This is a genomic window from Rhizobium sp. NZLR11 (assembly GCF_019685115.1).
Taxonomy (GTDB): Bacteria; Pseudomonadota; Alphaproteobacteria; order Rhizobiales; family Rhizobiaceae; genus Rhizobium.
In genome coordinates, this window is the sequence record NZ_JABDWD010000008.1 from 164034 (window position 1) to 220292 (window position 56259).

General features: G+C 62.3%; 55 protein-coding genes and 3 pseudogenes (2 of these 58 running past the window's edge). 22 read left to right on the plus strand and 36 right to left on the minus strand.

All coding sequences use genetic code 11. From position 1 onward, the window contains the following. Both HJB83_RS16255 and HJB83_RS16260 read left to right on the plus strand, forming a co-directional pair. Positions 1-163, plus strand: the final stretch of a protein-coding gene (locus tag HJB83_RS16255; RefSeq protein ID WP_207582636.1) for an Hsp20 family protein. 263 nt of this gene lie to the left of the window's left edge; the window shows 163 of its 426 coding nt (coding positions 264-426); its start codon lies off the left edge, out of view; the stop codon is at positions 161-163. A 47-nt stretch (positions 164-210) separates the two neighbouring features. Beyond that, on the plus strand, positions 211-468 hold the full coding sequence (locus tag HJB83_RS16260) for a DUF1150 family protein (protein WP_164006271.1): 258 nt from the start codon (positions 211-213) through the stop codon (positions 466-468). 186 nt (positions 469-654) lie between these two features. On the opposite strand, the gene HJB83_RS16265 is transcribed toward HJB83_RS16260, so the two are convergent. From HJB83_RS16265 to HJB83_RS16340, 16 genes are all read right to left on the minus strand, one after another. After that, complete coding sequence (locus tag HJB83_RS16265; RefSeq protein WP_207582637.1) at positions 655-1356, minus strand: tRNA (guanosine(46)-N(7))-methyltransferase TrmB; 702 nt, start codon at positions 1354-1356, stop codon at positions 655-657. Positions 1357-1364: 8 nt separating this feature from the next. Continuing rightward, positions 1365-2603: a methionine adenosyltransferase gene (gene metK / locus HJB83_RS16270; RefSeq protein ID WP_207582638.1), complete on the minus strand. Its 1239-nt coding sequence runs from the start codon at positions 2601-2603 to the stop codon at positions 1365-1367. A 177-nt stretch (positions 2604-2780) separates the two neighbouring features. Next, positions 2781-3194 (minus strand): helix-turn-helix domain-containing protein, encoded by a 414-nt coding sequence (locus HJB83_RS16275; protein WP_207582639.1) that lies wholly within the window; start codon positions 3192-3194, stop codon positions 2781-2783. A gap of 149 nt (positions 3195-3343) precedes the next feature. Further along, positions 3344-4948 (minus strand): apolipoprotein N-acyltransferase, encoded by a 1605-nt coding sequence (lnt, locus tag HJB83_RS16280; protein ID WP_207582640.1) that lies wholly within the window; start codon positions 4946-4948, stop codon positions 3344-3346. 230 nt (positions 4949-5178) lie between these two features. After that, positions 5179-6327 (minus strand): hemolysin family protein, encoded by a 1149-nt coding sequence (locus HJB83_RS16285; protein ID WP_207582641.1) that lies wholly within the window; start codon positions 6325-6327, stop codon positions 5179-5181. After that, the gene (gene ybeY, locus HJB83_RS16290; protein WP_207582642.1) at positions 6324-6839 is read right to left on the minus strand and encodes an rRNA maturation RNase YbeY; all 516 of its coding nucleotides are present in this window, start codon (positions 6837-6839) and stop codon (positions 6324-6326) included. The genes HJB83_RS16285 and ybeY overlap by 4 nt, the downstream gene beginning before the upstream one ends. Continuing rightward, complete coding sequence (locus HJB83_RS16295) at positions 6839-7894, minus strand: PhoH family protein (protein ID WP_221116718.1); 1056 nt, start codon at positions 7892-7894, stop codon at positions 6839-6841. The genes ybeY and HJB83_RS16295 overlap by 1 nt, the downstream gene beginning before the upstream one ends. A gap of 18 nt (positions 7895-7912) precedes the next feature. Beyond that, entirely contained in the window at positions 7913-9322 is a 1410-nt protein-coding gene (miaB, locus tag HJB83_RS16300; RefSeq protein ID WP_221132415.1) for a tRNA (N6-isopentenyl adenosine(37)-C2)-methylthiotransferase MiaB, read from the minus strand. 49 nt (positions 9323-9371) lie between these two features. Next, on the minus strand, positions 9372-10169 hold the full coding sequence (locus tag HJB83_RS16305; RefSeq protein WP_207582644.1) for a 1-acyl-sn-glycerol-3-phosphate acyltransferase: 798 nt from the start codon (positions 10167-10169) through the stop codon (positions 9372-9374). 27 nt (positions 10170-10196) lie between these two features. Further along, entirely contained in the window at positions 10197-10625 is a 429-nt protein-coding gene (locus HJB83_RS16310; protein ID WP_007633774.1) for a Fur family transcriptional regulator, read from the minus strand. Between the two features lie 81 nt (positions 10626-10706). Beyond that, entirely contained in the window at positions 10707-11201 is a 495-nt protein-coding gene (locus HJB83_RS16315) for an N-acetyltransferase (protein WP_207582645.1), read from the minus strand. Between the two features lie 2 nt (positions 11202-11203). Next, positions 11204-11866, minus strand: a complete 663-nt coding sequence (gene tsaB / locus HJB83_RS16320) for a tRNA (adenosine(37)-N6)-threonylcarbamoyltransferase complex dimerization subunit type 1 TsaB (protein WP_207582646.1) — start codon at positions 11864-11866, stop codon at positions 11204-11206. Between the two features lie 87 nt (positions 11867-11953). After that, on the minus strand, positions 11954-12520 hold the full coding sequence (locus HJB83_RS16325; RefSeq protein WP_207582647.1) for a NifU family protein: 567 nt from the start codon (positions 12518-12520) through the stop codon (positions 11954-11956). 106 nt (positions 12521-12626) lie between these two features. Then, positions 12627-13118, minus strand: a complete 492-nt coding sequence (locus HJB83_RS16330; protein ID WP_164006283.1) for a universal stress protein — start codon at positions 13116-13118, stop codon at positions 12627-12629. Positions 13119-13250: 132 nt separating this feature from the next. Then, on the minus strand, positions 13251-14315 hold the full coding sequence (trpS, locus tag HJB83_RS16335) for a tryptophan--tRNA ligase (RefSeq protein WP_207582648.1): 1065 nt from the start codon (positions 14313-14315) through the stop codon (positions 13251-13253). A 122-nt stretch (positions 14316-14437) separates the two neighbouring features. Further along, complete coding sequence (locus HJB83_RS16340; protein ID WP_221132416.1) at positions 14438-14848, minus strand: VOC family protein; 411 nt, start codon at positions 14846-14848, stop codon at positions 14438-14440. A 188-nt stretch (positions 14849-15036) separates the two neighbouring features. Between HJB83_RS16340 and HJB83_RS16345 the strand changes: the two genes are divergently transcribed. Continuing rightward, the gene (locus HJB83_RS16345) at positions 15037-15465 is read left to right on the plus strand and encodes a D-Ala-D-Ala carboxypeptidase family metallohydrolase (RefSeq protein ID WP_207582650.1); all 429 of its coding nucleotides are present in this window, start codon (positions 15037-15039) and stop codon (positions 15463-15465) included. Positions 15466-15713: 248 nt separating this feature from the next. Here the strand turns inward: HJB83_RS16345 and murJ are convergent, their stop codons facing one another. The 4 genes from murJ to mutS all read right to left on the minus strand — a co-directional run bounded on the left by murJ (position 15714) and on the right by mutS (position 23573). Continuing rightward, a complete protein-coding gene (murJ, locus tag HJB83_RS16350) occupies positions 15714-17300 on the minus strand; it encodes a murein biosynthesis integral membrane protein MurJ (RefSeq protein WP_207582651.1) in 1587 nt (528 codons plus the stop codon). A gap of 24 nt (positions 17301-17324) precedes the next feature. Then, complete coding sequence (locus HJB83_RS16355; protein ID WP_207582652.1) at positions 17325-20231, minus strand: [protein-PII] uridylyltransferase; 2907 nt, start codon at positions 20229-20231, stop codon at positions 17325-17327. Between the two features lie 325 nt (positions 20232-20556). Then, positions 20557-20832: a hypothetical protein gene (locus HJB83_RS16360; RefSeq protein ID WP_207582653.1), complete on the minus strand. Its 276-nt coding sequence runs from the start codon at positions 20830-20832 to the stop codon at positions 20557-20559. A gap of 14 nt (positions 20833-20846) precedes the next feature. Further along, entirely contained in the window at positions 20847-23573 is a 2727-nt protein-coding gene (mutS, locus tag HJB83_RS16365; RefSeq protein ID WP_221117809.1) for a DNA mismatch repair protein MutS, read from the minus strand. A gap of 113 nt (positions 23574-23686) precedes the next feature. Here mutS and HJB83_RS16370 point away from each other — a divergent pair, with 113 nt between their 5' ends. Both HJB83_RS16370 and HJB83_RS16375 read left to right on the plus strand, forming a co-directional pair. Then, positions 23687-25972, plus strand: a complete 2286-nt coding sequence (locus HJB83_RS16370; protein WP_207582655.1) for an NADP-dependent malic enzyme — start codon at positions 23687-23689, stop codon at positions 25970-25972. A 180-nt stretch (positions 25973-26152) separates the two neighbouring features. Next, positions 26153-26570 (plus strand): annotated as a pseudogene (locus HJB83_RS16375) (murein L,D-transpeptidase family protein); the annotation flags it as partial. Positions 26571-26574: 4 nt separating this feature from the next. Here HJB83_RS16375 and HJB83_RS16380 read toward each other — a convergent pair. From HJB83_RS16380 to HJB83_RS16405, 6 genes and pseudogenes are all read right to left on the minus strand, one after another. After that, a complete protein-coding gene (locus tag HJB83_RS16380) occupies positions 26575-27453 on the minus strand; it encodes a GNAT family N-acetyltransferase (protein WP_221117808.1) in 879 nt (292 codons plus the stop codon). Positions 27454-27561: 108 nt separating this feature from the next. Continuing rightward, the gene (locus tag HJB83_RS16385) at positions 27562-29841 is read right to left on the minus strand and encodes an ATP-binding protein (RefSeq protein ID WP_207582657.1); all 2280 of its coding nucleotides are present in this window, start codon (positions 29839-29841) and stop codon (positions 27562-27564) included. A 55-nt stretch (positions 29842-29896) separates the two neighbouring features. Next, the gene (gene lspA / locus HJB83_RS16390; protein WP_207582658.1) at positions 29897-30400 is read right to left on the minus strand and encodes a signal peptidase II; all 504 of its coding nucleotides are present in this window, start codon (positions 30398-30400) and stop codon (positions 29897-29899) included. Beyond that, a complete protein-coding gene (locus tag HJB83_RS16395) occupies positions 30397-31257 on the minus strand; it encodes an RNA methyltransferase (RefSeq protein WP_207582659.1) in 861 nt (286 codons plus the stop codon). The genes lspA and HJB83_RS16395 overlap by 4 nt, the downstream gene beginning before the upstream one ends. After that, positions 31254-32351, minus strand: coding sequence for a class I SAM-dependent methyltransferase (locus HJB83_RS16400; RefSeq protein ID WP_207582660.1), 1098 nt, complete (start codon positions 32349-32351; stop codon positions 31254-31256). The genes HJB83_RS16395 and HJB83_RS16400 overlap by 4 nt, the downstream gene beginning before the upstream one ends. Before the next feature lie 96 nt (positions 32352-32447). Beyond that, positions 32448-33097 (minus strand): annotated as a pseudogene (locus tag HJB83_RS16405) (NUDIX hydrolase). 68 nt (positions 33098-33165) lie between these two features. Here HJB83_RS16405 and HJB83_RS16410 point away from each other — a divergent pair. Then, positions 33166-33621 carry a carbon monoxide dehydrogenase subunit G gene (locus HJB83_RS16410; RefSeq protein ID WP_207582661.1) on the plus strand — a complete coding sequence of 152 codons (456 nt, stop codon included), beginning with the start codon at positions 33166-33168 and terminating at the stop codon, positions 33619-33621. A gap of 50 nt (positions 33622-33671) precedes the next feature. After that, entirely contained in the window at positions 33672-34106 is a 435-nt protein-coding gene (locus tag HJB83_RS16415) for a GNAT family N-acetyltransferase (protein ID WP_221117806.1), read from the plus strand. Positions 34107-34139: 33 nt separating this feature from the next. Here HJB83_RS16415 and HJB83_RS16420 read toward each other — a convergent pair whose 3' ends face one another. From HJB83_RS16420 to sppA, 3 genes are all read right to left on the minus strand, one after another. Continuing rightward, positions 34140-34472 carry a DUF1049 domain-containing protein gene (locus HJB83_RS16420; RefSeq protein ID WP_164006301.1) on the minus strand — a complete coding sequence of 111 codons (333 nt, stop codon included), beginning with the start codon at positions 34470-34472 and terminating at the stop codon, positions 34140-34142. Positions 34473-34639: 167 nt separating this feature from the next. After that, a complete protein-coding gene (locus HJB83_RS16425; RefSeq protein ID WP_003544934.1) occupies positions 34640-34939 on the minus strand; it encodes an integration host factor subunit beta in 300 nt (99 codons plus the stop codon). A 29-nt stretch (positions 34940-34968) separates the two neighbouring features. Further along, positions 34969-35919, minus strand: a complete 951-nt coding sequence (sppA, locus tag HJB83_RS16430) for a signal peptide peptidase SppA (protein WP_207584241.1) — start codon at positions 35917-35919, stop codon at positions 34969-34971. Positions 35920-36144: 225 nt separating this feature from the next. On the opposite strand from sppA, the gene lptC reads away from it, so the two are divergent. The 7 genes from lptC (at position 36145) to ptsN (ending at position 42473) form a co-directional block, all read left to right on the plus strand. Next, positions 36145-36810, plus strand: coding sequence for an LPS export ABC transporter periplasmic protein LptC (gene lptC, locus HJB83_RS16435; RefSeq protein WP_207582663.1), 666 nt, complete (start codon positions 36145-36147; stop codon positions 36808-36810). A gap of 15 nt (positions 36811-36825) precedes the next feature. Next, positions 36826-37476 carry an LptA/OstA family protein gene (locus HJB83_RS16440; RefSeq protein ID WP_221132417.1) on the plus strand — a complete coding sequence of 217 codons (651 nt, stop codon included), beginning with the start codon at positions 36826-36828 and terminating at the stop codon, positions 37474-37476. Positions 37477-37516: 40 nt separating this feature from the next. Next, positions 37517-38293, plus strand: a complete 777-nt coding sequence (gene lptB / locus HJB83_RS16445) for an LPS export ABC transporter ATP-binding protein (protein WP_007633745.1) — start codon at positions 37517-37519, stop codon at positions 38291-38293. Between the two features lie 221 nt (positions 38294-38514). Further along, on the plus strand, positions 38515-40068 hold the full coding sequence (gene rpoN / locus HJB83_RS16450) for an RNA polymerase factor sigma-54 (protein WP_207582665.1): 1554 nt from the start codon (positions 38515-38517) through the stop codon (positions 40066-40068). Between the two features lie 88 nt (positions 40069-40156). After that, positions 40157-41071: a DMT family transporter gene (locus HJB83_RS16455; RefSeq protein WP_207582666.1), complete on the plus strand. Its 915-nt coding sequence runs from the start codon at positions 40157-40159 to the stop codon at positions 41069-41071. 291 nt (positions 41072-41362) lie between these two features. Continuing rightward, positions 41363-41938, plus strand: a complete 576-nt coding sequence (gene hpf / locus HJB83_RS16460) for a ribosome hibernation-promoting factor, HPF/YfiA family (RefSeq protein ID WP_007633740.1) — start codon at positions 41363-41365, stop codon at positions 41936-41938. Between the two features lie 70 nt (positions 41939-42008). Next, positions 42009-42473 carry a PTS IIA-like nitrogen regulatory protein PtsN gene (ptsN, locus tag HJB83_RS16465; RefSeq protein WP_003570770.1) on the plus strand — a complete coding sequence of 155 codons (465 nt, stop codon included), beginning with the start codon at positions 42009-42011 and terminating at the stop codon, positions 42471-42473. Positions 42474-42628: 155 nt separating this feature from the next. On the opposite strand, the gene HJB83_RS16470 is transcribed toward ptsN, so the two are convergent. Together HJB83_RS16470 and HJB83_RS16475 are read right to left on the minus strand one after the other, a co-directional pair. Then, on the minus strand, positions 42629-43528 hold the full coding sequence (locus HJB83_RS16470; RefSeq protein WP_207582667.1) for a ribokinase: 900 nt from the start codon (positions 43526-43528) through the stop codon (positions 42629-42631). A gap of 141 nt (positions 43529-43669) precedes the next feature. Next, entirely contained in the window at positions 43670-44893 is a 1224-nt protein-coding gene (locus tag HJB83_RS16475; RefSeq protein ID WP_207582668.1) for a DNA recombination protein RmuC, read from the minus strand. A gap of 203 nt (positions 44894-45096) precedes the next feature. Here HJB83_RS16475 and HJB83_RS16480 point away from each other — a divergent pair. The 6 genes and pseudogenes from HJB83_RS16480 (at position 45097) to truA (ending at position 49703) form a co-directional block, all read left to right on the plus strand. Next, positions 45097-46593, plus strand: a pseudogene (locus HJB83_RS16480) (globin-coupled sensor protein). A gap of 97 nt (positions 46594-46690) precedes the next feature. Continuing rightward, positions 46691-47206: a peptide deformylase gene (gene def / locus HJB83_RS16485; RefSeq protein WP_207582670.1), complete on the plus strand. Its 516-nt coding sequence runs from the start codon at positions 46691-46693 to the stop codon at positions 47204-47206. Positions 47207-47270: 64 nt separating this feature from the next. Beyond that, positions 47271-47531, plus strand: a complete 261-nt coding sequence (locus tag HJB83_RS16490; protein ID WP_221132418.1) for a FitA-like ribbon-helix-helix domain-containing protein — start codon at positions 47271-47273, stop codon at positions 47529-47531. Then, positions 47528-47947 carry a type II toxin-antitoxin system VapC family toxin gene (locus HJB83_RS16495; RefSeq protein ID WP_221132419.1) on the plus strand — a complete coding sequence of 140 codons (420 nt, stop codon included), beginning with the start codon at positions 47528-47530 and terminating at the stop codon, positions 47945-47947. The genes HJB83_RS16490 and HJB83_RS16495 overlap by 4 nt, the downstream gene beginning before the upstream one ends. Before the next feature lie 20 nt (positions 47948-47967). After that, on the plus strand, positions 47968-48903 hold the full coding sequence (gene fmt / locus HJB83_RS16500) for a methionyl-tRNA formyltransferase (protein WP_221132420.1): 936 nt from the start codon (positions 47968-47970) through the stop codon (positions 48901-48903). Further along, positions 48903-49703: a tRNA pseudouridine(38-40) synthase TruA gene (truA, locus tag HJB83_RS16505; RefSeq protein ID WP_221132421.1), complete on the plus strand. Its 801-nt coding sequence runs from the start codon at positions 48903-48905 to the stop codon at positions 49701-49703. The genes fmt and truA overlap by 1 nt, the downstream gene beginning before the upstream one ends. Positions 49704-49709: 6 nt before the next feature. Here truA and HJB83_RS16510 read toward each other — a convergent pair whose 3' ends face one another. The 3 genes from HJB83_RS16510 to dapD form a co-directional block, all read right to left on the minus strand. Then, positions 49710-50306 (minus strand): hypothetical protein, encoded by a 597-nt coding sequence (locus tag HJB83_RS16510; protein ID WP_221132422.1) that lies wholly within the window; start codon positions 50304-50306, stop codon positions 49710-49712. Further along, the gene (gene dapE, locus HJB83_RS16515) at positions 50293-51486 is read right to left on the minus strand and encodes a succinyl-diaminopimelate desuccinylase (protein ID WP_221132423.1); all 1194 of its coding nucleotides are present in this window, start codon (positions 51484-51486) and stop codon (positions 50293-50295) included. The genes HJB83_RS16510 and dapE overlap by 14 nt, the downstream gene beginning before the upstream one ends. A gap of 98 nt (positions 51487-51584) precedes the next feature. Continuing rightward, on the minus strand, positions 51585-52445 hold the full coding sequence (gene dapD / locus HJB83_RS16520) for a 2,3,4,5-tetrahydropyridine-2,6-dicarboxylate N-succinyltransferase (protein ID WP_221132424.1): 861 nt from the start codon (positions 52443-52445) through the stop codon (positions 51585-51587). A gap of 193 nt (positions 52446-52638) precedes the next feature. Here dapD and HJB83_RS16525 point away from each other — a divergent pair, with 193 nt between their 5' ends. Further along, the gene (locus HJB83_RS16525) at positions 52639-53505 is read left to right on the plus strand and encodes an LOG family protein (protein ID WP_221132425.1); all 867 of its coding nucleotides are present in this window, start codon (positions 52639-52641) and stop codon (positions 53503-53505) included. A gap of 120 nt (positions 53506-53625) precedes the next feature. On the opposite strand, the gene HJB83_RS16530 is transcribed toward HJB83_RS16525, so the two are convergent. Continuing rightward, positions 53626-54261 carry a calcium-binding protein gene (locus HJB83_RS16530; RefSeq protein ID WP_221132426.1) on the minus strand — a complete coding sequence of 212 codons (636 nt, stop codon included), beginning with the start codon at positions 54259-54261 and terminating at the stop codon, positions 53626-53628. A gap of 130 nt (positions 54262-54391) precedes the next feature. Beyond that, positions 54392-55105: a pyrimidine 5'-nucleotidase gene (locus tag HJB83_RS16535; protein WP_207582679.1), complete on the minus strand. Its 714-nt coding sequence runs from the start codon at positions 55103-55105 to the stop codon at positions 54392-54394. 103 nt (positions 55106-55208) lie between these two features. Between HJB83_RS16535 and HJB83_RS16540 the strand changes: the two genes are divergently transcribed. Next, positions 55209-56259, plus strand: the 5' portion of a protein-coding gene (locus tag HJB83_RS16540) for a bifunctional transcriptional activator/DNA repair enzyme AdaA (protein WP_221117801.1). 23 nt of this gene lie beyond the right edge of the window; 1051 of the gene's 1074 nt are visible here — the first part of the coding sequence; it begins with the start codon at positions 55209-55211; the stop codon falls past the right edge of the window.

The window sequence follows — 56259 nt, forward strand, 5'->3', positions numbered from 1 at the left end:
CTATCGCGGCATCGCCGCCCGCCAGTTCCAGCGCACCTTCGTTCTTGCCGACGGCATGCAGGTGCTTGGAGCCGGCCTGAAGAACGGTCTGCTCTCCGTCGATCTAATTCGTCCGGAACCCGCGCGCATGGTCAAGAAAATTAACATTTCGGTCTCAGAGTAGCACAACGGTTTGTCGAACCGTTGGTCCCTTCTTCCGGAGGAACAGGAATGTTGATGAAAGAAGCCACGTCTCACTTGACCAAATCCGAGCTTGCCCACATCGGCAGCGGCGAGGTCGCCTATATCAGAAAAATGCGTACCGATGAGGTCGCCAAGTGCTTTCCCGAGGCGCCGGATATCGATCCGAACGTCGACCTCTGGGCGCTCTTCGGCGCCGACGGCACGCCCATCCTTCTGACGGACAATCGCTCCAGCACCTTCTTCAAGGCTGCCGAGGACGAACTGAAGACGGTCAGCCTGCACTGACCGTCGAATGCAGTCTGTCGCGTTTCACCGCTCTTGCGGTGCATGCTCATGCTATTCGATTTGGATGCGCTCGCGGCGGATGCCGCGACATGGGTGCGGTGCCTCGTTAGACGTTTTTTCCGTATTCGATGAGGTGGAAAGGCCGGCAGATCTCTGCTGCGACCTGTCGTTAGATCTTGTTGGCCCTCAGATCTTCCCGAATGTCAGATAGGCCGAAGAGCGGCCCTCGCGCCGTGCCTTGGCCTCGTAGCGCGTGCTCGGCCAGCCCTCGTAGGGTGTCAGCCAATCCGCAGCATTGTCGGCCATCCAGTCGAAGCCGCCATGGTCGCGGCATTTGATCAGCGTCCAGTTCACATAGGTGTCGATGTCGGAGGCAAAGCAGAACAGGCCGCCGGGCTTCAGCACGCGATGAAAGCGGTCGAGATTGGTCTTCGAGACGAAGCGGCGTTTCCAGTGCTTCCGCTTCGGCCAGGGGTCGGGATAGAGCAGATCGATCTGATCGAGCGAAGCGGCCGGCAGCCAGTCGAGCAGCTGCGTCGCGTCGTCATTATAGACGCGAATATTGCGCGCACCGGTTTCGCCGATGCGCGACAACAGCTTCTGCATGGAATTGACGAAGGGCTCGACGCCGATGAAGCCGGTCGAAGGTGTCTCGAGGGCGCGGTGGATCAGGTGTTCGCCGCCGCCGAAACCGATTTCCAGCCGCAATCTCTCGACCGGAGCCGGGAAGAGGGAAGTCAGCGGCCCCAGTGGAGCCGCTGAAAGATCGATAAGGAATGCCGGCAGCAGACTGTTCAGCGTCTCGGCCTGCTGTTCGCGCAGGGCCTTGCCCTTGCGGCGACCGAAGAAGGCTTCCGTCGCCCGGCCGCGGCGTTCCATATCCGTCATGCTTTATCTCAGGCCTTCACGCTTTCCTTGAGCGCCTTCACGAGGTCGGTGCGCTCCCAGGAGAACGAGCCGTCGCGGCCGGCCTTGCGGCCGAAATGGCCGTAGGCAGAGGTCTTCGCATAGATCGGCTTGTTGAGGTCGAGATGGCGGCGGATGCCGGAGGGAGACAGGTCCATGTTCTTGCGGATCGCCGCTTCGACCTGATCTTCGCTGAACTTGCCGGTGCCGTGCAGGTCGACATAGATCGACAGCGGCTGGGCGACGCCGATCGCGTAGGAGATCTGGATCGTGCAGCGGTCGGCAAGGCCGGCGGCGACGACGTTCTTGGCGAGGTAGCGGGCGGCATAGGCAGCCGAACGGTCGACCTTCGTCGTGTCCTTGCCGGAGAACGCACCGCCGCCATGCGGAGCCGCACCGCCGTAGGTGTCGACGATGATCTTGCGGCCGGTGAGGCCCGCATCGCCGTCCGGCCCGCCGATGACGAACTTGCCGGTCGGGTTGATGTACCAATTGCAATCGTCAGCGATCTTCAGTTCGCCGAGCGCTTCGCGGATATAGGGCTCGACGACGGCGCGGACCTTGTTCGAATCCCAGCTTTCGTCGAGATGCTGGGTCGAAAGCACGATCGAGGTTGCTTCCGACGGCTTGCCGTCGACGTAGCGCACGGTCACCTGGCTCTTGGCGTCGGGACCGAGCTTGGCGACTTCGCCGTCGCCCTTCTTGCGGGCAGTTGCCAGCAGCTGCAGGATCTTGTGGGAATAATAGATCGGCGCCGGCATCAGGTCCGGCGTTTCGCGGCAGGCGTAACCGAACATGATGCCCTGGTCGCCGGCGCCCTCGTCGCCCTGCTGGTCGGCGGCGCTGTCGACGCCCTGCGCGATGTCGGCCGACTGCGAGTGCAGCAGCACGTCGATCTTTGCCTTCTTCCAGTGGAAGCCGTCCTGCTCGTAGCCGATATCCTTGATGGCGCGGCGGGCGGCGGCCTTGAACTTCGAAGGATTGATGACGTCCTTGCCATGCTTGTCCTTCTTCATCAGGCTCGGCGGCAGGCGGACTTCACCGGCGATGACGACGCGGTTAGTCGTCGCCAGCGTTTCGCAGGCAATGCGAACGCCCCACGGATTGACGCCGGTCTTGGCCGCTTCGCGGTAGACCAGATCGACGATCTCGTCGGAGATGCGGTCACAAACCTTGTCCGGATGACCTTCGGCAACAGATTCGCTGGTAAAGAGATAATTCGCGCGCATTCCGGGATTCCCCTCAAAGAACAAAAGCTCGCTAGTAGGTACTCAGTTCGAGACCCGATGACAAGCGCAGAAGGACATAAATATATCTTTATATCTGCGGCAAAGTGACAAATTTTGCCCCAAAAACGCAAAAAAGCGGCCTTTCGGCCGCCTTTCGAATTCTGCGATGGAGCTGGCTCAGTCGGAGTCGGCCTCAGCGGCCAATGCCTTCACCAGCTCCACGACCTTGCGGCGAACCTTGGGATCGGAAATCTTGACGAAGGCGCGGTTGAGCTGCAGGCCTTCCGAGGAAGAGAGGAAATCGACGACGTAATTCGAGCTGGAAGTTTCCATCCCGCCGGCGCCGGAATTTTCGCCGGGCGCGTCCTCGAAGAAAAAGGAAACCGGGACATTGAGGATGTTCGAGATATTCTGCAGACGGCTTGCGCCGACGCGGTTGGTGCCCTTTTCGTATTTCTGGATCTGCTGAAAGGTAATGCCGAGGCTTTCCCCGAGTTTTTCCTGGCTCATGCCCAGCATTGTTCGGCGAAGGCGAATACGGCTGCCAACGTGGATGTCGATCGGATTAGGCTTCTTTTTGTTTTCAATCATGGTCGTGCCCTAGCTAAGAATTTCAACCTGTTTCTAACCGGCATGCCCCTGATCCATCCCAAACGCCACGTTGCAAGCGGTGAGAACCACCTTTGCACATCCATTCAGAACGCCGATTGTCATCACTATGCAATTTTAGGGGTTTTTGGTCAATTCAGCCCGGAAATAAAACCTCTACGAGAAACCAGCGCAATCAAAATGAGCAGCGCCTCGGTCAACCAGAAGTGTGTTTGCAGGGGGAATGTCGTTCCAGCCTCTCCGCCGAACCTATCAAGAGTTGCATCAATAAAGCCGATTTCCTCGAGACCGAGGCCCGCAATTATTTCCCCATGTGCATTCACAATTGCTGAAATGCCGCTATTGGCGTCGCGAATCAGCGGCAGCCCGGTTTCGACCGCCCGCACTCGCGCCTGCTGGAAGTGCTGATAGGGGCCGGGTGTCGCACCGAACCAGGCATCATTGGTGATGTTGAGGATCGCATTGGCGTCTTTGATGTCGCCGGTCATTTCATCGGGGAAAATGATCTCGTAGCAGATCAGCGGATAGAGATTGAGCCCGCCGGGCAGCGCCAGCAGGTGGCGGCTGGCAGCCGCCGAAAACCCGCCCGGCATCTCGACGACGTTCTGGATGCCAAATTCGGTGAGCAGGTCCTCGAAGGGCAGGTATTCGCCGAAAGGCACCAGATGCACCTTGTCGGAGGCAGCGATGATCTGACCGCGGCCGTCGATGACATAGATGGAATTATAGTAGCGTGTCGGCGTGCCCGGTCCCATTTCCTCGGCGCGGACGGCGCCGGCGATCAGGATCTGGTTGTCGTCGAGCGTATCGGCGATCCGCATCAGCGCATCCTGGTTGTCGGTGAGGATGAAAGGGATCGAGGTTTCCGGCCAGACGATGATATCGGGCTTCCGTCCGCCATTCTTCGGCGCTTCGGCCGACAGCTTCAGATGGGTCTCGAAGATCGCATTGCGGTCGGCGTCGTTGTCCATCTTCTCCGCCTGATCGATGGCAGGTTGCACCAACCGCACCACCGGCCGCTTGTCCTCGGGCAAGGCGTCGGGCCGCGGTGCGAGATAGAGGGCATAAGCGCCATAACCGAGATGGGCGGCAAACAGCAGGGCGGCGAGCGCGATGCCGCCGCGCGCGCCTTGCCGCGTGCCGGCAAGGGCAGGCGCGGAAAAAATGAAGACGGCAAGTGCCGTCACCCCCATCACCCCGATCACATGCGCCGACTGCATCATCAGCGGAACGGGCATCATGCCGTAGCCGATGGCGTTCCAGGGAAAGCCGGTCAGGATGACGCTTCGAAGCCATTCCATCAGCCCGAAGCCGGCCGCAAGTGCGGCGATCCGTCCCATCCCATCAGACCAGAAGATGCGGGCAATGGCGGCTGCCAGCCCGTAGAAAATCGCAAGACAGGCCGGCAACCCGAGAATTGCCAAGGGCAACGCCCAGGCGAACTCCTCCTGATCGACCAGCAGCGCATGGCCGAGCCACCAGAGACCAGCGACGAAATAACCGAAGCCGAACAGCCAGCCGGTGGCAAAGGCCGGCCACAGTCTGCCGACCAGGCCGCTTTCAGGCGCCGCCGCCGCCCCGTCGATCAGCCAGACGAGCAGGGTGAAGGAGAGGAACATTGCCGCAAAAAAGCCGAAAGGCGGCAGCGCCAGCACGGCGAATGCTCCGGCGGCGATGGCCAGCAGCGACCGTTTGAACCCCCAGACGAGGATAACCCTGTCCGCAAGCCGCTCCATGCGCACTCCCATCAAACCGCGAATCAACCCATTCGCAGTCTTTCAAAAAAGCGGCTCTTTGTCCTGCTAGAGCATGATGCCGAAAAGTGTGAGCGGTTTTCGGACGACATCATGCTCTAACTCTTTAATTGAGAACAGATCGCCCGGAAGTGTGCAGCGGTTCCGGGATAGCGACATGCATAAAAAACAGCTGAAGCGCGTCACAGCAATCAAACTGAATGCCACGCGCTTTAGTTGGCGGTCGATTCCGCCGACCGGTCGTCGCCGACGTCGGAGCCGGGCGCGATGTCGCCATCGACTTTGGCGCGGCGGCGGATCGCGTGGCGCTTGCGGGTGATGCGCAGCCGCTTGATGCGGCGCGGATCGGCGTCGAGGATGTGGAATTCGAAGCCGGGCAGCGCCTGGACGACCTCGCCGCGCACCGGGATGCGGCCGAGCGCGGAGAAGATCAGGCCGCCCAGCGTATCGACCTCGTCGACCTGCTCGCTGATGTCGAAATCCGGCCCGATCGCTGCGGCGATCTCTTCCAGTTCGACGCGGGCGTCGGCGATGAAGACGTCTTCGGCGACCCGCTTGAACATCACCTCTTCGTCGTCATGTTCGTCGTCGATGTCGCCGACCACCATTTCGACGATGTCCTCATGCGAGGCGAGCCCGTCGGTGCCGCCATATTCGTCGATGACGAGCGCCATCTGCGTGCGGTTCACCTGCATGCGGCGCAACAGGTCGGATGCCAGCATCGACGGCGGCACGAACAGGATCTTGCGGATGATGCCGGCTTCCGTCAGCGTCTTCTGCAAGTCGACGCGGGCGAGGTCCAAATTGGGCTTGGCCAGACGCGTGGTCTTCTGGATGTTTTCGGGCGCAACCTCGATCGCCGGCAGCGCCGGCAGGCTAGCGGCCGGTTTCGTCGGGCCGCGGCGCTTGTTGCGCGCCTGCTTGGCGACATAAGAGAGCAGGTCGCGGATATGCACCATGCCGCGCGGATCGTCGAGCGTATCGGCATAGACGGGCATGCGCGAGCGGCCGGATTCCTCAAACAGGATCATCAGTTCGCCGATGGTGATGTTCTGATCGACCGCCTCGATATCGGCGCGCGGCACCATCACGTCGGCGACGCGCACCTCACGAAAGCGCAGGATGTTGTGCAGCATTGCCCGTTCGTCGGGCGAAAAGGCATCGTCGCCGTGCGCATCGGTCATCAGCGCGTCGGCAAGATCCTCACGCAGCGAGCCCTGCTGCGGACGGAGGATGCGCGCGGCGCGCGACCAGAAGGATTGGGATCGGCCGGATGGCCGACTACTGCCTGCCTCGTCCGAAGAGGAGGATGGCTCGGAGTCCTTGGCGTCTGCCGCCGGCTTCGTCGTAAAGTCGCTCATGGTTCCATTTTAAGGTCTTGACCCTCGTAGGGATCAGATAGGCCGAGCTGCGCCAAAATGCGAGTCTCCAGCCCCTCCATAATTTCGGCTTCGGCACTATTCATATGGTCGTAGCCGAGAAGATGCAAGAAACCGTGCACCAGAAGGTGGGTCAGGTGGTCGTCGAAACTCTTTTCGAGCTCGCCGGCTTCCCGCTCCACCGTCTCCCGAGCGACGATGATGTCGCCGAGCATCGGACCGGGCATCTTGCCGGGCTGAACCGGAAAGGCCGGAAAGGACAGCACATTGGTCGCCTTGTCCTTGCCGCGCCATTCGGCGTTGATGTCCTGGATCGAGGCGTCGTCGGTGAAAACAAGCGAAACCTCGGGCGGCATCGTCGGGAACGGTTGCTTCTCGCTGTCGCGGAGATAGACCACGGCTGCGCCGAGCACGCGTTCGCAAAACGACAGCAGCGTCTCCTCGCCCGGCCAGCCGATGTCCTCGACGCTGATCTGGATGTCGAGTTCGGCCATCAGTCCTGCCGGCTGACTGCTTCGGTTTCGACGGCATAGGTCGAATCATAGGCCCTGACGATGCGCCCGACCAGCGGATGGCGGACGACGTCCGTATCCTTGAAGCGCACGATCGAGATGCCCTCGACGCCGTTCAGTAGCTGCAGCGCCTCGACGAGACCGGATTTGACGCCGCGCGGCAGGTCGATCTGGCTCGGGTCGCCGGTGATGATCATCCGGGCATTTTCGCCGAGACGCGTCAGGAACATCTTCATCTGCATCGATGTCGTGTTCTGCGCCTCGTCGAGGATGATGGCGGCGTTGGCAAGGGTGCGGCCGCGCATGAAGGCGAGCGGCGCGATTTCGATGACGCCGGCGGTGATCGCCCGATCGACCTTGTCGGCGGGGATCATGTCGTAGAGTGCGTCATAGAGCGGGCGAAGATAGGGGTCGACCTTTTCCTTCATGTCGCCGGGCAGGAAGCCGAGGCGCTCGCCCGCTTCGACGGCAGGGCGCGACAGGATAATTTTTTCGACGGCGCCGCGCTCCAGCAACTGGGCGGCATGGGCGACGGCGAGATAGGTCTTGCCGGTGCCGGCCGGGCCGACGCCGAAGACCATTTCGGCGCGTTCCAGCGCCCTGATATAGGCGTCCTGCGTCGGCGTGCGGGCGATGATCGTCTTCTTGCGGGTGGAAACCTGTGCCATCGTCAACTTGGCCTTGCGCTCCATTGTGGGAAGGCTGAGCTGATCGTCGGCGGCGACCGCCATGCGGATTGCGCCCTCGACGTCGGATCGTTCCACGCTGCCGCCTTTCTGAAGTTTTTCGTAGAGATAGTCGAGCGTGCGCCGCGCCTGGTTGGTGGTCACGACATCGCCGGTGATAACGACCGAATTGCCGCGCGCCCGAGCATCGATGTTGAGCCGTTCCTCGAGTAGCTTGAGGTTCTGGTCGAATTGACCGAAGAGTTCGCTGGCGAAGCGATTGTTCTCGAACGTCAGGACAAAGTGATTGGAGTCGCTTGGCGTGCGGGGGGGGTGGCGCGGTGAAGAAGAAACCAATTCTTGTCCGTTCAAGCGGTCAGGCTCCTTGGGTTAAACCGCAGCCTCTGCGCGTTCGGCAAACAGGCTGTTGGTTCCGGTTCCGGTGATTCGCACTTTAATAATGTCACCGATTTGCGATGCTTTTGCATCAACATTCACTGATTGAAGCCAGGGAGAACGGCCGATTAGCTGTTCCGGCATGCGACCGGGCTTTTCGAGCAACAGATCAATCTCTTTGCCGATGCAGGATTCGGCAAATTCCTGCTGCTGCTTCAGGAGAAGCGCTTGCAGGCGTTCCAGCCGTTCTGCCTTGATCTCTTCCGGCACCTGGTCCTTCAGCTCCGCGCCGGGCGTGCCCGGCCGTGTCGAGTATTTGAACGAGAAGGCCTGTGCATAACGGACCTCCTCCACAAGCCGGAGTGTATCCTCAAAATCGGCGTCTGTCTCCCCCGGAAAGCCGGTAATGAAATCGCCCGACAGCGCAATATCGGGCCGCACCGCGCGGATGCGCCCAATCAACGTCAGGTATTCGGCTGCCGTATGGCGCCGGTTCATCGCTTTGAGGATACGGTCGGAGCCTGATTGCACCGGCAGGTGCAGATAGGGCATCAGCGCCCCGAGGTCGCGATGGGCGTTGATCAGCCGGTCGTCCATGTCGCGCGGATGGCTTGTGGTATAACGCAGCCGCGCAAGGCCGGAGATCTCGGCAAGGCGGTAGAGCAAGTCGCCGAGGCTCCATGCCTCGCCCTGCAGCCCGGCGCCGTGCCAGGCATTGACGTTCTGCCCGAGCAGGGTGATTTCGCGCACCCCGCCTTCGACGAGCTTTTCGGCTTCCTCGACGATCTGAGAAACCGGCCGCGACACTTCCGAGCCCCGCGTATAGGGCACGACGCAGAAGGTGCAGAACTTGTCGCAGCCCTCCTGCACCGTCAGGAAGGCGGTGACGCCGCGGGCGCGGATCTTGCGGCTCTCGGGGATCGGCAGATGCTCGAACTTGTCCTCGATCGCATATTCCGTATCGACGACGCGCTGGCCCTCTTTGGCCCGGCGCAGCGCCTCCGGCAGGCGGTGGTAGGTCTGCGGGCCGATGACGACGTCGACGGCAGGCGCCCGGCGCAGGATCTCCTCGCCTTCGGCCTGGGCGACGCAGCCGGCAACGCCGATCATCATCTCCCTTCCGTCCGCTGCCTTCCTCTTTTTCATGTCGCGCAGCCGCCCGAGCGCCGAATAGACCTTCTCGGCCGCCTTTTCGCGGATATGGCAGGTGTTGAGCAGAACCAGGTCCGCCTCTTCCATGTCCTCGGTCGGCTCATAGCCATCGCGGGCGAGCGCATCGCTCATGCGCATAGAATCGTAGACGTTCATCTGGCAGCCATAGGTCTTGATGAAGACCTTGCGGCTGTTGCTGCCGTCGGCGACGATCGGCTTCGGGGCCTGGAGAAGGGCGCTGTCCTGTGTCATGGCGCGCTATTTAGTGGTTTTTGCCGTCCGAGAAAATCGAAATCTTGAGTCAGGAGATTTCCCGCCCGCGCAGGCAGCTGTTCAACAGGTTGCGGATACGCAAGGCGATCGTGCCGCTCACCTCCTTGCGATTGGTGTCGGCGCGGTAATCCACCGCCTCGCCGAAGCAAACCTCGGCGTCGATCGCGCCGCATCGCACGATATCGATCAGATGCGGCAACAGCTCGATATCCCCCGGCCAGGCGGCCAGCGGCCGATGATAGCGGCCCATGGCGATGCCGTGCACCCTGGTGTAGGCAATTGCCACCGGCTGCACCACGACGGTTCCCGTCGGTGAAGCGGGCACCGCCATCGCAGCAGCGCCGAACAGCGAGGATTTGACCTCCAGCAGCCGGTTGCCGTCGGAAGTCGTCCCTTCCGGGAAGAGCACGACGATCTCGCCGTCGGCCATTCGCCCGGCGATCTCGTTGGCCTGGTGGCCGGTCCTGCGCTTCTCCTCGCGCACGACGAAGACGCTCTTCTGCAGCTTGGCGAGCGTGCCGAAGATCGGCCAGTCGGCCACCTCGATCTTGGCAATGAAGGCGACGTCGGCAACCGCCGACATCACCATGATGTCGAGCCAGGACGAGTGGTTGGAACAGAGCATCAGCGGCCGACGCTCCTCCAGCCTGCCGGTGACACGGATGCGGACGCCGAGACAATAGCAGACGATACGGTGCCAGGCGCGCGGAAGCCTGCGGCGCAGCCGCCAGTCAAAACGCAGGGCAAGCAGCTGCAGCGGCATGAGCACGATGCTGACGGCGAGGATGACGACCGCAGCAAGCCCGATGCGCAGCCAGGCGATCAAATGCTGGTCTCCCGGGGGGCCATTGCTTCAGAGATCTTCCTTCTTCAACGGAACGCCGTAGAGCTCGAGCCGGTGGTCGACCAGCCGGAAGCCATGCTCGCGGGCAATGCGTTCCTGCAGCGCCTCGATCTCCGGCGAGCGGAATTCGATGACCGTGCCGGTCTTCAGGTCGATCAGGTGGTCGTGATGCTCTTCCGGCACCGTTTCGTAGCGCGAGCGCCCGTCGCGGAAATCGTGGCGGGCGATAATGCCGGCATCCTCGAACAGCTTCACGGTGCGATAGACGGTCGAAATCGAAATCTTCGCATCGACCTTCACCGAGCGGCGGTAGAGTTCTTCCACGTCGGGATGATCCTCGGAATCTTCGAGGATGCGCGCGATCACGCGGCGCTGCTCGGTCATGCGCATGCCGCGTTCGGTGCAAAGCTCCTCAAGGGTCTTGGCTACATCAGACATGGCCCGCCTGTAAAATATCCGTGTTTCGACAACGCCGCGCGGTGCTTGCGCCGGCCTGCATGTCATCTCGCTGCAAGGCAACTACCGAAGAACGCGCTTCATGACAAGCGCCGTGGAGAGGGCGCCATTGTCCTGCTTGTAGTAACCCTTGCGTTCGCCGACCTTTTCGAAGCCGAGCTTGCGATAGAGGCCAAGGGCCGCGGTATTGCCGTTGTCGACCTCGAGGAACATGCTCTCGCCGCCGCGTGCGCGCGCTTCCCGGATCGCCGCCTGCATCAGCCGCCAGCCGAGCCCGGAACGGGCGACTTTCGCCTGCACGGCGATCGTCAGGATCTCCGCCTCGCCGGCGACATGGCGGGCAAGGATGAAGCCGGGAAGCGGCTTTTTCAGAAAGGCATTGGTCTGGCGCGCGACGAAGCCGAACACGGTGTCCTGCATAAGCAGGCCGTGAAATTCACCATCGCCCCAGGGTCGGGCAAAGCGCTCCCCATGCAGGACGGCGACATCGCGGCAATCCTCGCGCTCCATGGCGATGATTTCGAATTCCGGCTTCAGCGTCAGGTAGGATTCCAGCATGGTCACACTCGTCGGGCGATTGCATACCCGGCCTGCGGCTTGGCGTCGGGTCCGCGCAGATAAAGGGGCTTCGGCTTTCCGGCATCCAGGGAGGCGGCAGCACCGAGGCGCGCCACGACAGAGATCGGGAAACTGTTGCTGTGATCGCCGCCGGCGCCGGCCTTCAGCAGCGGCGTCGCCGAACCGGTGATCTCGCCGTCGAAGTCTCTAGCAAAAGCCTGCGCCTCTGCAACGCTTAACGCCCGTGGCGCGTCGAGAGACGAACCGTCTGATGAAAAGGCCTGGAGGTAGATTTCGCCCCGTTTGGCGTCCATCGCTGCCAGCACGGGGCGATGAGGCGTCTTCTCGCGCTGGGCTGATGCCATGACCTCGAGCGTCGTGACGCCGACGGCGGGCACATTGAGGGAAAGCGCAAAACCCCGGGCTGCGGCAACGCCGACACGGATACCGGTAAACGAGCCGGGGCCGATGGTGACGGCAATCCGGTCGATATGAGAAAGTGCCAGCCCCGCCTGATCGAGTGCGCGATCAACGATATCGATCAGATGTTCAGCATGCCCCTTGCCGATCATGTCCGATGCCTCCCCCAGCATCGTATTCCTGCCGCTGTCGTAAACGGCGGCAGCGCAGTCTACACCTGCCGTGTCGAGCGCCAGAACAATCATGCCATCAATTTCCGAAAAATCTATTGTCGCTTGAACATAAATCCGTCTGGCCGAACGAGAGATGAACGGCCGGACGGATCCAAGCTTTTAAGCGGCAATCACTTCCTGCACTTCCGGGACGAAATGGCGCAGCAGGTTCTGGACGCCGTGCTTCAGCGTTGCCGTTGAAGACGGGCAGCCGGCGCAGGAACCCTTCATGTTCAGATAGACCTTGCCGTCCTTGAAGCCGCGGAAGGTGATGTCGCCGCCGTCTTGGGCAACGGCGGGGCGCACGCGGGTCTCCAGAAGCTCCTTGATGGTCAGCACGATCGATTCATCGCCCTCGTCGAAGAATTCGTCGCCGGCATCGACGTCTTCCGAAAGCATGGAGGCATCGCCCATGACCGGCTTGCCGGACATGAAATGCTCCATGATCGAGCCTAATATAGCCGGCTTAAGATGCTGCCATTCGGCATCATCCTTGGAGACGGAAATAAAATCATAGCCGAAATAGACGCCGGTGACGCCGGGGATTTCGAACAGGCGGGCGGCGAGCGGCGAAGCCTCAGCCTCCTCGGCGCTGCGGAACTCGGCCGTGCCGTTTTCCATCACCACCTTGCCCGGCAGGAACTTCTGCGTGGCGGGGTTCGGCGTGGCTTCGGTCTGAATGAACATCTGGGTCTCCATGCGGCTGGCCCATGGCTTCGCCGTCTTTAGAATTCTTCAAAAGAAGATAAGCCCATTGCCGGTTCCATTCAAGAGATTTTTACTCAAGAAATTGTCAGCAGAGGGCGTCGATTTCCTCGTTGGTCAGCGTATCCGGCAACACGGTTACCGGGATCGGAAACGCCGCCGCGCGGCCGGCAACCGACGAAACCAGCGGTCCCGGACCTTCCTTCGCCGAACCGGCAGCCAGAACTAGGATCGCCACATCGCGGTCTTCCTCGATCACGGCGTTGATCTGTTCGGCCGCACTGCCCTCACGGATGACGACCTCAGGCTCGATGCCGATCGTCTCGCGCACGATCTGGGCGATCTTGGCAACGACCGCTTCGGCCTCTTCACGGGCTTCCGCCCGCATGATCGCCTCGACGCCGAGCCATTGCTGAAAATCCCCGTCGGGGATGACATAGAGCAGCACCAGCCCGCCATTGGAATTCTTCGCGCGCCGGCCGGCATAATGAACGGCGCGCTGGCATTCGGGTGTACCGTCGATCACCGCCATGAATTTGCGGCGATGACCTTCGAGCCGTGAGAGTCGCTTCGATACCATGGCGCGGACTCTGACACCCGAAGCGGAAAATTTGCAAGCCCAGTTTTTCCTCTTCTCCCCCCGGCAGAATGTTCCCTTCTCTCCAGACGAAGGTCCCCTTCGCCCCTGGGTGGGGAGAAGAACAGATCACCCTCAGTAGAGGAAGCCGATGACGTCGCGGACCTGGCTCATCGTCACCTCGGCGCGGGCCCTGGCGCGTTCGCCGCCCTTGCGCAGGATCGCGTCGATATGGCTGGTGTCGTCCATCAGCCGGCGCATCTCGCCGGTGATCGGCGCCATCACATGGATGGCGAGATCGACCAGTGCCGGCTTGAAGACGGAGAACTGCTGGCCGCCGAATTCGGCAAGCACGTCGGCCTTCGACTTGTCGGCAAGGGCCGCATAGATTGCTACCAGATTGTCGGCTTCCGGGCGGCCCTGCAGCCCGTCGATCTCGCTCGGCAGGCCGTCCGGATCGGTCTTTGCCTTGCGGATCTTCTTCGAGATCGCGTCCTCGTCGTCCATCAGGTTGATGCGGGAGAGGTCGGAAGGGTCGGATTTCGACATTTTCTTGGTGCCGTCACGCAGCGACATGACGCGCGGCGCCGGCCCGCCGATCAGCGGTTCGACCATCGGGAAATAGGCATGCACCGGCTCGTTGCCGACGGTGATGTCGACCCCATAACCGGTCCTGCTGATATGCTCGGCATAATCGAGGTTGAACTTCATCGCGATGTCGCGGGCAAGCTCCAGATGCTGCTTTTGATCCTCACCGACAGGCACATGGGTGGCGCGATAGACGAGAATGTCGGCGGCCATCAGGCTAGGATAGGCGTAGAGACCGAGCGAAGCCTGTTCGCGATCCTTGCCGGCCTTGTCCTTGAATTGCGTCATGCGGTTCATCCAGCCGATGCGGGCGACGCAATTGAAGATCCAGGCAAGTTCGGCATGCTGCGGCACGGCCGACTGGTTGAAGACGATATGCTTTTCCGGATCGATGCCGGCGGCGATGAAGGCGGCGGCGATCGAGCGCGTCTGGCTCGGCATGTCCTCATGCACGAGCTGGGCGGTGAGCGCATGCATGTCGACGACGCAGTAGATGCAGTCATTGCCGTCCTGCAGCGCCACGAACCGCCGGATGGCGCCGAGATAATTGCCGAGATGCAGATTGCCGGTCGGCTGCACGCCGGAGAATACGAGTTTCTTGAATTCGCTCATGTCGTCCTCAATAGGCTGGTGGAGGGCCCACAGCTTTTAGATGGCTGCATTTGCAACAGGGCTTTCGCCCGTGTTGCTAACGCCGCGGCTTATGCACGGGCAACCGGCCGCAATCAAGGGGTTCAGCCTGCGGCATGCTGGATCAGATCGAAGCTGTTGCCGTAGGGATCGGCAAACACCGCAACCGTGCCGTAGACCTCATGTCGCGGCTCTTCCAGAAAGCGCACGCCGGCCGCAAGCAGTGCGGCATGGTCGCGGGCAAAATCGTCGGTCTTCAGAAAGAAGCCGACACGGCCGCCGGTCTGATTGCCGATCGCCGCGCGCTGCGTCGCATCTGTCGCCTGCGCCAGCAGAAACGCGGCTCCATCTCCAACCATGGCCCCACCCTTCGGCTTCACCACCACCCAGCGCTTTCCCTCCAGCTGCGTCTCGTCCTGCAGGCAGTCGAAACCGAGGCAATCGCAATAGAAAGCCTTGGCGCGGTCGTAGTCGTCGACGACGAGGGTGACGAGGAAAAGCGACTGGATCGTCATGTTATATCTCCCGATTGAGACGTTTATTCCAATTTGGATCGGCGATATCCACGGTTTTAAGCCAAAATGATCAAGCTGATTACTCATAATTGAGTATAAAATTTCACAGAAAAGCTTTTATTGAAATGAAAATCCTCTACCGCGCAGTAGCGGCCCAATGGTCGCCGCGTCAACCGCCCGGAGGGACCATGCAGAACGCCAGTTTGCTCGCCATGGCAGGCCTTTTCGCCCTACAATCAGCAACCAACGCCGTCGGTCAAGACAGCAAACGACCGGTCCTCCATCTTCCCAGCCAGGATGCACGCCTCGCCTATACGGTCCAGACCGTCAGTGTTCGTGCCGGTTGTTTTCCCGAGCGTCTTCGGGCGGTCCTGTCGCATATCGCCGCAAAAACCGGGCGCCGGCCAATGATCACCTCCGGCCTCCGGCCGCATCCCAGCCGCCATGGATCCCTGCACGGAAAATGCCTGGCGGCCGATATCAGAATGCCGGGCCTCTCGGAGCGCATCATCATCGCGGCCGCCAGAAGTGCGCCTGGCATTGGCGGCATCGGCACCTATTGCAACGGTATCGTTCATGTCGACGTCGGACCGCAGCGGCGATGGGTCGATTGTTAAGGCAGGTGCTGCTCGGCCTTGTGCAATGGTTGTCCGGGTTTTGCCCTCAAGATTACCCCTCACCCTAACCCCACCAGGGCCGAGCCAACGGTCTCGACCCGTCCTTCGGACCCCCGTGAAAAACGGGGAGAGGGGACGTGCCCTGCGAAATGCTGGTGAGGAACAGAGGGGTTGCCGCTATCCCCTTCGCCCCGCAAGCGGGGAGAAGGTGCCGGCAGGCGGATGAGGGGCAGGCACCGGCAATCTCCTTAGCCTTGCGGGTCCTTTGCCGGCGCCGGCTTGCGGTTCAGATTGCGCCGGATCATGCCGAGATTTGCTCCGCCGATCAGGAAGGCGGCGGCGAAATAGACCAGCATGGCAATCGCAATCAGCAGCCCGAGGGTGCCGACCTTGGTCAGAAGCGGCGCGCCGGAGGCAAGCGAGGGCGCAAAGTGCTGCTTGAGGAAGACGATCGCCGCACCCATCACGGCTGCGGCGACGATCAGCAGGACGGTGCGTTTTGCCAGCGCCCATTCCCATGTCAGATGGCCGCGGCGCAGAAGCGTGGTGAACAGCAGCACGGTGCTGATCCAGCCGGCGGTGGCTTCGGCAACGGCGATGCCGGGCGCGCCCATATAGGGAAAGAGGGTCAGCGCCGTGGCGCAGTTGGTGGCCACCGCGATTGCCGAAAAGCGCATCGGCGTCTTGGTGTCCTCGCGCGCATAGAAGCCGGGCTGCAGCGCCTTGATCAGCACGAAGGCCGGCAGGCCGATGCCGTAGATCGCCAGGATCGAGCCGACGACGGCGGTGTTTTCCTGATGGAAGGCGCCGCGCTCGTAGAGCACGCGGATGATCTCGTCGGAGAGGATCCACAGCGCGAAGGCGGCGGGGATGGTCAAAAACAGCACGAATTCGATCGAGCGGTTCTGCAGGTTTCCGGCTTCGCGCAGATTGCCGCCCTTCAGCGCCCGGGCAAGTTCCGGCAGCAGCACCACGCCGACGGCAACGCCGACGACGCCGAGCGGCAGCTGGTAGATCCGGTCGGCATATTGCAGCGCTGCAATCGCGCCCTCGCGAGAGGAGGCGATCGCCTGGCCGATCAGCTGGTTGATCTGGGTGATGCCGCCGGTCACTGCAGCCGGCACCGCCAGGATCAGCAGCCGCTTGACGTTCGGGGTCATCTTCGGGAAGCGGAAGCCGATGCTCATGCCGGCCGCAAGCACGCCGACATAGACGACGGCGAGCTGCAGGACGCCGGCGGCAAGAACGCCAAAGGAGAGATACCAGGCCGTCGTCAGCGGATCGGCACCGGTATGGAGCGCATAAAACAGCGCCCCGATCATCACCACGTTGAGGAAGACCGGCGCGATGGCCGCGGCGAAGAAATGGTGCAGCGAATTCAGCATGCCGCTCATCATCGCCGTCAGCGACATGCACATCAGATAGGGAAACATCACCGCCGCCATGCGGATGGTGATCGAGAATTTGTCGGGATCGTCGGCAAAGCCCGGTGCAATGACGAAGCGCACCAGGAGCGGCATGGCAAGCTCCATCACGATGGTGATGAGCAGCAGCACCGAAAACAGCACGCCGAAGACTTCTTCCGAAAAGCGCTTGGCGCCATCGGTGCCGTTCGCCTCGATCTCCTTGGCAAAAAGTGGCACGAAGGCGGCGTTGAAGGCGCCTTCGGCAAACAGCCGGCGAAACAGGTTCGGAAAGCGGAAGGCGGCATAAAAGACGTCGGCCATCGGCCCGGTGCCGAGTGCGGCGGCCATCAGCGTTTCGCGGGCGAAGCCGAAGATGCGGCTGCCGAGGGTGGCGCCGCCGACGGTTGCGAATTTCTTGACGAGGCTCATTCGTGGGGGCTCATGCTTGGTCGCTCATGCGGGGGAATCGGCTTTCTTTTCGGCTGAGGGCAATGTCCGGGCGGTGGCAGCCGGCGCGATGATGCCGGAAGGCATGCGCTCACGCAGCTCGTCTTCCTCCTCGGCCATGACGGCCTTCATTCGGGCGGTGATGTTGGCGCGCTTGCTGTCGCCGGAGATCTTCTGGCCGACCAGATCGGTGACGTAGAAAGTGTCGATCACCTTCTCGCCGAAGGTGGTGATGCGGGCCGACTGGATGTCGAGCGACAGGTCGGAGAGCACGGCGGTGATTTCCGACAGCAGCCCCGGCCGGTCGAGGCATTCGACCTCGATGACCGTGAACTTGTTCGACAGGCTGTTGGTGATGTTGACCGACGGCGGAATGACGAAGGCCTTGTTCTTCTTGCGGTGGCGCGCGCGCGTGGCGATCACCTCGGGCAGCCGCTTGCGGCCGGACAGCACGTCCTCGATCATCCGTCCGATCGTCGCGGCCCGGCGCAGCTCGTCGGCATCGTCGGCAAATTCGCGGCTGACATGGATGGTGTCGAGCGCCCGCCCGTCCGACGTCGTGAAGATCTGCGCGTCGACGATGTTGGCTCCGGCCGCAGCACACGCCCCGGCGATGACGGCGAGCAGGCGCGGATGGTCGGGCGACAGCACGGTGATCTCGGTGATCGCATGGAAACTGTCGGTGCGCACCGTGGTGGCCAGCGCCTGGCCGGATTTGTCGGCCTGGCGGATGAAGTGGGCGTGGCGGATCTGGTCTTCCAGCGGCACGGAGAGCAGATAGGGCTGGTAGTGCAGCTTGGTATAGGTATTGCGGTCCTTCTGGCTCCAGTCGGCGAGTGCCGAATGCAGCGCCTCGGCGGCGGCACCGGCACGCTCCTTGCGGGAGACCTCCGAAAAACCGCCGGCCAGCAGCAGCTCGGTTTCGTAGTAGAGCGTGCGCAGCAACTGGCCCTTCCAACCGTTCCAGACGCCCGGACCGACGGCGCGGATATCGCAGATCGTCAGGATCAACAGCATCTTCAACCGGTCGAGCGACTGTACGCGGTCGGCAAAATCGGTAATCGTCTTGCGATCGGTGAGGTCGCGGGTCTGCGCCACCATCGACATGGTCAGATGTTCCTCGATCAGCCAGACGACGATTTCCGTCTGCTTCTGCGACAGACCGAAGCGGCTGCAGAGCTTGCGGGCGACGCGGGCGCCGGCGATCGAATGATCCTCCTGGCGGCCCTTGGCGATGTCGTGCAGCAGAACGGCGACATAAAGCGCCTCGCGATCCTCGATGCCTGAGAACAGCTTGTTGGCGAGCGGATGCAGATCCTCGGAGCGTCCCTGGTCGATCTCGGAGAGAACGTCGACGGTGCGGATCAGATGTTCGTCCACCGTATAGTGGTGATACATGTTGAACTGCATCATCGCGACGATCTTGCCGAATTCGGGAATGAAGCGGCCGAGCACGCCGGCCTCGTTCATCCGCCGCAGGATGAGCGCCGGATCGCGCTTCGACGTCAGGATCGACATGAACAGGCGGTTCGCCTCGTCGTTTTCCCGCAGATTATTATCGATCAGCGCCAGCGAACGGGTGACACGTTTCAGCGCGTCCGGGTGGAATTCCAGCCCGTTGATGTCGGCGACGTGGAAGAGCCGGAGGATGCTGACCGGATCGCGCTTGAAGACCTCAGCGTCGGCAAGCGCGATGCGGCCGCGGTCCTCGACGAATTCGACGCTGCCGGCGATCTTGCGATTGCGATGGGTGAAGCGGCTAATGACGCCGGTGAGGCCCGGGATCGACTTCGCCTGCTGGTCTTCGAGCGCGGCGCAGAGGATGCGGGTGAGGTCGCCGACATCCTTGGCGACGAGGAAATAGTGCTTCATGAAGCGCTCGACCGCCGAAAGGCCCGGGCGGGTGTGATAGCCGAAGGCTTCGGCGATCTCGCGCTGGATGTCGAACGACAGACGCTCCTCGGCCTTGCCGGTCAGGAAGTGCATATGGCAGCGCACCGCCCAGAGAAAATCGTCGGCTTTCTCAAGCAGACGGTATTCGTGCTTCGACAGCACGCCGAGCTTGACCAGCTCCGCCTGGTCGCGCACGTGATAATAATATTTCGAGATCCAGAACAGCGTGTGCAGGTCGCGAAGCCCGCCCTTGCCTTCCTTGACGTTCGGTTCGACGAGATAGCGCGTATCACCCGCCTTGCGGTGGCGCTCGTCGCGCTCGGCAAGCTTGGCAGCGATGAATTCCGGGCCGGTACCAGTGACGATTTCCTTGTCGAAGCGGGTCTCGAGTTCGGTTTCCAGCCGTTGCAGGCCGCAGATGTAGCGCATCTCCAGGATGGCGGTGCGGATCGTCATGTCGGACTTGGAAAGCGCGATGCATTCCTCCACCGTGCGGGTGGCGTGGCCGACCTTGAAGCCCATGTCCCAGAGCACGTAGAGCATGAATTCGACCGCCTTGTGCGTCTCTTCCGCCGGCCTCGGCGGGAAGAGGAAAAGCAGGTCGATATCGGAGCCGGGCGCCAGCGTGTCGCGACCGTAGCCGCCGACGGCGGTGACCGCGAACTTGTCCTTCTGCTGTGGAAAGATATGGGCGGTGGCGAAATTGTAGAGGACAGTGATGATCTGATCCTGCAGCCAGGAAATCCGGTAGGCGCAATTCAGCCCGCCGCCATCGGCCATCAGTGCGGCCCGCGCCTTCTGCCGGCCTTCGGTGCTTGCCTTTTTCAATACGGCGAGAAGATCGGCGCGCAGCACGTCGGGTCGGTTGCGGTTGGCCTCGCCAACGGCGTCGCACTGCTTCTGCAAGAATTCGACGTCAAGGATATGAGAAAAATCAAGCTCGCGCATCGCTTTCGCCGGGGTGGTTTCCTGTTCATGCCGGACGGCCTGATCCTGGCTCGCCTCGTGTTTCGTCTGCATGCGCTATAATCCCTTTATCAGGCGATTGACACGCGCCCTCATACTGCAAGAACCTTTAAATTTGGCGAAATGGTGTTGGTAAGCCGCGCGACAGCCTGACACCACGTTGGGTCAGGAGATTGCCGAAACCAGCCCCTCATCCGCCTGCCGGCAGCTTCTCCCCGTAAACGGGGCGAAGGGAGATAGCCGCGCCCTCTCCGTTTCTCGCCTGTCTCTCGCAGGGCACGTCCACTCGCCCCGTTTACGGGGAGAGGGTTAGGGTGAGGGGCAGTCACAGGCGCAAGCTGAACAGCAGTGGCGCAACAGCTGGCGTTTCCCCGAACGCTCAAAGGGCGGCCCGCGCATTCAGCAAATGCAGCACCTGCCGTGTCTCTCTCATGATCTCCTCAAGCGACTGCCGGTCGCATTCGCGATAACCTGCCTTGGCGATCGACGTTCCGAGCTCCGAGATCATAGCGCAACAGCGGGTAATTTTCAGCATGCCGATCGGCGACGTCCAGCCGCGCGCATTGCGATCGGCATCGGCGCGCCGCATCGTATCGAGCATCGAGCAGATGAGCGAGAGGCGCTCCGTTTCGCGAATCAGCTTTTCCATGAACATCGCGTACCGCTGCCCTATTTCAGTTTCTTCTTGAGGTCGTAAAGTGCATCCATTGCCTCGCGCGGCGTCATGTCGTCAAGGCTCATCGCCTTCAGCGCCTCCTCGACCTTGGACGGTCCGCGAGCCGTGTCTTCGCGGCGCACCGCCACCTGGAAGAGCGGCAGGTCGTCGATCAGCTGGCTCGCGGGGTTCTTGCGGTCGGCATCCTCCAGACGGGTCAGCACATCGCGGGCTCGTGTCACGACTGAAGCCGGAAGCCCGGCAAGGCGGGCGACCTGGATGCCGTAGGAGCGGTCTGCCGCACCCGGACCGACCTCATGCAGGAAAATGACGTCGCCGTCCCATTCCTTGACCCGCATCGTGGCGTTCGACAGCCGGCCGAGCTTTTCCGAAAGCACGGTCAGCTCATGGAAATGCGTGGCGAAGAGGCCGCGGCAGCGGTTGGCTTCATGCAGGTGCTCGACGGAGGCCCAGGCGATCGACAGGCCGTCGAAGGTGGCGGTGCCGCGGCCGATCTCGTCGAGGATGACCAGCGAACGGTCGCTCGCCTGGTTGAGGATCGCAGCTGTTTCGACCATCTCGACCATGAAGGTGGAGCGCCCGCGGGCCAGGTCGTCGGAGGCGCCGACGCGCGAGAAAAGTCGGTCGACGATGCCGATATGGGCTGATGTCGCCGGTACGAAGCAGCCCATCTGCGCCAGGATGGCGATCAGCGCGTTCTGCCGCAGGAAGGTCGACTTGCCGCCCATGTTCGGCCCGGTCAACAGCCAGATCGCGCCGTCCCTGTCGCCGGTCTTCGGCGAGAGATCGCAATTGTTGGCGACAAAGGGCCCGCCCGCCTGCCGCCGCAGCGCCTGCTCGACGACCGGATGGCGCCCGCCTTCGATGGCAAACATCTTTGAGCCGTCGACCTGTGGGCGGCAATAGGCCTGCTCTTCGGCGAGAAGCGCCAGTCCTGCGGCAACATCGATGACGGCAAGCGCCCGGGCGCCGGATTTGATCGCCTCGGCTTCCGCAACCACGGCCGCCGTCATCTTCTCGAAGGCGGCGAACTCGATCGTCAGCGCCCGGTCGGCGGCGTTGGCGATGCGGCTTTCGAGATCGGCAAGTTCGGTGGTGGTGAAGCGCATCGCGCTCGCCATCGTCTGGCGGTGGATGAAGCGGGCCTTGGCTTCAGCCGTCTCGGTCATCGGCGAGGCATTGCCGGCGGTGACCTCGATGAAATAGCCGAGGATGTTGTTGTGCTTGATCTTCAGCGACCGGATGCCGGTCTCCTCGGCATATTGCAATTGCAGGCCGGCGATCACCCGCCGCGACTGGTCGCGCAGTGCCCGCACTTCGTCGAGCTCGGCGCTGGCGCCGTCGCGCAGGAACCCGCCGTCGCGTTTCAACAGCGGCAGTTCGTCGGCGAGTGTCTCGGCCAGCAGGGTTTCGAGCGTTGCGGGTAGGGCTTGCAGCGCGGACAGCGCCTGGCCGAGTTCTTCAGGCAACATCGCGCTGGCGCGCATGGCCGCAACTTCGCTCGCCGCTTGAAGTCCCTGGCGGATCGCCGCGAGATCGCGCGGACCGCCGCGGTCGAGCGCCAGCCGCGACAGCGCCCGCGGCATGTCCGGCACATGTTTCAGCGTGTCGCGCAGATTGCCGCAGAGCAGAGGCTCGTCGATCAGGAAGCCGATCGAGTCGAGTCGAGCATTGATGCGGACGGGGTCGGTCAGCGGCGACATCAATCGCTCGGCAAGAAGCCGCGCCCCGCCGCCGGTGACGGTGCGGTCGATCGCTTTCAGGAGCGAGCCGTTGCGGTCGCCAGACAGCGTCCGGGCAAGTTCCAGATTGGCGCGGGTGGCGGGGTCGATGAACAGCGTCGAAGCCGCACTTTCCCGCTCCGGCTTTCCAAGCGGCGGCCGCTCGGCGATCTGCGTCTTCTCGACATAAGCGACGGCGGCGGCCGCTGCCGCCACCTCGGCGCGCGAGAAGGTGCCGAAGCCGTCGAGCGTCGCGACGCCGAAATAACGCGCGATCCGGCCTTCGGCGCTGGCGCTGTCGAAGAGCACGGAAGGCTGGGGCACCGCGGTGCGGCCGAGCACATCGAAGACCGGCTTCAGTTCCGGATCGTGGAAGATCGTGTCGGGCAGGATGAGCTCGCGCGGATCGATGCGCAGGATATCGGCAAGCAGCCGCGAGGCTTCGGTCTCGGCCAGTCGGAAGACGCCTGTGGAAATATCGATCCAGGCTAGCGCCAGCAAGGGTTCTGCCCCGCTGCGAATGCGGGTCAGCGCCATCAGATAGTTGGATTCCGAGGGCGAAAGCAGCTTTTCCTCGGTGATCGTGCCTGGCGTGACCAAGCGGACGACATCGCGCTTGACGACGGATTTGCCGCCGCGTTTTTTCGCTTCGGCCGGATCCTCGATCTGCTCGCAGACGGCGACGCGGAAACCGAGTGAAATCAGCTTCTGCAGATAATCGTCGGCCGCATGCACCGGAACGCCGCACATCGGGATGTCCTGGCCCATGTGTTGGCCTCGCTTCGTCAGCGTGATGCCGAGCGCGCGTGAGGCTTCCAGCGCATCTTCGAAGAACAGCTCGTAGAAATCACCCATGCGATAAAAGAGCAGCGAACCCGGATTGTTCGCCTTGATCTCGATATATTGCTCCATCATCGGCGTCGCCGAGGCACGGCTTTCCGCCGTGGCAAGCTCGGCAGCCGAAAAGGCTTCATTCCCTGTGTCGATGCGTGCGTTCACGGAGGTGCGGGTTTTCCCAAAAAAACAGGTGCCAACCCTATCCGCGCGCCGCTATAGATGACAACAGCATTTGAGGAAGAGCAAAGCGTCGCCCACAAGACGTTGGAGGATTTATGCCCGATATCGATAAGAAGGACCGGCCGGCGACATCAGTTACCGACCAGGAGGCGCTTGAATTTCACGCCATGGGCCGCCCAGGGAAACTGGAAGTCGTCCCGACCAAGCCGATGGCAACGCAGCGCGACCTCTCGCTTGCCTATTCGCCGGGTGTTGCCGTGCCGGTCAAGGCGATCGCCGCCGACCCGCAGACGGCTTATGATTACACGGCGCGGGGCAACATGGTCGCGGTCATTTCCAACGGCACGGCGATCCTCGGTCTCGGCAATCTCGGTGCGCTGGCTTCCAAGCCGGTCATGGAAGGCAAGGCGGTGCTGTTCAAGCGCTTCGCCGACGTCGATTCCATCGACCTCGAGATCGATACGGAAAATGTCGACGAGTTCATCAATTGCGTGCGTTTCCTCGGCCCCTCCTTCGGCGGCATCAACCTCGAGGATATCAAGGCGCCGGACTGCTTCGTCATCGAAAGCCGGCTGCGCGAGCTGATGGATATTCCCGTCTTCCATGACGACCAGCACGGAACGGCAATCATCGCCGCCGCCGGCCTGATCAACGCGCTGGAGCTGACCGGCCGCGACCTGAAGACGACGAAGCTCGTCTGCAATGGTGCCGGTGCTGCGGCGATCGCCTGTATCGAGCTCATCAAGGCGATGGGCTTTGCGCCTGAGAACATCATCCTCTGCGACACCAAGGGCGTCATCTACCAGGGTCGCACCGAAGGCATGAACCAGTGGAAATCGGCGCATGCGGCAAAGACCGACACGCGCACGCTTGAAGAGGCGATGGAGGGCGCCGACGTGGTTTTCGGGCTGTCGCAGAAGGGTGCGTTTTCGGCCGAAATGATCCGCTCGATGGCCGAGCGGCCGATCATCTTCGCCATGGCCAATCCCGATCCCGAGATCACCCCGGAAGAGGTGGCCCGCATCCGCGATGACGCCATCATGGCGACCGGCCGTTCGGACTATCCGAACCAGGTCAACAACGTCCTCGGTTTTCCCTATATTTTCCGCGGCGCTCTCGATGTCCGTGCCTCCACAATCAACGACGCGATGAAGATCGCCGCCGTCAAGGCGCTGGCAAACCTCGCCCGTGAGGATGTGCCCGATGACGTGGTGGCCGCCTATCAGGGCAACCGGCCGCGTTTCGGGTCGCAATACATCATCCCCGTTCCCTTCGATCCGCGGCTGATCTCGGCGATCCCGGTCGCGGTCGCTGAAGCGGCGATCGAAAGCGGCGTCGCCCGCAAGGTCATCACCGATATGGCCGGTTACGCCCGCGAGCTTTCGGCACGCCGCGATCCGATCGCCTCGACCTTGGCACGGCTCTACGAGCGTGTGCGCCGGCATCCGAAGCGGATCGTCTTTGCCGAGGCCGAGGAGGAACAGGTCCTGCGAGCCGCGATGTCCTATGCCAACCAGCAGCTCGGCACCGCTATCCTGCTCGGCCGCGAGGATCTGATCCGGGCAACGGCGGAACGCGCCGGCATCGATCTCAACCGGCCGGGCCTCGAGATCGTCAATGCCCGTATTTCGACCCGGGTCGAGGCCTATATCGACTATCTCTATGCCAGGCTGCAGCGGCAGGGTTACCTCTACCGCGACGCCCAGCGGCTGATCCACAACGACCGCAACCATTTCGCCGCCACCATGGTAGCGCTCGGCGACGCCGACGGCATGGTGACCGGCATCACCCGCAACTATTCGACGGCGCTCGAAGATGTGCGCCGCTGCATCGACAAGAAGCCCGGCCACCGCATCATCGGCGTATCGCTGGCGCTTTGCCGCGGCCGCACGGTCTTCGTGGCCGATACCGCCGTACACGACATGCCGACAGCCGAGGAGCTTGCCGATATCGCCGAAGAGGCTGCGGGTCTGGCGCGGCGCATGGGCTATCCGCCGCGTGTCGCCCTGCTGGCCTATTCCACCTTCGGCCATCCCTCCGGCGAACGCTCGGAGCGGGTGCGCGAGGCGGTGAAAATCCTCGACAAGCGTCGCGTCGATTTCGAATATGACGGCGAGATGGCCGCCGACGTCGCTCTGAACCGCAAGGTGATGGAGCAATATCCGTTCTGCCGCCTGTCCGGTCCTGCCAACGTGCTGGTCATGCCGGCTTTCCACTCGGCCTCGATCTCGACCAAGATGCTGCAGGAGCTCGGCGGCTCCACGGTGATCGGCCCGATCCTCGTCGGCGTCGACAAGCCGGTGCAGATCACCTCGATGGGCGCCAAGGACAGCGACATCGTCAACATGGCGGCGATCGCCGCTTATGGCGCGGGTTCGTAACTTTCTCCCGCATAGGGACGGAATTCAGTGCTTGGCCGACAGCGCGTCGGGCAGGTACTTGCGCGGCTATAGAATGGCGGCGAGAGCGGCATCTTCTGCATGGCGCGGATAAGATAAAGCCCCTTCCGCCCGCTTAAAGGCGAGGATCATGTTGAGAACAAACTTGTCGTTTCGGCCGTCGTGGTCGCCAGCCTATTCGCTTACACGAAATTGATGGCCAAGGTCGGCTCCGGCTCGCCGCCTCCAGATGCGCCGTTGGAGCAGCGCGGGCTGACCTCATTCGCGTTTATAAATCCGAACGTCGCATGGTCCTTCTCAGAGGCGATGCGCCCATCTCGACATACTGGGTTTCTCTGGGGTCATCTGCCGATGCGGGTCCAAAGCAACGAGAAGGTGACGAGAAAACACCAGAAGGGCGTTACGAAATCGACTGGCGAAATCCAGACTCCATGGCGCATCTCAGTCTGCACATTTCCTATCCAAACCCGGATGATCGGCACAACGCCGAAGCCGGTGGCTTTCCGCCTGGCGGCAATATCATGATCCGCGGGCTTCCCAATGGTTGGGGCCTGCTCGGATATATCATCGACTGTGGGATGCGTTTAGCTCGCGAAACGGCCGGCGTCGGCGCCATAATAATTCAGGTAGCGGTCGGAAATGCTGGAGATCGGCAGCACGATCAGCACGTCGGTCGTGTTGAAGGCATGATCGACCACGGCGCTGGAGCCGACCATCGCACCAAGGCGCATATAACCCTTGATCAGCGGCGGCAGCGCCATCAGCGCCCGCTTCGGGTTGACCGCCTCGACCGGCATCAGGTCCATGTTGCGGGCGAGATGCGGCAGTGCGCTGACGGCCCATTCGTTCTTCGCCAGCACATTGTGGTAGAGGAAAGACAGCGCCAGCGCATGGCTTTCCAGATAGACGCCGGGGAACGAGGCGCAGCCGAACATGGCGCTGACGCCGTGCTTCAGCGCATAGGCCCAGTTGCCCTGCCACAGGAGTTCGACGGTGCGCTTGGTGCGGTATTCCGGCAGCACGCAGGAACGGCCAAGCTCCATGAAGCGCTTGTCCGAATGTTTGGCAATGAGGTCGTCGATCTCGAATTCGGAAGCCGAGTAAAAACCGCCATTGGAGAGGGCGACATCCTGGCGCAGCAGCCGGTAGGTGCCGACGATCTGGTCTTCCGGATCACCCTCGATCGTGCGGTCGAGAACGAGAAGATGGTCGCAGAAGGCGTCATAGGCATCGACATCCCGCTGGCGGCGCATGGCGTCAAGCGGCAGTTGTGCCTTCATTTCGTCGACGAAGACGCGGTAGCGCACGGCCTGGGCGGCATCGATTTCGCGCGCCGTGCGGGCGAGGCGGGTTTCCAGATTACCGATGCGGCCGAGGATATCGCCGTCCTTCTGCGCAGCCGCCGTCGGGGGCGGTGCAGCCTCGGCGGTGGTGTCACGATTCAGGATGTCGATGGCGGACATGACGATTCTCCCGTTGCCGGTTTATCGACGCCATAAAACACTTCTCTGCGACAGGAAAGTGACATATTGGATTTCCCAGCGCAAGACGCATGCTGGCCCCGCGGCACGTTACCGCGCCTCTGCCCGACGGGCGGAAAGTGCGGCGACCGCTTGAACTTCGGTCAGCAACCGAACCGGGTCGACGGGCTTTACCATGACGCGGTTGGCGCCGTTCAACAAGACCTGACGACGCGATTCGTCGCTCTTGTCGGCGGTGAGCACGATCACCGGTACCGGGGCAAGGTCGAGCCGCCTTTCGTGGCCGCGCAGGCGTCCCAGCATGTCGATGCCGTTGCCGCCAGGCATCGACAGGTCGCTGATGATGATATCGGGCCGGGCATTCGCCTCGCAGAGAGCGCAGTCGAGCAGCGCCTCGAAATCCTCGACATGGCGCACATTATGCCCGCCCTTTTCGAGCACGACGCGCACCAGCATGGCATTGATCGGATCGTCCTCGCCAAGCAGGATGTTGAGCCCGCTGGCTGTAACCAGCGTCTCCGCCACCGAAAGGCCGAAGCCCGGCTGATTGTCGTTCAGCGCGTCGCGCTTCTCCATGCCGCGCATGCGCCCGCGCAGCACGTCGATCAGCGACTGTTCGCGCAACGGCCGGATGAGCCAGGCATCGAAGAGGTCGAGCGGATGGGCGCTGCGCTCTTCCGGATTGACGAGCAGGACCTTGCGCAGGCCAAGGGCGGCGATTTCGGCGCGGTCGGCAAGATGGGCGGAAAATTCCGCCGACATGCGATGGTCGATGATGATATCGGTCGGCCGCTTTCCGCCGTTGGCCAAGCCGAGCAGCGCTGCCCGCGCGCTCTCGCCGTCGGCGACGAGATGGCAGAGACCGCCGAGCGTGGTGATCGTCTCGGCGATGGCGGTGCGCGCGGCACCCGCCGGCGCCAACAGCACGACGCTGTTGCCGGCAAGCAGCGTATTTCGCCTGTCGGGGCGCTCGCTGCCGATATCGACAGGGAAGCGGATGGTGAATTCGCTGCCTCTGCCCTTTTCGCTGGCGACCGTGAGCGTGCCGTTGAATTCGCGCATGATGCGGGCGGAGATGGCAAGGCCGAGCCCGGTGCCGCTGCTCCTGTCGGCACCGGTCCCACCTTGCTCGAACTCGCCGAAGACGCGCGCCTGCTCCTCCGCTGTCATGCCGGGACCGCTATCGGTGACGGTGATCGATAGGTCGTCTGCGTCGAGCGTCACGCGAATGAAGACGCCGCCGACCTGGGTGAACTTCACGGCATTGCCGATGACGTTGAACAGAACCTGGCGCAGCCGCGCCGGATCGAAGCTCATATTTTCCGGCACGTCGGATGACACCGTGGCGCCGATCTCGATTCCTTTTTCATGCGCCCGATGGGCGAGCATCTCGACAACGCTTTCCAGAAGCTTGCGCAGCGATTCCGAGCGCGGGTGCAGCGCGAAGCGGCCGACCTCGATGGTGGAGAAATCGAGCAGATCCTCGACGAGCTGGGTCAGCGCGTGGCCGGACTGGCGGATATTGGCGAGATAGTTCTGCTGCTCCTGCGTCAGCCGCGTCTCGGCGAGCAGATGCGTCATGCCGAGGATGCCGGAAAGCGGCGTGCGCACCTCGTGGCTGACGGTCGCAAGCAGCCTCGATTTGGCGGCGCTGTTATATTCGGCCTTCTGGCGGGCCTCTTCGCGGCCCTGCGCGATCAGCCGCTCGTCGGTCACATCACGCGCGACGCTCTGCAGCAGCAGACGGCCGTTTGCCGGGTCGCGGGTGACGACGTCGCGCCAGAGAAAGATGCGCTGGCCGTCCGGCGTCGAGATCTCGACGTCAAAGCAGTGCGGTATCGGGCCGGGGCGGAAGGCAAGCCCGATCTCCTCGCAACTCCGTCCTTCCGGACGCAGCCGCCCGGTCAGGCGGCGAAACGTGTCGTTGGCAGAGATGATGCGCCGGTCCATGCTGCGGCTGACGGTGATGTCGCCGAGTACGTCGTGCACGTCGGCAAACAGCTTTGCGCCATCGTTCCAATCCGGCAGGGATTTGCCGCCGGGCGGGGCTATGCGCCGGCGAACCATCAGGACGGCGTAACTGGCGATGACGGCAAGGCCGAGAACGACAAGACCGCCCGAAAGCAGCAGCGGATCGCCGGCATGGGCAAGCAGCGTCAGGATCATCGCGGTAAGAAGGCCGGCGCCACCAAGCCAGTAGACCAGCAGGCGCCGTGTCGTTGCCGGCCCCATTTCGTTGTCATCGGCTGCCTCAGGCGCCGACGCGGCCGGTCGCAAGGAGGAGGCCCCCATCCGCTCTTCATGCGGCTTGGCGGCGGGTCCGCCGAAGGCGGCGGACAATCTTTCCTGCAACTGTCCCAGACTCTGCATGCTATTTTGATAACATGAGGCCTCTTCCGAATGCCTTCAGGAATTCGATAAGATTTTAGCGGCCGGCCTTTTTCGGCAGCAGCAGCTCGTCGAGAATGACGCAGCCGGCCCCGATGGTGATGAAGCTGTCGGCGAGATTGAACACCGCGAAGGACCAGCTTTCGGTGTGGAAAAGAATGTAATCGATCACATGGCCATAGGCGAAGCGGTCGACGAGATTGCCGATCGCGCCGGCGATGATCAGCGCATAACCGAGATGGGCGAGCCAGCGGTCCTTCGCCGTGCGGTTCCACAGCCAGATGACGAAGGCGACGATGATGAGCCGCATGCCGACGATGAACCAGCCGTCCATGCCCGACAGCATCGAAAAGGCGACGCCGAGATTGTAGGTGCGGTAGAGCGCCAGCATCGGAATAACGGGCACGGCCTCCTGCAGCGGCAGGTAATGATCGACGGCGATCTTGACGGCCTGGTCGATAAGAACGGCGACGACGATGAAGAAGAGGATCGGCGCCGGGCGCGAAAACAGCGCGGGGCGGGCATACGTCTGTTCGGTCATTTGCCCTCGGCAAGTGAGAGGAGATGGCGGCGGGCTTCGAAAAGCATGACGGCAGTGGCGACGGCAAGGTTCAAGGAATCGGCGCGGCCCTGCTGCGGAATGCGGGCAAGCGCGTCGGCCTCCCTGGCCAGCTGGTCCGGCAGGCCGGATTGCTCGTTGCCCATCAACAGCACGACGGGCTTTTTCCGGTAGTCGATCGTGCGGTAATCGACCGCGCCGGCAAGATGCGTCGCGACCACGGAAACGCCGGCCGATTTCCGCCAGGCGATGAATTCCTCCGGCGTTGCGCGTGCGACCGGAACGGCGAAGACCGAGCCCATGGTGGCCCGCACCGTTTCGAGCGAGAAGGGATCGGTCGTCTCTCCGATCAGAATGACGCCGGAAGCGCCGGCTGCATCCGCCGTGCGGATGATGGTGCCGAGATTGCCGGGGTCGCGCACCCGGTCGAGCGCCACCCAGGTCTCGCCCTCCCTCGGCCGGATACCCTTAAGCGGCGCCCAGCGTTGCTCGAAGATGCCGACCACCATCTGCGGATTGTCGCGGCGAGTGATCGAGGCAATCACCTTTTCGTTGACTTCGAGCACCAGCCCGCCCGAGGCGACGGTCCTCGCCGCCATCTGCTCGACCAGCGGCTTGCCCTTGGCCGCCTTGGCATAAACCAGGGTGCGGATCGTCCAGCCGAGTTCGATCGCATCGATGACGAGCTTTAGTCCTTCGGCCAGGAAAGTCCCGCTTTCCTCCCGCGACTTCTTGTTCGTCAGCGCTTTGATGTCCTTGATGATGGGATTGGCAAGCGAGGTGACTTCCTTCACCTGTCCGACCCTGCGCGGTCCCTGATCGTGGAAGTCCTTGCTCATTTCGGCACCCAGCGGGAAAAGAGGGAAGTGGAAAGCGCGCGGCCCTGTGTCTTGCCGTCGAGGCCCGCTTCGCGGATGACCAGTTCGCCGGATTCGACCACCCCGCCGGCGCCCCGCATCGTCTCGCGCATCAGTTCGTGGATCGAATAGAAGCTGGCGCGGATCGAATAGGCCGTCAGTACCAGACCCACCGCCTTCGGCGACAGGATCTCGCGGCAGACATCGAGCATCAATGGCAGGTGTTCGAATAGATGCCAGACTTCGCCGTTCGGGCCGCGGCCGAATTTCGGTGGATCGGTGAGAATGATGTCGTATTGGCTGCCGCGACGTTCCTCACGCAGGATGAATTTCATCGCATCCTCGCAGATCCAGCGGATCGGCAGCTTCTCCATGCGCCCGAGCGCCTGGTTCTCGCGCGCCCAGCCGATTGCCTTTTTCGACGCGTCGACATGGGTGACCTCGGCGCCGGCTGCGGCGGCAACCAGCGAGGCGACGCCGGTATAGCCGAAAAGATTCAGCACCTTCAGCGGCCGGCCGGCCTTTTCGACCTGGTCCTTCATCCAGCTCCAGTGCACGATCTGCTCGGGGAAGACACCGACATGGCGGAAGGATGTGAAGCGGCCGAGGAAATCGACGCCGAGCAGATTGAGTGGCCAGGCCTCGCCCAACGCCTCCTTGGGGAAGCGCCAGCGGCCGGTGCCTTCCTCGTCGGTATCGCCGGTGAAGACGGCATCGACCTTTTCCCAGACATGCGGCGGCAGCGATGGCCGCCATAGCGCTTGGGCCTCCGGGCGGATGATACGGTAGGGGCCGTATTGCTCGAGCTTTTCGCCGTTGCCACTGTCGATCAGGTGGAAGTCGCCGGCCCCGAGCGATTCGAGGATGACGGGCACGCGCTCGGTCGGACGCTCGCCGCTGCGGGTCATCAGCGGACGCTCGATAGCGGCAGGCACAGCCGCCTCGCGCACCGTCTCGCGGCTGGCCGCAGGCTGCGCGACCGGCTTCGGCGGCCGGCTGGCCCGATCGTCCCTGCGGCTTTCACCAGAAGAACCTGAGGTCTTCTTCTGGCCTGGCCGGCGTTCTCTCTGTTTCAACGTGCTCTTCCGCGTCTCTGTCGGGGGTATCACAATGGGTCTGCGTCCTTCACAGCGCCCTTTGAAGTATGCAGTAGCCCAGAAAACCGTGCCGGATCAACTGCGCGCCGGCATGGCAGTAATTTCCAAGCCTTCGGACGACTGCCTGCGAAGCCAGCTTTCCACCGCATAGAGGGCTGCGACATGCATCGACTGCATGATGAGCGCGCCGGATTGCAGGTCGCCAAGGATGGCGGCAAGATCCGCAAACAGCAGCTCGACCTTCTCGCCGGGGTCGAAACGCGGTTCGCCGACCCTGCTGAGGCCGAGCGCCAGCCAGCTCGTCACCGCGTTGCTGTGGCTTGCGGCATTCGGATAGGAGGTCAGCAGCTTGACGAAGGTCGAGGCTTCATAGCCGGTCTCTTCCCGCAGTTCGCGCCTGGCTGCCGCCAACGCCGCATCGCCGATCTCGCTGTCCGCCGGTTCGACGCCGCCGGCAACGAGGCCGTGGAGGATCTCGCCGCGCCCGTGCCGATATTCCCGGGTCAGCAGCACACGCCGTCGGGCATGACAGGCACGACGTTGATCCAGTCGGGATAGTCGAGCACATGGAAGGGCGCGATGACGGTCCCATCGGCGGTGACGCAATCGTCGCTACGGACCCGAATCCAGCGGTCCTCATAGGCGATGCGGCTTGCCGTAACGCTCCAGGGCTTCAATTCGTCACTCATCGCCAATTCCTTGCTCCGCAACGAGCGAGATAACATTCCTCCCCGCCTTGGCAAAAGGCTTTTCCACTGGGATAAGGTGGACGAATCGGAGATGGGGCTATCGAATGGACTTCACCGGCGAAGAACGCATCGCCGCGCCGCGGGACGTCGTCTGGGCAGCGCTCAACGATCCTGAAATCATGCGCGGTTGCATTCCAGGCTGCCAGGGCATCGAGCGGCTGTCGCCAGATGCCTTCGAGGCGACGATCAAGGTCAAGTTCAGCCTGTTGTCGGCCACCTTCCATGGGGTGTTGACGCTTTCCAATGTCGATGCGCCGAAGAGCTACACGCTGTCGGCCGAGGGCAAGGGCGGTCTTGCCGGCTTCGCCAAAGGCAGTGCCGATATCGTGCTCGAGCAAAGCGGCGCCGAGACCATCCTGCATTATCGGGCAAAAGCCGAACTCGGCGGCAGGCTCGCCCAGCTCGGCGCACGCCTGCTCGATTCGACCTCGCAGAAGCTCGCCGAACGGTTCTTTTCGGATATCAATGCCGCCGTCATCGCGAAGATGGCGGCCGGCTGATCGCGCGCTTTGGGCTTGGCGGGGATAGGGGCTTGGGTTAAATCGACGTCATGACGTGGACAATCAGGCCGCCGCGCGCGGAAGACCAGGAAATGCTCGCGGAGATTTATCTTTCCGTGCGTCGCCAAACATTCGTCTGGGTCGACCCCGGCAAGTTCTACCGTGAGGATTTTGCCGCCCATACCAATGGCGAGACGGTCTTCGTCTGCGAGCATGAAAACGGCAGTGTAGCCGGCTTCCTGTCGCTCTGGCCGGCCGATGATTTCATTCACATGCTCTATATCAGCCCGGACTTCCAGGGCTTTGGTGCCGGTACGTCGCTGCTGCAGGCGCTGCCCGAATGGCCGCAACACCGGTACCGGCTGAAATGCCTGGTGAAGAACGGCAGAGCGAAAGCGTTCTACCTCGCCCACGGTTTCCAGGTGACCGGCAACGGCACCTCGCCGGAGGGCGACTACGAGGAACTGAGCTTTTTTCCGGATTGACCGACCGCCGAAGCGTCCCCGGCATTGAGCCTGTTACCGCGACGGCAGCTGCCCGGCGATTTCCTCGGCGCGGTTCTTGTGGCGGTCGGCTTCACCCTGCCAGCGGATGGCTTCCTTGGCTTCGGTGCGGGCGCGCTTGCGGTGTTTGCCCTGGCTGAACCAGGTGGCGGCTGAACCGATCAGCATGCCTGTGATCAGGGCAATGAACAGGAAGACGAAGAAGGGCGCAGAAATTGCAAGCACCTGATCGTCAGGCCGGAACGGGTTGAAGGCGAGCGTAGCGCTCTGCCGGTTGGCGACGCAAAAGATGATGAGGATGACGCCGAGCGGCAGCAGAATCAACAGGTTGACGATCTTCTTGGCCATTTGAGGTCCCCACATGCCGGATTGCGCCGGTCTTTCCTGGCGCGTTTCAAGCCTTTTATCAACATATCGGCCCCGAAAATCGATTCCGATTTTCGGGGCCGATATGCAAGCAGAATAGGAAAACGGCCTTCGAGTTCAAGTGCGGATTCGCCGCAGGCGGCTGAGACTCAATCCTCTTCGTCGGCCTGGCCGGGATTGAGCCGCTCGCGCAGCTCCTTGCCGGTCTTGAAGAAGGGAACCCACTTCTCCTCGACGAAGACGGTATCGCCGGTGCGCGGGTTGCGTCCGGAGCGGGAAGGGCGGTTCTTCACCGAAAACGCGCCAAAGCCGCGCAATTCGACGCGGTTGCCAGCAGCCAGTGCATCCGTGATCTCGTCGAGAACCGCGTTGACGATATTCTCGACATCGCGATGATAGAGATGCGGGTTGCGTGCCGCAACAATCTGCACCAATTCGGACTTGATCACGTTCGCCCCCTTAAATTATTGATTTCTTATCAATCGTGGCCAACCTGCCAAACTGAAAGCAGCCCGTCAAGAAGCAACTTTGGGGGCAGGATTCCATTGATATCCTGGCCTTTCACGAGATCATCATAACCGAAGATCGTAATCAACCGCGAAACAGCCCCAGCGAGCAGAAAGGGCGTATTGCTCTTCTTGTCCCAGTCCACCATCGGCAGGTCGGCGTCGACGCCGCGCGATTTGAGATAGGCACGGATTTCCGCCTCGCCGCCGATCGTATCGACGAGTTTCACCTTCAGCGCCTGGCGGCCGGTATAGATCGTGCCATCGGCGAGTTTCAGCACCTCGTCGCGCGGCAGCTTGCGCCGGTCGGCGACCAGATCGACGAACCAGTTATAGCTGTCGACCACCATATTGCGGATCATTGCCTTGGCTTCCTCGCTCGCCTCGTGGAAGGGCGAGGGCTCGGCCTTCAGCGGCGAGGACTTGATCTCCTGCAGCGAGACGCCGATCTTGTCGAGCAGCGGCTGGATCTGCGGATACTGGAAGATGACGCCGATCGAGCCGGTGATCGAGCTGTCGCCGGCGATGATCGTGTCGCCGGCAGTGGCGATCATGTAGCCGGCCGAAGCGGCAAGCGTGCGCACGTCGGAGACGACAGGTTTCTTGGCTGATATCGCCCGGATCGCCTTGAAGATTTTTTCGCCGCCATAGGTGGTGCCGCCTGGCGAGGAGATCGAAATCACCACGGCCTTTACCTGGTCGCTGGTCTCGACCTTCTTCAGCCGCTCCAGAAGCTCGTCATCGTCGACGATCAGCCCCGATATCGTCACATGGGCGATATGCGGGCGGCCCGTCTTGGTGTCGCCGACGGTGAAGCTGTAGAAGGCGAAACCAAGCGCCACGACGAGGGCCACCGCGAGCAGGCGCCAGAACCAGAGCTTGCGGCGCAGCCGCCGGCGATCGGCAATCATCGAACTGTCCATAGAAACCTCCAGCGCTGGCACCGGCTTCGGCATGCAGCCGACCAATCCGGTGAAATAGGTGGCAGCGGCGCGTACGAATGCCACTTTTTGATGTTTTTCCGTTTTGTTGCTTGTTGCAGAAAAAATTCCATATTGGCAAGCCAATGTAATAATGCGAAACGAACTGTGATTGGCGGGCCGCCTTTGTTATGAAGGCGCGGCGATCACCGCACATGGACGAGGCCTATGCTCGATACCCTGAAGAACAACGGACATGCCGCCTACGCCAGGTCCGGCAAGAGCGCCTATGGCGATGCGTTGTTCCATTCCGCCCGCGTGCGGCGGCTGAAGATCTTGTTGCCGGTGGCGGCCCTCATCATCGCGGCTGGCCTGACGGCGGTGGCGTTGGTTAGCATCTATCTGCCCGAGAATATCAAGATGGAAGGCGCCAAGATCGAGAACGGCAAGGTCGTGATGGAAAAGCCGGCGATCGCTGGACGCAATTCCGACGGCATCAACTATTCGATGCTCGCCGAAAGGGCGTTGCAGGATATCCGCAATCCCGATCTCATCACGCTTGAGACCATCAAGGCTGCCGTGCCGATGAATGACGGGCTGATCGCCCGTGTCGTCGCCTCGACGGCGGATTACAATCGCGCTACCGACAACCTGCATATGACGGCCCCCTTCACCCTGGTGCTGAGCAGCGGCCTCAACGCGAATTTCCAGTCCGCCCAGCTCGACATCAAGGGCGGAAACATGAAGAGCGACGACCCCGTCACCATCACCAAGGACAATGCCTCCATTGTTGCGAAGACGCTCCAGATAACCGATAAGGGGCGCGTGATCACATTCGAGGGAAATGTTCGCATGAATGTCGATCCATCCACCATCCATAAACAGGGCACTTAACCAGCCGGGTCATCCATGACAAAAGATTGTCGCATTTCCACTTGCAAGACTGGCCTGGCGTTCATTGCCGGCGCGTTTGCCCTTATTCTGACGGCATCGGGCGCGGGCGCGCAGCAGGCGACGGCCTCGATGCCGGGCATGAAGCTTTCCAACGACCAGCCGATCCAGATCGAAAGCGATAAGCTGGAGATTCACGACCAGGAACACACCGCGTTGTTCACCGGCAAAGTCAAGGTCGTTCAGGGGACGACGACGATGCAGTCCGGCAAGATGACCGTCTATTACAAGGACAAGGCGGCAAAGGCGGCGGCGGACGGGGCGCAACCTGCCGCCCAACCGGCAACGCAGCCGCAGCAGTCGGCCTCGCTTGCATCGGGAAGTGCCGATATCGACAAGATCCTGGTGACGGACAAGGTCTTGCTGACCTCGGGCACGCAGACTGCGACCGCCGATGACGGCAATTTCGACATGGCCTCGCAGACATTCACCCTGACGGCGGATCAGGGAAATAAGGTCATTCTGTCGGATGGGCCGAACGTCTTCACCGGCTGCAAATTGACGGTTCACATGCAGACCGGCCAGGCGGAGCTTGAAAGCTGCGGCGGTCGTGTCCAGATTCAGCTCGATCCGAAATCGCAGCCGAATGCACAGCAGAAGCAGAACTGAGAAGCCGGCCTCCCACGTGAAATTATCATCGCTATCAACCATGTTCGGCAAGCCCGGGCCACAAGCTGCGGGTGCCGCCGACAAGAGCCGCTATCAGGGAACGCTCATCGCACGCGGTCTGACGAAGACCTATGCGACGCGTCGGGTCGTCAACGGCGTCTCTCTGGTGGTGCGCCGGGGCGAGGCCGTCGGCCTGCTCGGACCGAACGGCGCCGGCAAGACCACCTGTTTTTATATGATCACCGGCCTCGTGCCGGTGGATGAAGGCACGATCGAGATCGACGGCAACGATGTCACGACCATGCCGATGTACCGCCGCTCACGCCTCGGCGTCGGTTACCTGCCGCAGGAAGCCTCGATCTTCCGCGGCTTGACCGTGGAAGAGAATATCCGTGCCGTGCTCGAAGTGCATGTCAAGGACAAGGCCGAGCGCGAGCAGAAGCTGAACGAGCTGCTGGAGGAGTTTCATATCCAGAAGCTGCGCAAGACTGCCGCCGTCGCTCTGTCAGGCGGTGAGCGTCGCCGCCTCGAAATCGCGCGCGCCCTTGCGACCGATCCGACCTTCATGCTGCTCGACGAGCCCTTCGCCGGCGTCGACCCGATCTCGGTCGCCGACATCCAGAATCTCGTCCACCACCTGACCGCGCGCGGCATCGGCGTTCTCATCACCGACCACAATGTGCGCGAGACCCTAGGCCTGATCGACCGGGCCTACATCATCCATGCCGGTGAGGTGCTGACCCATGGCCGGGCAAATGACATCGTCAACAATCCGGAAGTGCGCCGGCTCTATCTCGGCGACAATTTCAGCCTCTGAACGCGGACGATGCCAAGACAGAGAAGGTGCGCCCCAGTCGTCCTGAAACGGCGCAGGCCTTCCGGCTGCACCTGTCCCACCACAGAAATTAACCGCGCCGACACAGTTCCGCTTGACCAAATGAGATAAAAAAGCAATTTTTGGGCCAGTTGGACTTCCGCGGCCTGAAGCCTTGATCGGACGCGGTTTCCCGGAGGAATCGAGGGAGTTTCGCGTCCGTCATGGCACTGTCCGCCAGTCTTTTCCTGCGCCAGAACCAATCCCTGGTGATGACACCGCAACTGATGCAATCCATCCAGTTGCTGCAGATGACGCATGTCGAACTCAGCCAGTTCATCGCCCAGGAAGTGGAGAAGAACCCGCTGCTCGAATTTCCGTCGAATGACGGCGAGGCAGGGGGCGAACGTGGCGAAGCCGAAGACGAGCCTTATGGTCATCCGCCGGAGGATGCAGGCTCGGACGACGGCTACGACAACCGCACCGAAGCGCTCTCCAGCGACTGGTACGACAATGGCGGCAGTGCCAGCACCAGCCGGCTGAACGACGAACTCGACGCCAACTATACCAATGTCTTTCCCGATGACAGCGCGCCGCAGCGCCTCGATGCGCCGGAGCTGGTCGGCCAGTGGAAATCGATGCCGGGCAGCGGCGGCGAGGGCGCTGATTATGATCTCGACGATTTCGTCGCCGGACAGGTGTCGCTGCGCGATCATCTCGCCCAGCAGATTCCCTTCGTCCTGCCTGACGTTGCCGATCGGCTGATCGCGCAGAACTTCGTCGATCAGCTTGACGATGCCGGTTATCTGCAAGTCGAGACCGGTGAGCGGCTGGGCACCAGCCTCACGGCCGCCGAGCGCGTGCTTGCCGCCCTCCAGACGCTCGATCCGCCGGGGGTTTTCGCCCGCAGTCTCGCGGAATGCCTGGCGATCCAGCTCCGGCAGAAGGATCGATACGACCCGGCCATGCAGGCGCTCGTCGAAAACCTCGAACTGTTGGCGCGACGCGATTTCGCCACGCTGAAACGGCTCTGCGGCGTCGACGAGGAGGACCTTCTCGACATGCTCGGTGAAATCCGCCAGCTTAATCCCAAGCCCGGCAGCGGTTTCGAAGCCGGTGTTTCCGAAGCGATCATGCCTGACGTGGTCGTCAGAGTCTCCTCGGACACCGGCTGGCTGGTCGAGCTCAATCCGGATACGCTGCCGCGGGTGCTCGTCAACCAGTCCTACTTTTCCCGCGTGACCCGGAATGGCGAAGATCACGCCTTCCTCTCCGATTGTCTGCAGAGCGCCAACTGGCTGACGCGCAGCCTCGACCAGCGGGCGAAGACCATCATGAAGGTGGCAAGCGAGATCGTCCGCCAGCAGGACGCCTTCCTGCTTTACGGCGTCGACCACCTGCGTCCGCTGAACCTGAAGACGGTCGCCGAGGCGATCAAGATGCACGAATCCACCGTCAGCCGTGTCACCTCGAACAAATACATGCTGACGCCGCGCGGTCTCTTCGAGCTCAAATATTTCTTCACCGTCTCGATCAGCGCCGTCGCCGGTGGCGACAGCCATTCGGCCGAAGCCGTGCGTCACAAGATCCGCGCGCTGATCATGCAGGAGAGCCCTGACGCGGTGCTCTCCGACGACGATATCGTCGACATGCTGAAGAAGGGCGGCGTGGATCTCGCCCGCCGCACGGTTGCGAAATACCGGGAGGCCATGAACATCGCCTCTTCGGTCCAGCGGCGCCGCGAAAAGCGGGCGCTCGCCAAGGTCGCCGGCTTCTGACGCCGCAATGCTTCGGTCTTGATCGAAGCATCGAGCTCCAAATCCCGCTATTTCTCTGACGTCTTGAACGAACTTGGGAAAGCCGACCATGACGCCGCACAATCCGAAGCTTGCCAGGGAGCTTCTCCTGCTGCTGGTGCTGGCAACCCTTTGGGGGGCCTCCTATACTTTCATCAAGATCGGTGTCGAGACGATCCCGCCGGTGACGTTGATCGCCGTCCGCACGCTGATTGCCGGCGGCATCCTGCTTGTCGTCCTCCGCTATCGACGAATCCGCCTGCCCAGTGACCGCGCGATGTGGCGGCGTTTTTTCATTCAGGCCTGTCTGAACAGCGTCATTCCCTTCACGCTGATCGCCTGGGCGGAGCAGTCCGTAGATGCCGGGCTGGCTGTGATCCTCAATTCGGCAACGCCGATCTTCACCTTCCTGCTGACCGTGCTGATAGCCCGCCATGAGCAGGTGACGGCGCGAAAGCTTTTCGGCGTCATATCAGGGCTTGCCGGTATCTGCCTGGTCATCGGCGTCGAGGTGCTCGGCGGTCTCGGCAAAAGCCTGATGGCGCAACTCGCCATCATCCTGGCGACCGCCTGCTATGCAGGCGCGGCGATTTTCAGCAAGAACTTCAAGGGGCTCGAACCCGCCGTGCCGGCGGCCGGCTCGTTGATCTCAGGCGCGGTCATACTCTTGCCGGTCAGCCTCGTCGTCGACCGGCCGTGGACGCTCGATCCCTCGGGCGCATCGATCCTGGCGCTGCTGGCTCTTTCCGCCTTTTCGACGGCCCTTGCCTTTGCGATCTATTTCCGTCTCGTCCAGACGCTGGGTTCGGTCGGAACGACGTCGCAAGCCTATCTCAGGGTGCCGATCGGAGTGACGATCGGCATCGTTTTCCTCGGCGAAAGGCTGAGCCCGACGGCCTGGATTGGACTCGTTTGCGTCATCCTCGGTGTCGCAGCCATGACGATCCCGGCAAGGGTGAGTGCAATCAAGGCGAGAAGTGTCTAGAAATCATTGGCTGGCGGTCGGCGGCAGGCCCTGTATTCGCACGCGCCTGTCGCACGCAGCACGCGCATTAGCATCGCGGTTTTTCGCCCTATTGACTTTTCGACAACGGCTGGCTAGAAGCCCGCCGCAATCGATGCCGCAAACGGCGTCTGGAGTTATCCCCAGCATCAGAAGGGCACCAAGGACCCCCAGGCTGACGCCGATCTTGCTTGAGATTGCGCGAAGTGCTTGGATGAACCTGAGGCTTGGCGTAAACTGATACCCGCAAACGACGATAAGAAGGGAAACTCCATGAGTGTGCGTGTGTCCGGTAAACATATGGAAATTGGTGACTCGTTCCGTCAAAAGATCGAGGACCAAATTGGTATGGCCATCACGAAATACTTCGACGGGGGATATTCGGGTCAGGTGACCGTGGAAAAGGCGAGTTCTCGTTACTCGGCAGACTGCAAGCTTCATCTCGACAGTGGGGTGGTGCTGCATGCGGCCGGCGAGGCGACGGACCCGCAGCTGGCTTTCGACGCCGCTTCCCAGCGCATCGAAAAACGGCTGCGCCGCTACAAGCGCAAGCTGAAGGACCATCACGCCGGAAACCATCTGAACGGTTTTGCAGAAGTCGCCTACACGGTCATGGATTCCGTTCCTGACCACGAAGATGAAATCCCCGACGATTTCGCGCCCGCGATCGTCGCCGAAAGCACGAAGCAGCTGAAGACCATGTCGGTGGCCACCGCCGTAATGGCGCTCGACATGACCGACGAGCCGCTTCTCCTGTTCCGCAGCCCCGGCAAGGAACATCTGAATATCGTTTACCGTCGGCACGACGGAAATATTGGCTGGATCGATTCAGCCAATATCAAAGGCTGAGATCAGGGCTATGAGCGGCGGTATTGCCGCCGCTCCTTGCATTTGATCAAGGCGACAGAAGGAAAAAGAAATGGCATTGGCAGATTTGCTCCATCAGGATGCGATCATTCCCGCCCTCAGAGTAAATTCCAAGAAACAGCTGCTTCAGGAATTGGCCGCAAGAGCCGCCAGGATCACCGGGCTCTCCGAACGGGAGATTTTCGACGTCATCCTGCAGCGCGAACGCCTTGGCTCGACCGGCGTCGGCAACGGCATCGCCATTCCTCACGGCAAGCTGGTCAACATCCATTCGATCGTCGGCATCTTCGCCCGGCTGGAGCAGCCTGTCGATTTCGAGGCCCTGGACGACCAGCCTGTCGATCTCGTCTTCCTGCTGCTGGCGCCGGAGGGCGCGGGTGCTGATCATCTCAAGGCCCTGTCGCGGATTGCCCGCGTGCTGCGCGATCACGATCTGGTCGCCAAGCTGCGCGCCACCGATTCCGCTTCGGCGATCTACGCCTTCCTCAATGAGGAGCAGACGTCGAACGCTGCGTGAACCAGGCCCTGCAAACCTGTGCAGCAGTTTTGCGATAAGGATCTGCAGAAAGCGCGCCGCATGAATCACCTTCGATGCGATGCGCGTCAGGCAAAAACCGCCGGAATTCCCTGAAACAGCAGGAGTTTTACCGGCGGCTTCGCAAGGAAACCCCGCTATATCCGGGCTGCGACGTCTTCACCCGAAGGGATCGAAGGCTGTGCCCCTGATTTGAGGCAGGCGAGCGAACCGGCAACGGCCGCACGGCGCAGCGCCGAGGCAAAATCGAGGCCCTCGTCGAGGCTCGCAGCGAAATAGCCGCAGAAGGTGTCGCCGGCGCCGACCGTATCGACGGGTTCGATCTTCAGACCCTGCGCCCTTGAAACCGCCCCATCGCGGATGGCGACGACGCCGTCGCCGCCAAGCGTCACGATCAACGTCTGGCCGGTTTCGGCATGCAGCCGGGTCAGGGCTGCCTCACGCGCCTGCGCATCCATGCCATCTTGGCCGGCTAGCCGCTCGAACTCGGTCTCGTTGGCGATGACGATATCGGCAAGTCGGCCGAGACGCGGCGCATCGGGGATCAAAGGAGCAAGGTTGAGGATGCTGGTGACGCCTTTGGCGCTGGCGGCCGACAGGGCGCGTTCGACGGCTGCAGCCGGCACTTCGAGCTGCAGCATCAGGATATCGCCTTCCTTCATGCCGCCGATCGCCGTCTCGGCATCCTCAGGCGCGACCAGGCCGTTGGCGCCGGGAACGACGGCGATCATGTTTTCGCCGTCGCCGCCGACAAGGATCAGCGCCGTGCCGGTGGGACCGTCGACATGTTTGACGAGAGAAAGATCGGTTCCTGCATCATCGAGCAGGGAAAGGGCATCGGCGGCGAAGCTATCCTTGCCGACGGCGCCGGCCATATGCACATAGCGGCCGGCGCGCCGCGCTGCCAGCGCCTGGTTGGCGCCCTTGCCGCCGGCGGCTGTGGCAAAACCGTTGCCGGCCACCGTTTCGCCGGGCTTCGGCAGGCGCTCGGTCGTGGCGATGAGGTCCATGTTGATGGACCCGAAAACTGTTATCATCAAGGGTGTCCCGTCTTTTGGGGCATGCGGCGACGGCATGCTCCACTTCTTCGATAGAGCATGATGCCGAAAAGTGTGCGCGGTTTTCGAAAGACATCATGCTCCTGCTGTTTCATTCGGGCGAGACACTGCCCGAAGCGGTCACTCCTCGTCAACCACCCTGAGCTTGAGAAGACCGGTACGGCTTTCCACCGATTTGGCCGCAGGTTCGCTGTCGCGAGCAGGTTTGGCCTCGCCGCCTGCCTCGAATTCCAGCGCTTCGATCTTGGCGCCGCGCCTGGTGAGTTTGTCGGCCGAGGTGACCACCATGTCGATATCCTTCTGCGCCAGGGCGAAATGACCCTGCAGCTTGCGCACCCGCTCGTCGAGGCGGCCGAGATCGTCCATCAGGATCGCCACCTCGCCCTGGATCAGATGCGCCTGCGCCCGCATGCTCTGGTCCTTGAGCACGGCCTGGATGACCTGGATCGACAGCATCAGCAGCGACGGCGAGACGATGACGATGCGCGCCCGGTGCGCCTTCTGCACCACCGGCTCGAAGTTTTCGTGGATCTCGGCGAAGATCGATTCCGACGGCACGAAGAGAAAGGCCGTGTCCTGGGTTTCGCCCTGGATCAGATATTTCTCGGAAATGTCCCTTATATGGACCTCCATGTCGCGGCGGAACTGCTGGCCGGCGGTCTTGCCGGCCTCGGGACTGCCGGCGTCGCGGATCGCGTTCCAGGCTTCGAGCGGGAATTTTGCGTCGATCACCAGCGGCGGCGCGCCGTTCGGCATGCGGATCGTGCAATCCGGTCGCGAGCCGTTGGTGAGCGTCTGCTGGAAGGCATAGGCGCCCATCGGCAGGCCGTCGGCGACGATGGTCTCCATCCGCGACTGGCCGAAGGCGCCACGTGTCTGCTTGTTGGACAGAATGGCCTGCAGCCCGACGACATCCTTGGCGAGCGTCTGGATATTGTTCTGCGCGGCATCGATCACCGCCAGCCTTTCCTGCAGCCGCTGCAGGTTCTCATGGGTCGATTTGGTCTGCTCGGTGATCGTCGAGTTGACGCGCTGCGACATGCCGTCGAGGCGTTGGCTGATCGTCTGGTTGAGTTCACTCTGCCGCGCGCCGAAGACCTCGGTCATCGCCGCGATGCGGCCCTGCATCTCCGCCTGGATCCTGAGAAGCTCGGCCATGCGCGCGTCGCTTTCCCCAGCGCGAAAGCTCGCTTCCTCCGCCTGCTCGTGGCGAAGGCTCGCGCCCCGTAGCAGCAGCACGATCACCAGCAGGACAAACGCCAACAGAACCCCGCCGGCAAGCGCCAGCATGGCCGGGCTGATCGAGGCAAGCGACACAGTGAACGAATCGGAATTGACGGTCATGTCGCAACCATACCAGAAGAGACGGCAATATATAGATCAAAGGGTGAACGGAATTGGCGGTCGCCACTATCCTCGCACGCCGCTACGTCTGCTGGCTCCTGCGGAGAAATTGCGCCTCGATTTAACGATTGCTCAACCATATTCGCCAAAACCTGCGGCGCAGAATTCCTTCCCGCACACTCGCGCCAAGTACAGAGATCCCGATGACCTCCCGGCAGACCGACAGTGCCCTCAGGCAGCGCCTCGATTTCATCGAACTCGACGAGGCGGCGCGCAAGTCGATGCGGGATCTGCGCCCTGTCATCACCGAGCTGATCGGCGGCGCCCTCGATAAATTCTACGCCAAGATTGCCAGAACCCCGGCTGTCGCCGGCTTCTTTGCCGACAAGAACCATGTCGGCAAAGCCAAGCAGCGCCAGCAGGATCATTGGGCCAATCTCGCCGGCGGTGCGTTCGACGACAGTTATGTCGACGGCGTCACCGCGGTCGGCCGGACGCACGCCCGCATCGGCCTGGAGCCGCGCTGGTATATCGGCGGTTACGCCATCGTCATGTCCGAACTCGTCAAGGGCATCATGGAAAAGCAGTGGCCGTCGGTTTTCGCGCGCCAGCAAGGCAAGCTGCTGGCCGAGAAGCTGTCGGCCGTCATCAAGGCCGGCATGCTCGACATGGATTATTCCATCTCGGTCTATCTCGAAACGCTCGAAGCCAAGCGCCGCGCCTTGGAAGAGCAGCGCGCCAAGGCCGAATCCGACCAGGCGATGGCACTGGAGCAACTGCGCCGCGGTCTGGAAGCGCTTTCGAACGGCGATCTCGAAGCCACTCTGCCGTCCGACCTGCCGGGTAATTTCCGGCAGATGGCCTAGGATTACAACCGCGCCGTCGGCGCCCTTCGCAAGTCCTTCGCATCCGTGCGCGAGGCCTCGGGCCAGATCATGGGCGGCGCCGATGTCATTTCCACTGCGACCAACGACCTGGCGCTTCGCACCGCCCAGCAGGCGGCGGGCGTCGAGGAGAGTTCAGCCGCCCTGCAGCAGCTCTCCGTCAGCGTCGGCCAGACGGCCGCCAATGCCGAAAAGGCATCGGCTGCCGTGCGCGAGACGCAGCAGAAGGCGAAGAACTCCGGCGAACTCGTCACCAGCGCCGTCTCGGCGATGGCCGGCATCGAGAAATCCTCGACCGGGATCTCCAAGATCATCGGCGTCATCGATGAGATCGCCTTCCAGACCAATCTTCTGGCGCTGAACGCCGGTGTCGAGGCGGCGCGCGCCGGTGATGCCGGCAAGGGTTTTGCCGTCGTCGCCCAGGAAGTCCGCCAGCTCGCCCAGCGCACGGCCGAAGCCGCCAAGGAGATCAAGAACCTGATCTCGCAGAGCTCGACCCAGGTCAATGAGGGCGTCGGCATCGTCTCCAGCACCGGCGAGGCGCTGAACGACATGATCAGCCGCATCGACATCATCAACCGCTTCGTCGCCGATATCGCCGCCGCCGCCCGCGATCAGGCGACCGGCGTCAACGAGGTCAGCGTCGCGGTCCGCAACATGGGAGCGATCACCGAGCAGAATTCGGACATGCTCGAGCACTCCTCGGCCGAAACCCGCCGCCTCAAGGACGAGGTGGAGAACCTGATCGAACTGCTGCGCCGCTTCCGCGCACGCCCCGAGGGCCATGCCGCCATCGCCGCCCGCTGGGCAGCCTAAGGGGAATATGGCGAAATTCCAGGCGGCGATGCAAAAAAGCGTCTTCGTCGCCTGCCGGATAATTCCATAGTCGGAAAAGATGGGTTATGGGAACGCCATGACCATCAAGCCACTCATCATTCTTCCCGATCCCGTTCTCCGCCAGATCTCCAAGCCGATCGAGCGGGTCGACGCCGATCTGCAGCGCCTTGCCGACGACATGCTGGAAACCATGTACGACGCGCCGGGCATTGGCCTTGCGGCAGTTCAGATCGGCGTGCCGCGCCGCATGCTGGTCATCGACATCGCTCGCGAGGGCGAGGAAAAGCAGCCGCAGGTGTTCATCAACCCGGAGATCGTCACCTCCTCCGACGAGCGCTCGGTCTATGAGGAAGGCTGCCTGTCGATTCCGGATTATTATGCTGAGGTTGAGCGCCCGGCTGTCGTCTCTGTCAAATATCTCGACCGGAACGGCAAGGAACAGACGGTTGAAGCCGACGGCCTGCTCGCCACCTGCCTGCAGCACGAGATCGACCATCTGAACGGCGTGCTGTTCATCGATTATATCTCGCGGCTGAAGCGGGAGATGGTGATCAAGAAGTTCACCAAGGCGGCGAAGTCGAAGGCGCTCTGAGCATTACGTTGAAATTCGCCGGAAAGGTTCTATGATATCACCGATATCATGATGGAGGTGCCGAATGGGTGACCTGCTTATCCGCGATGTTCCGGATGCGATGAAACGCCAGCTTCAGGAAAGCGCGCAGCGCAATGGCCGCAGCCTTTCGGAAGAGGCGATCGAAATCCTCCGCCGGCAGATCGCTGCGGAGCGCTTGGGCGTTTCGGCCGGGCAGCGCCTGCGCTCCTTGATGGGTGACGAAAGATTGCGAGAAAGTGAGGTGGAAGCCATTGCCGCATCGCGCCACGAACGCGACCGCGAACCACCGCACTTCGACACATGATCGTCCTCGATACGAATGTGATTTCCGAAATGCAGGGTAGGGCCCACAGCGAGCGGATATTGAATTGGCTTGATGGCTACGACGTTGAGACGCTATTTCTGACGACGATCGCCGTCGCCGAAATGCGCTACGGTCTTGAGCTCCTCGATGACGGCAGGCGAAAGACAGCATTGGTATCCGACTTCAATCGGATCGAGTCGGAATTTGCCGGCCGAATCCTCGGGTTCTCCCTCAGTGCGGCGAACCGCTACGGCCTGCTGGCTGCGGAGCGCAGAAAGGCCGGGCGGCCGATCGAAACGAAGGATGCAATGATTGCCGCCATCTGCCTTGCCAACGGCGCCACGCTTGCCACCCGCAACACCAGAGATTTCGAGGGGCTTGATCTCAAGCTCGTAAACCCGTTTGAAGACGGTTGATCCTCAATTGGCGAGATAGAATGTCTCTTCGCATCATTTTCATGGGAACCCCGGAGTTCTCGGTCCCGACCCTGCGCCTGCTTGTCGATGCCGGCCACAGGATTGTCGCCGTCTATACGCAGCCGCCGCGGCCGGGCGGACGGCGCGGGCTCGATCTGCAGAAATCGCCGGTGCATCAGGCAGCCGAACTGCTCGGCCTTCCGGTCTTCACGCCAGTCAATTTCAAGGATCCCGAGGAGCGCGAAAGATTTGCCGCCTTCGATGCCGATGCCGGCGTCGTCGTCGCTTACGGATTGCTGCTGCCGAAGGCGGTTTTGAACGGCACCCGCGATGGCTGCTACAACGGCCATGCCTCGCTGTTGCCGCGCTGGCGGGGTGCCGCGCCGATCCAGCGGGCGATCATGGCAGGTGATGAGAAGACCGGCATGATGGTGATGAAGATGGACAAGGGCCTCGATACCGGCGCCGTCGCCCTGACCCGCGAAGTCGAGATCGGCCCCAACATTACGGCAGGCGAGTTGCATGACCGGCTGATGCAGGTCGGCGCCAAGGCGATGGCCGAGGCCATGGTCAAGCTGGAGATGAACGATCTGTCGCTGACGCCGCAACCGGAAGAGGGCGTGCTCTATGCCGCCAAGATCGACAAGGCCGAGACGCGCATCGATTTCGCCAGGGATGCCAGGGATGTGCACAATCATATCCGCGGCCTGGCGTCCTTTCCGGGGGCCTGGTTCGAGCTCGAGATCGGCGGCAAGCCGGAGCGGGTGAAGGTGCTGGGCTCCGAGCTGGCCGAAGGGCAGGGGATAGCCGGGCAATTGCTGACCGACGATCTCCTCGTCGCCTGCGCGTCGGGTGCGGTGCGGCTGACACGGCTGCAGAAGGCAGGCGGCAAGCCGCTCGCCGCAGCCGATTTCCTCAGGGGCACGCCGCTTGGCGCAGGCACGAGGCTTTCCTGATGCCACGTTTCCGCATGACCGTCGAATATGACGGCGGCCCCTATGTCGGTTGGCAGCGACAGGAGAACGGCCCCTCGGTGCAGGGCGCGATCGAAGCGGCAGTGCTGTCGCTGACCGGCGAGACGGTCTTGGTCCGCGGCGCCGGACGCACCGATTCCGGCGTCCACGCGATGGGGCAGGTGGTTCATACCGATCTTTCCAAGGACTGGTCGCCCTACAAGCTGCAGAATGCCTTGAATGCCCATCTGAGGCTCGCCGGCGAGCGTGTCTCGATTCTCGATGTCGAGGCGGCTCCCGAATTCTTCGATGCTCGCTTCTCGGCTTTGCGGCGCCATTACCTCTACCGTATCCTCAGCCGCCGGGCGCCGCTGGCGCTTGAAGCCGGCAAGGCCTGGTGGGTACCGAAGGTGCTCGATCACGAGGTCATGCACGCCGCCGCCCAGAAGCTGGTCGGCCGGCACGATTTCTCCACCTTCCGCGCCGCACATTGCCAGGCAAACAGCCCGGTGCGCACGCTCGACCGGCTGGATGTGACCCGCAACGGCGAGCTCATCGAGATCCGCGCCACGGCGCAGAGCTTCCTCCACAACCAGATCCGCTCCTTCGCCGGCACGTTGAAGCTCGCCGGTGAAGGCAAATGGACGCCTGAAGATGTCGAGGCAGCCCTCGAAGCCCGCGACCGCAAGGCCTGCGGCCCGGTGGCACCGCCCGATGGGCTCTATTTCATGCAGGTGGATTATCCAGACGTGATCCCGGATCGCCGCAGGCCGGTCACCGATGACGGTGATGATCTATCGTAAAGTTGATCAGGGGGGATAGATGCCGAGGAAGTGCTGCAGATATTCCGAAAGGATCATCGACGGCACGAGCAGCACCAGCGTCAGCGCCCCGACCATCACGGCGTGACCGTGGCAGATCATCCGGATAATGCGCGCCAGCGCGAAGACCTGCGCCAGCATGAAGGCAAGCAGCAGCAGCGAGACGAGGCCGACGGAGCCGGGAAGGAAGACCACCATCGCCAGCAGCAGCCCGTTGATATAGGAGAGCGGCACGCCTAGCCAGTTGACGCTGACGACGACGGGGGCGAAACGTTCGCCCATGCGGAAGGCGAGCAGCAGCAGCCCGGCAAAGACCAGCGGCACGAACCAGTTGGCGACCTCGACGAGGCCGAGCCTGATATAGAAGGCAAAGCCGACATCGGCTTCCGGCGGCATCGACCGCAGGAAGGCTTGTCGCCACCAGAGCCAGGAAATGCCCATCGGCGGCAGGCACCAGGCCATCGCCCAGAACGAGCGGTTGACGCCGCGCTCCGACATGTCGAGGTAGCGGAAGCCGCGCGGATCCAACCGGATCAGCAGCCAAAGGCCGGCCAGATAATATTGAACTTCTCTAAGACCCGGCATTGGCGAACCAGCGGGCGATGAAGGTCTCGTAGATCGCCGTCAGCGTCTCCAGATCGGCAACGGCCACACGCTCGTCGACCATGTGCATCGTCTGGCCGACGAGGCCGAACTCGACGACCGGGCAATAATCCTTGATGAAGCGCGCATCCGACGTGCCGCCGGTGGTCGAAAGCGCCGGCGAGCGGCCGGCAACGCCTTCGACGGCCGATGACAGTGAGGCGATCAGGCCATTGTTGCGCGTCAGGAACACATGGCTTGGCCGGTCGGCCCAGACGATATCGTATTTCACCGGTGCGCGACCCGGCCGCAGCTGGCCGTTGCCGGCGGCGGCATCGAGGCGGCGCAGGATTTCGGTGCGCAGCGTTTCGGCCGTCCAGCTGTCGTTGAAGCGGATGTTAAAGCTTGCCGATGCCTTCGCCGGAATGACATTGGTCGCCGGATTGCCGACATCGACCGTGGTCACTTCGAGGTTCGAGGGCTGGAAGTCGTCGGTGCCGCCATCGAAGGGCGGGTCCATCAGCGCCTGGGTCAGCTGCAGCATGCCGCGCACCGGATTGTCGGCAAGGTGCGGATAGGCGGCATGGCCCTGGACGCCGTGCACGGTGATTCGGCCCGACAGCGAGCCGCGCCGGCCGATCTTGATCATGTCGCCCAGCCTGTCCGGATTTGTGGGCTCGCCGACCAGGCAGGCATCCCAGCGCTCGCCGCGCTCAGTGGCCCATTGCAGGAGCTTGACCGTGCCGTTGATCGCCGGGCCTTCTTCATCGCCGGTGATCAAGAAGGAGATCGAGCCGGAGGGCGGCCCGTTTTTCTCGATATGGCGGGCGACGGCGGCGACGAAACAGGCGATGCCGCCCTTCATGTCGACGGCGCCGCGGCCGAAAAGCTCACCCTTTGCAATCTCGGCGGCAAAGGGCGGATGCGTCCAGGCGGCCTCGTCGCCGACCGGCACGACATCGGTATGCCCGGCAAACATCAGATGCGGGCCATCCTTGCCGAGGCGGGCATAGAGGTTTTCGATATCGGCTGTGCCCTCTTCGCTGGCTTTCACCTTGTCGACGGTGAAGCCGAGCGGCGCAAGCATGGCGTCGAGCGCCGACAGCGCGCCGCCTTCGGCTGGTGTCACGGAGGGGCAGCGAATCAGCGTCTGGAGATTGGCGACGGGATCGGTAGCGGTCATGGCGGTCGAACTATCCGGCGGGAATGGCAAAGACATGGCAAGGCGGCGGCGCCTCGTTGAAGACGCCGTCTGTTTACCGGATCAATGTCCGGGTGTCATCAATCCCTGAGCAGCTCGTTGATGCCGGTCTTGGAACGGGTCTGTTCATCGACGCGCTTGACGATGACGGCGCAGTAGAGATGCGGCGCCGGCTTGCCGTTGCCCATGGTCGCAGTGCCCGACGGCATCGAGCCGGCGACGACGACGGAATAAGGCGGCACTTCGCCGTAGGTCACCTCACCGGTGGCGCGGTCGACGATCTTGGTCGACTTGCCGATAAAGACGCCCATGCCGAGCACCGAGCCCTCGCGGATGATGCAGCCCTCGACCACTTCCGAACGAGCGCCGATGAAGCAATTGTCCTCGATGATCGTCGGGCCGGCCTGCATCGGCTCCAGCACGCCGCCGATGCCGACGCCGCCGGACAGATGCACATGCTTGCCGATCTGGGCGCAGGAGCCGACCGTCGCCCAGGTGTCGACCATCGTGCCTTCGCCGACATAGGCGCCGAGATTGACGAAGGAGGGCATCAGGATGGCGTTCGGGGCAATATAGGCCGAGCGGCGCACGACGCAGTTCGGCACGGCGCGGAAGCCGGCGGCGCGGAATTGGTTTTCGCCCCAGTTTTCGAACTTCGACGGCACCTTGTCCCACCATGTGGAATTGCCCGAACCGCCCTTGACCACGTCCATATCGTTGAGACGGAAGGACAAGAGCACGGCCTTCTTCAGCCACTGATTGACCGTCCAGGCGCCGTCGGCGCCGCGCGTCGCGACGCGGACCGTGCCGGCATCGAGCAGATCGAGTGCGGCTTCGACCGCATCGCGAACCTCGCCCTTCGTCGACGTGTTCACATTGTCGCGATTGTCGAAGGCGGCTTCGATGGTCTTTTCGAGGGATGCGAGGTCGGTGGCGCTCATGAGAATTCCTTAAACTTCGATCTTTATCGTGGAGACGGCGAAGTCTCCGGAAGGCGGTGGGCGGGGGTTTATCCTGCTCTACAGCATGCAGCCGTAGAACGGAATGATTTTTCCGACAAGATCGTACCTGGATTCAAGGCGTTATAGCGACATATCCGGCTTCGTAGCCGGCAATACTGAAAGGCATTTCGAGATGGCGAAGGGACGGAACGGCGGTTCGCGGCGCAAGGATGGCGTATGGGACCCGCTGAAGAGCAGTTCGACCGACAGGCAGCGCGCCGAGGCCGTGCCGAAGACGCCGCAGACGATGTCGCCTGCCTACCGCCTTGCCTATGTCGACGAGGATTTCCTCTGCCGCGAGGAGCTGCGGCCGATCCGCCTGCAGCTGGAACTGATGAAGCCGGAAATGATGCTGACCGAACGCGGCATCAAGTCGACCGTCGTCATGTTCGGCGGCGCCCGCATTCCCGCCCCTGGGCAGAGCGCCTGGGCCGCCCGCAACGATGTCCAGCGCGTCAACCTGGAGGCGGCCTCGGTCTATTATGACGAGGCGCGCAAATTTGCCCGGCTTTGCTCGAAATATTCGGCAAGCTTCGATTTCCACGAATATGTCATCGTCACCGGCGGCGGCCCCGGCGTGATGGAAGCGGGCAATCGCGGCGCGGCCGACGAGGGCGCACCTTCGATTGGCCTCAACATCGTGCTGCCGCACGAGCAGGCGCCGAACGCCTATGTAACGCCGGAACTCAGCTTCAACTTCCACTATTTTGCCATCCGCAAGATGCATTTCATGGTGCGCGCCAAGGCGATCGCAGTGTTTCCCGGCGGCTTTGGAACACTCGACGAATTCTTCGAATGCCTGACACTGATCCAGACCGGCCGCATGGAGCGTCTGCCGCTGATCCTCTTCGGCGAGACGTTCTGGAGACGCATCATTAATTTCGACGCATTGGCCGAATTCGGCACGATCGCGCCCGACGACGTCAAGCTGATCAGCTTCGTCGACACGGCTGAAGCCGCGTGGAAGATTGTCCAGGATTTCTACGAACACCGGGAATAACGCAATTCCGAGGCAAAGTGCAAAGCGGTTTTCCGTCCGGAATGCGTAGAACAAACAGTTAGATCTCCGCTCTTTCCTCGCCGAACCAGGGGAAAGAGCGGAGCAATAGTGCGGCCGGCCTTACAGAAGCGGCCGGTCCGGCATGTCGTCGATCGAGATGACGCCGTCCTTGTTGCGGTCCATCCGCGCAAACAGCTTGTCGAAGGCGGCGACGGCTTCCTGTTTGGAAATCTGGCCGTTCTGGTCGGTGTCGACCCGGTGCATCATCATCGAGGCGCGCATGAAGTTGCCGCCATGGCGCATCCAGTGATGTCCATCACGGCCATCGTGCCCGCCGTGCCCTTCGCGGGGCGGCCGTGCCTGATCGTTATCCTCCGGTGTCGCGGCTGCGGTATCCGCATCCTTGGTTTCGCCGGCATCCTGCTTGCGCTGATCCTTCATCGCCTGCATCTGCGTCTTCTGGTATTCGCGGATTTCACCCGGAGTCAGCGAGCCGTCCTGGTTGGTGTCGATCGCAGCGAAAACCTTGTCGAGGCCGGCCGTGGCCTCCTCCTTGGTAACTTGCCCGTCCTTGTTCGCGTCGAATTGCTTGAGCATGCGGACATAGGTGATTTCGCGGAAGGCGGCAGGCCCTGGACCGTGCATGCCTGCCTGCTGACGCGGCCCGTCACCGGGTGCGGCATAGCCTGCCCCGGCGGCTGCGCCGAAGATGAGGGTGGAGGAAAGCGCTGCCAGTATCAGCTTGTTGCGGTACATCGTATTTGCCTTTCGTGAGGTGTCCCCTCACGAAGAAAGCTATGGCAACAGGGCGGAAAGACCCAGTTAAACATCGGTAAGCTGAATGAAACTTTGGTAATGCCGTCGGTCGCCGTCAGCCCGGGCGAAATCAGCCCGGACCGGTAATCCTGCCGAGAAACGCGGCGAGGTCGTCGGTGACGAAGTCGATATGATCCTCTTCGCCGCTGGTCTTTTCCCACCATTCGACGACCGTTTCTTCGAGATTGCGCGGCACCAGCAGCACGGTCTGCATGCCGAGCGCCTTCGGCACGGTCAGATTGCGCGGCAGATCCTCGAACATCGCTGCCTTGCTCGTTTCGACGCGCTTCAACGCCATGAATTTGTCGTAGGTCGCCTGCGCCGGCTTCGGCACGTAGTCGGCGGCGACGATATCGAAGATGTCGTCGAAATGCTCGAGAATGCCGAGCGCTTCGGCCGTCATTTCCGCATGCTTGACGCTGCCATTGGTGAAGATGAACTTGCGCCCCGGCAGCGCCTTGATCGCCGCGCCGAGTTCAGGCTGCGGCGTCAGCGCCGTGTAGTCGATCGCATGCGCCTTTTCGAGGAAGTCGTTCGGGTCGATGCCGTGATGGATCATCAATCCCTGCAGCGTCGTGCCATGCTCGAGGTAATATTGCTTCTGCAGCTTGCGCGCCTCTTCCCGCTCCATCTGTAAGAGCGCCGCGACATAAGCGGTCATGTTCTTGTCGATCTGCGCGAAGAGATTGACATGATGCGGATAGAGCGTGTTGTCGAGGTCGAAGACCCAGTCTGTGACGTGCGCGAAGTCGGCTTTATCAGGCGTGCGGTCGATCTTTGTCATGGCGGACTTATGGCACGGGTACGGCCGCAAGGAAATCGACAAGAATAAAATAGACGCCCGATTTTCGGCGGACGTCGCAGGCTCGGGATGCTAGAAAACGGACATGTTTTTCGAACGGCCCGACGATGATACGCTCTATGATGCCCTGATCGCGCGCCGCGCCGATTATGAGGGCCAGGCCTATGTCTGCGTCAAGACGACGGGCATCTTCTGTCGTCTGACCTGTCCGGCGCGTAAGCCGAAGCGGGAAAATACCCTGTTCTTCGAGACGATCGCCGCCTGCATGCATTCCGGCTTTCGCCCCTGCCGGCGCTGCCGGCCGCTGGAGCAGCCGGGCAGGGAGCCGATCGTCGACGTGTTGCTTGCCGCGCTCGACAGCGAGCCGCAGGTTCGCTGGACCGAAGACGAGCTTGTGCGCCGCGGACATGATCCCTCGACGGTGCGGCGCGCCTTCAAGCGGGCGTTCGGCATGACCTTTCATGACATCGTCCGCTACCGCCGTCTCGGGCAAGCGGCCCGGCAACTGGCCGATGGCGCACGCGTCATCGATGCGCAGATCGACGCCGGATACGAGTCTCCGAGCGGCTTCCGCACGGCATTCCAGCGGCTCGTCGGCAAGGCGCCGGCGCTCTCGCAGAACCGCGAACTGCTTTTTGCCGACTGGTTCGACACGCCGCTCGGGCCGATGATCGCGGTTGCCGACCAGACACATCTGCATCTGCTCGAATTTCACGACCGCAAGGCGCTACTGAGCGAGCTCGAGGCACTGCAGAAGCGCGTCCGCTCCTCGGTCGCGATCGGCCGCACGCCGGCAATCGACCGGATCGAGACGGAGATCCGGGACTATTTCGAAGGGCGGCGCACGGTCTTCACGACGCCATTGGCGCTCGGCGGCACGCCCTTCGAAAAACATGTCTGGGCAAAGCTCATGGATATCCCTGTCGGTCAGACCCGCGCCTATGGCGATCTTGCAAGGCAGATGGAAAGGCCGGAAGTCGTGCGTGCCGTCGGCCGCGCCAACGGCGCCAACCAGCTAGCCATCATCGTGCCCTGTCATCGCGTGCTCGGCGCGGATGGATCGTTGACCGGCTATGGCGGCGGGCTCTGGCGCAAGCAATGGCTGCTGCGGCATGAAGAGAAGATCAGCACACAAT

Coding starts and splice junctions, on each gene's coding strand:
- HJB83_RS16470 (WP_207582667.1), bottom strand. CDS start 43,528: ATGATAACAGTTTTCGGGTCCATCAACATGGACCTCATCGCCACGACC.
- lnt (WP_207582640.1), bottom strand. CDS start 4,948: ATGGAGCGGCTTGCGGACAGGGTTATCCTCGTCTGGGGGTTCAAACGG.
- HJB83_RS16440 (WP_221132417.1), top strand. CDS start 36,826: ATGACAAAAGATTGTCGCATTTCCACTTGCAAGACTGGCCTGGCGTTC.
- metK (WP_207582638.1), bottom strand. CDS start 2,603: ATGCGCGCGAATTATCTCTTTACCAGCGAATCTGTTGCCGAAGGTCAT.
- HJB83_RS16275 (WP_207582639.1), bottom strand. CDS start 3,194: ATGATTGAAAACAAAAAGAAGCCTAATCCGATCGACATCCACGTTGGC.
- HJB83_RS16525 (WP_221132425.1), top strand. CDS start 52,639: ATGGCGAAGGGACGGAACGGCGGTTCGCGGCGCAAGGATGGCGTATGG.
- HJB83_RS16360 (WP_207582653.1), bottom strand. CDS start 20,832: ATGTTCATGGAAAAGCTGATTCGCGAAACGGAGCGCCTCTCGCTCATC.
- dapD (WP_221132424.1), bottom strand. CDS start 52,445: ATGAGCGCCACCGACCTCGCATCCCTCGAAAAGACCATCGAAGCCGCC.
- HJB83_RS16370 (WP_207582655.1), top strand. CDS start 23,687: ATGCCCGATATCGATAAGAAGGACCGGCCGGCGACATCAGTTACCGAC.
- fmt (WP_221132420.1), top strand. CDS start 47,968: ATGTCTCTTCGCATCATTTTCATGGGAACCCCGGAGTTCTCGGTCCCG.
- trpS (WP_207582648.1), bottom strand. CDS start 14,315: ATGAGCGAATTCAAGAAACTCGTATTCTCCGGCGTGCAGCCGACCGGC.
- lspA (WP_207582658.1), bottom strand. CDS start 30,400: ATGACCGAACAGACGTATGCCCGCCCCGCGCTGTTTTCGCGCCCGGCG.
- rpoN (WP_207582665.1), top strand. CDS start 38,515: ATGGCACTGTCCGCCAGTCTTTTCCTGCGCCAGAACCAATCCCTGGTG.
- ybeY (WP_207582642.1), bottom strand. CDS start 6,839: ATGGCCGAACTCGACATCCAGATCAGCGTCGAGGACATCGGCTGGCCG.
- HJB83_RS16260 (WP_164006271.1), top strand. CDS start 211: ATGTTGATGAAAGAAGCCACGTCTCACTTGACCAAATCCGAGCTTGCC.
- HJB83_RS16330 (WP_164006283.1), bottom strand. CDS start 13,118: ATGGTATCGAAGCGACTCTCACGGCTCGAAGGTCATCGCCGCAAATTC.
- HJB83_RS16510 (WP_221132422.1), bottom strand. CDS start 50,306: ATGCCGGGTCTTAGAGAAGTTCAATATTATCTGGCCGGCCTTTGGCTG.
- HJB83_RS16535 (WP_207582679.1), bottom strand. CDS start 55,105: ATGACAAAGATCGACCGCACGCCTGATAAAGCCGACTTCGCGCACGTC.
- HJB83_RS16385 (WP_207582657.1), bottom strand. CDS start 29,841: ATGCAGAGTCTGGGACAGTTGCAGGAAAGATTGTCCGCCGCCTTCGGC.
- HJB83_RS16285 (WP_207582641.1), bottom strand. CDS start 6,327: ATGAGCGACTTTACGACGAAGCCGGCGGCAGACGCCAAGGACTCCGAG.
- murJ (WP_207582651.1), bottom strand. CDS start 17,300: ATGAGCCTCGTCAAGAAATTCGCAACCGTCGGCGGCGCCACCCTCGGC.
- HJB83_RS16420 (WP_164006301.1), bottom strand. CDS start 34,472: ATGGCCAAGAAGATCGTCAACCTGTTGATTCTGCTGCCGCTCGGCGTC.
- HJB83_RS16380 (WP_221117808.1), bottom strand. CDS start 27,453: ATGTCCGCCATCGACATCCTGAATCGTGACACCACCGCCGAGGCTGCA.
- sppA (WP_207584241.1), bottom strand. CDS start 35,919: ATGGACAGTTCGATGATTGCCGATCGCCGGCGGCTGCGCCGCAAGCTC.
- ptsN (WP_003570770.1), top strand. CDS start 42,009: ATGGCATTGGCAGATTTGCTCCATCAGGATGCGATCATTCCCGCCCTC.
- HJB83_RS16475 (WP_207582668.1), bottom strand. CDS start 44,893: ATGACCGTCAATTCCGATTCGTTCACTGTGTCGCTTGCCTCGATCAGC.
- HJB83_RS16310 (WP_007633774.1), bottom strand. CDS start 10,625: ATGTCTGATGTAGCCAAGACCCTTGAGGAGCTTTGCACCGAACGCGGC.
- lptB (WP_007633745.1), top strand. CDS start 37,517: ATGTTCGGCAAGCCCGGGCCACAAGCTGCGGGTGCCGCCGACAAGAGC.
- HJB83_RS16395 (WP_207582659.1), bottom strand. CDS start 31,257: ATGAGCAAGGACTTCCACGATCAGGGACCGCGCAGGGTCGGACAGGTG.
- HJB83_RS16340 (WP_221132416.1), bottom strand. CDS start 14,848: ATGACGATCCAGTCGCTTTTCCTCGTCACCCTCGTCGTCGACGACTAC.
- HJB83_RS16355 (WP_207582652.1), bottom strand. CDS start 20,231: ATGCAGACGAAACACGAGGCGAGCCAGGATCAGGCCGTCCGGCATGAA.
- HJB83_RS16315 (WP_207582645.1), bottom strand. CDS start 11,201: ATGCTGGAATCCTACCTGACGCTGAAGCCGGAATTCGAAATCATCGCC.
- HJB83_RS16415 (WP_221117806.1), top strand. CDS start 33,672: ATGACGTGGACAATCAGGCCGCCGCGCGCGGAAGACCAGGAAATGCTC.
- dapE (WP_221132423.1), bottom strand. CDS start 51,486: ATGACCGCTACCGATCCCGTCGCCAATCTCCAGACGCTGATTCGCTGC.
- truA (WP_221132421.1), top strand. CDS start 48,903: ATGCCACGTTTCCGCATGACCGTCGAATATGACGGCGGCCCCTATGTC.
- lptC (WP_207582663.1), top strand. CDS start 36,145: ATGCTCGATACCCTGAAGAACAACGGACATGCCGCCTACGCCAGGTCC.
- hpf (WP_007633740.1), top strand. CDS start 41,363: ATGAGTGTGCGTGTGTCCGGTAAACATATGGAAATTGGTGACTCGTTC.
- tsaB (WP_207582646.1), bottom strand. CDS start 11,866: ATGATTGTTCTGGCGCTCGACACGGCAGGTGTAGACTGCGCTGCCGCC.
- HJB83_RS16410 (WP_207582661.1), top strand. CDS start 33,166: ATGGACTTCACCGGCGAAGAACGCATCGCCGCGCCGCGGGACGTCGTC.
- miaB (WP_221132415.1), bottom strand. CDS start 9,322: ATGACACAGGACAGCGCCCTTCTCCAGGCCCCGAAGCCGATCGTCGCC.
- def (WP_207582670.1), top strand. CDS start 46,691: ATGACCATCAAGCCACTCATCATTCTTCCCGATCCCGTTCTCCGCCAG.
- HJB83_RS16490 (WP_221132418.1), top strand. CDS start 47,271: ATGGGTGACCTGCTTATCCGCGATGTTCCGGATGCGATGAAACGCCAG.
- HJB83_RS16495 (WP_221132419.1), top strand. CDS start 47,528: ATGATCGTCCTCGATACGAATGTGATTTCCGAAATGCAGGGTAGGGCC.
- HJB83_RS16345 (WP_207582650.1), top strand. CDS start 15,037: ATGCAGAACGCCAGTTTGCTCGCCATGGCAGGCCTTTTCGCCCTACAA.
- HJB83_RS16265 (WP_207582637.1), bottom strand. CDS start 1,356: ATGACGGATATGGAACGCCGCGGCCGGGCGACGGAAGCCTTCTTCGGT.
- HJB83_RS16325 (WP_207582647.1), bottom strand. CDS start 12,520: ATGTTCATTCAGACCGAAGCCACGCCGAACCCCGCCACGCAGAAGTTC.
- HJB83_RS16530 (WP_221132426.1), bottom strand. CDS start 54,261: ATGTACCGCAACAAGCTGATACTGGCAGCGCTTTCCTCCACCCTCATC.
- HJB83_RS16455 (WP_207582666.1), top strand. CDS start 40,157: ATGACGCCGCACAATCCGAAGCTTGCCAGGGAGCTTCTCCTGCTGCTG.